50 protein-coding genes (2 of these 50 running past the window's edge) are annotated in these 57,671 nt (G+C 34.9%); 11 read left to right on the forward strand and 39 right to left on the reverse strand.

Annotated features, from left to right (window positions below; translation table 11 throughout):
• Nucleotides 1–1,171: the start of a sensor domain-containing protein gene (locus tag AC1Q8M_RS13825; protein WP_141533029.1), read on the reverse strand. The gene continues 1,559 nt to the left of window position 1, outside the view; only the first 1,171 of its 2,730 coding nucleotides appear in the window; its start codon is at nt 1,169–1,171; the stop codon falls past the left edge of the window.
• A gap of 947 nt (nt 1,172–2,118) precedes the next feature.
• Between AC1Q8M_RS13825 and AC1Q8M_RS13830 the strand changes: the two genes are divergently transcribed.
• Nucleotides 2,119–3,597, forward strand: a complete 1,479-nt coding sequence (locus tag AC1Q8M_RS13830) for an Lsa family ABC-F type ribosomal protection protein (RefSeq protein ID WP_492334155.1) — start codon at nt 2,119–2,121, stop codon at nt 3,595–3,597.
• A gap of 152 nt (nt 3,598–3,749) precedes the next feature.
• On the opposite strand, the gene hlyIIR is transcribed toward AC1Q8M_RS13830, so the two are convergent.
• The 4 genes from hlyIIR to AC1Q8M_RS13850 all read right to left on the reverse strand — a co-directional run bounded on the left by hlyIIR (nt 3,750) and on the right by AC1Q8M_RS13850 (nt 9,009).
• Nucleotides 3,750–4,355 (reverse strand): hemolysin II regulator HlyIIR, encoded by a 606-nt coding sequence (gene hlyIIR, locus AC1Q8M_RS13835; RefSeq protein ID WP_090977449.1) that lies wholly within the window; start codon nt 4,353–4,355, stop codon nt 3,750–3,752.
• 385 nt (nt 4,356–4,740) lie between these two features.
• Nucleotides 4,741–5,979, reverse strand: a complete 1,239-nt coding sequence (gene hlyII, locus AC1Q8M_RS13840) for a hemolysin II HlyII (protein WP_098855464.1) — start codon at nt 5,977–5,979, stop codon at nt 4,741–4,743.
• A gap of 303 nt (nt 5,980–6,282) precedes the next feature.
• Entirely contained in the window at nt 6,283–7,515 is a 1,233-nt protein-coding gene (locus AC1Q8M_RS13845; protein WP_098360637.1) for an N-acetylmuramoyl-L-alanine amidase, read from the reverse strand.
• A gap of 750 nt (nt 7,516–8,265) precedes the next feature.
• Nucleotides 8,266–9,009, reverse strand: coding sequence for a M15 family metallopeptidase (locus AC1Q8M_RS13850; protein ID WP_090977447.1), 744 nt, complete (start codon nt 9,007–9,009; stop codon nt 8,266–8,268).
• Between the two features lie 258 nt (nt 9,010–9,267).
• Between AC1Q8M_RS13850 and AC1Q8M_RS13855 the strand changes: the two genes are divergently transcribed.
• Nucleotides 9,268–9,522, forward strand: coding sequence for a SunI/YnzG family protein (locus tag AC1Q8M_RS13855; protein WP_000900689.1), 255 nt, complete (start codon nt 9,268–9,270; stop codon nt 9,520–9,522).
• Nucleotides 9,523–9,600: 78 nt separating this feature from the next.
• On the opposite strand, the gene AC1Q8M_RS13860 is transcribed toward AC1Q8M_RS13855, so the two are convergent.
• A complete protein-coding gene (locus AC1Q8M_RS13860) occupies nt 9,601–12,882 on the reverse strand; it encodes a VaFE repeat-containing surface-anchored protein (protein WP_000520158.1) in 3,282 nt (1,093 codons plus the stop codon).
• 583 nt (nt 12,883–13,465) lie between these two features.
• On the opposite strand from AC1Q8M_RS13860, the gene AC1Q8M_RS13865 reads away from it, so the two are divergent.
• Entirely contained in the window at nt 13,466–13,819 is a 354-nt protein-coding gene (locus tag AC1Q8M_RS13865; protein WP_000913814.1) for a hypothetical protein, read from the forward strand.
• A gap of 372 nt (nt 13,820–14,191) precedes the next feature.
• On the opposite strand, the gene AC1Q8M_RS13870 is transcribed toward AC1Q8M_RS13865, so the two are convergent.
• Nucleotides 14,192–14,632, reverse strand: a complete 441-nt coding sequence (locus AC1Q8M_RS13870) for a hypothetical protein (protein ID WP_000773517.1) — start codon at nt 14,630–14,632, stop codon at nt 14,192–14,194.
• A gap of 618 nt (nt 14,633–15,250) precedes the next feature.
• Here AC1Q8M_RS13870 and AC1Q8M_RS13875 point away from each other — a divergent pair.
• Complete coding sequence (locus AC1Q8M_RS13875; protein ID WP_063548274.1) at nt 15,251–16,504, forward strand: ATP-binding protein; 1,254 nt, start codon at nt 15,251–15,253, stop codon at nt 16,502–16,504.
• A 380-nt stretch (nt 16,505–16,884) separates the two neighbouring features.
• Here the strand turns inward: AC1Q8M_RS13875 and colA are convergent, their stop codons facing one another.
• The gene (gene colA / locus AC1Q8M_RS13880) at nt 16,885–19,800 is read right to left on the reverse strand and encodes a collagenase ColA (RefSeq protein WP_098855465.1); all 2,916 of its coding nucleotides are present in this window, start codon (nt 19,798–19,800) and stop codon (nt 16,885–16,887) included.
• A 203-nt stretch (nt 19,801–20,003) separates the two neighbouring features.
• Nucleotides 20,004–20,681: an MgtC/SapB family protein gene (locus AC1Q8M_RS13885; RefSeq protein WP_000109730.1), complete on the reverse strand. Its 678-nt coding sequence runs from the start codon at nt 20,679–20,681 to the stop codon at nt 20,004–20,006.
• 290 nt (nt 20,682–20,971) lie between these two features.
• Between AC1Q8M_RS13885 and AC1Q8M_RS13890 the strand changes: the two genes are divergently transcribed.
• The gene (locus tag AC1Q8M_RS13890) at nt 20,972–21,490 is read left to right on the forward strand and encodes a GNAT family N-acetyltransferase (RefSeq protein ID WP_001103133.1); all 519 of its coding nucleotides are present in this window, start codon (nt 20,972–20,974) and stop codon (nt 21,488–21,490) included.
• A gap of 47 nt (nt 21,491–21,537) precedes the next feature.
• Here AC1Q8M_RS13890 and AC1Q8M_RS13895 read toward each other — a convergent pair whose 3' ends face one another.
• Nucleotides 21,538–22,446, reverse strand: coding sequence for a VOC family protein (locus AC1Q8M_RS13895; protein ID WP_000249882.1), 909 nt, complete (start codon nt 22,444–22,446; stop codon nt 21,538–21,540).
• Nucleotides 22,447–22,619: 173 nt separating this feature from the next.
• Nucleotides 22,620–23,531 (reverse strand): VanW family protein, encoded by a 912-nt coding sequence (locus AC1Q8M_RS13900; RefSeq protein ID WP_000488980.1) that lies wholly within the window; start codon nt 23,529–23,531, stop codon nt 22,620–22,622.
• Nucleotides 23,532–23,960: 429 nt separating this feature from the next.
• Between AC1Q8M_RS13900 and AC1Q8M_RS13905 the strand changes: the two genes are divergently transcribed.
• Both AC1Q8M_RS13905 and AC1Q8M_RS13910 read left to right on the forward strand, forming a co-directional pair.
• Nucleotides 23,961–24,290 (forward strand): hypothetical protein, encoded by a 330-nt coding sequence (locus tag AC1Q8M_RS13905; protein ID WP_000283707.1) that lies wholly within the window; start codon nt 23,961–23,963, stop codon nt 24,288–24,290.
• A 115-nt stretch (nt 24,291–24,405) separates the two neighbouring features.
• Nucleotides 24,406–25,497 (forward strand): DUF3900 domain-containing protein, encoded by a 1,092-nt coding sequence (locus tag AC1Q8M_RS13910; RefSeq protein ID WP_000345035.1) that lies wholly within the window; start codon nt 24,406–24,408, stop codon nt 25,495–25,497.
• Between the two features lie 238 nt (nt 25,498–25,735).
• On the opposite strand, the gene AC1Q8M_RS13915 is transcribed toward AC1Q8M_RS13910, so the two are convergent.
• The 9 genes from AC1Q8M_RS13915 to AC1Q8M_RS13955 all read right to left on the reverse strand — a co-directional run bounded on the left by AC1Q8M_RS13915 (nt 25,736) and on the right by AC1Q8M_RS13955 (nt 30,949).
• Nucleotides 25,736–26,083, reverse strand: coding sequence for a hypothetical protein (locus tag AC1Q8M_RS13915; protein ID WP_000566112.1), 348 nt, complete (start codon nt 26,081–26,083; stop codon nt 25,736–25,738).
• Nucleotides 26,084–26,114: 31 nt separating this feature from the next.
• Complete coding sequence (locus tag AC1Q8M_RS13920; protein WP_000387293.1) at nt 26,115–26,276, reverse strand: hypothetical protein; 162 nt, start codon at nt 26,274–26,276, stop codon at nt 26,115–26,117.
• A gap of 192 nt (nt 26,277–26,468) precedes the next feature.
• Nucleotides 26,469–27,314: an exonuclease gene (locus tag AC1Q8M_RS13925; protein ID WP_098360635.1), complete on the reverse strand. Its 846-nt coding sequence runs from the start codon at nt 27,312–27,314 to the stop codon at nt 26,469–26,471.
• Between the two features lie 193 nt (nt 27,315–27,507).
• On the reverse strand, nt 27,508–27,708 hold the full coding sequence (gene cspB, locus AC1Q8M_RS13930; RefSeq protein WP_001179150.1) for a cold shock-like protein CspB: 201 nt from the start codon (nt 27,706–27,708) through the stop codon (nt 27,508–27,510).
• Nucleotides 27,709–27,922: 214 nt separating this feature from the next.
• On the reverse strand, nt 27,923–28,822 hold the full coding sequence (locus tag AC1Q8M_RS13935; RefSeq protein ID WP_000449497.1) for a WD40/YVTN/BNR-like repeat-containing protein: 900 nt from the start codon (nt 28,820–28,822) through the stop codon (nt 27,923–27,925).
• 16 nt (nt 28,823–28,838) lie between these two features.
• Complete coding sequence (locus AC1Q8M_RS13940; protein WP_001062759.1) at nt 28,839–29,282, reverse strand: flavodoxin; 444 nt, start codon at nt 29,280–29,282, stop codon at nt 28,839–28,841.
• A gap of 226 nt (nt 29,283–29,508) precedes the next feature.
• Entirely contained in the window at nt 29,509–30,129 is a 621-nt protein-coding gene (locus AC1Q8M_RS13945; protein WP_000070945.1) for an acetate uptake transporter, read from the reverse strand.
• A gap of 86 nt (nt 30,130–30,215) precedes the next feature.
• On the reverse strand, nt 30,216–30,611 hold the full coding sequence (locus tag AC1Q8M_RS13950; RefSeq protein ID WP_016512465.1) for an NUDIX hydrolase: 396 nt from the start codon (nt 30,609–30,611) through the stop codon (nt 30,216–30,218).
• Complete coding sequence (locus AC1Q8M_RS13955) at nt 30,608–30,949, reverse strand: ASCH domain-containing protein (protein WP_016512464.1); 342 nt, start codon at nt 30,947–30,949, stop codon at nt 30,608–30,610. Before AC1Q8M_RS13955 ends, AC1Q8M_RS13950 begins: the two co-directional genes overlap by 4 nt.
• A gap of 110 nt (nt 30,950–31,059) precedes the next feature.
• On the opposite strand from AC1Q8M_RS13955, the gene AC1Q8M_RS13960 reads away from it, so the two are divergent.
• The gene (locus tag AC1Q8M_RS13960) at nt 31,060–31,617 is read left to right on the forward strand and encodes a CatB-related O-acetyltransferase (RefSeq protein WP_000966309.1); all 558 of its coding nucleotides are present in this window, start codon (nt 31,060–31,062) and stop codon (nt 31,615–31,617) included.
• 49 nt (nt 31,618–31,666) lie between these two features.
• Here the strand turns inward: AC1Q8M_RS13960 and AC1Q8M_RS13965 are convergent, their stop codons facing one another.
• The gene (locus AC1Q8M_RS13965; RefSeq protein WP_098855466.1) at nt 31,667–39,139 is read right to left on the reverse strand and encodes a DUF7507 domain-containing protein; all 7,473 of its coding nucleotides are present in this window, start codon (nt 39,137–39,139) and stop codon (nt 31,667–31,669) included.
• Between the two features lie 116 nt (nt 39,140–39,255).
• Between AC1Q8M_RS13965 and AC1Q8M_RS13970 the strand changes: the two genes are divergently transcribed.
• A complete protein-coding gene (locus AC1Q8M_RS13970; RefSeq protein WP_001271054.1) occupies nt 39,256–40,005 on the forward strand; it encodes a (S)-benzoin forming benzil reductase in 750 nt (249 codons plus the stop codon).
• Between the two features lie 35 nt (nt 40,006–40,040).
• Here AC1Q8M_RS13970 and AC1Q8M_RS13975 read toward each other — a convergent pair whose 3' ends face one another.
• The 6 genes from AC1Q8M_RS13975 to AC1Q8M_RS14000 all read right to left on the reverse strand — a co-directional run bounded on the left by AC1Q8M_RS13975 (nt 40,041) and on the right by AC1Q8M_RS14000 (nt 46,548).
• The gene (locus AC1Q8M_RS13975) at nt 40,041–40,874 is read right to left on the reverse strand and encodes a GNAT family N-acetyltransferase (protein ID WP_000615371.1); all 834 of its coding nucleotides are present in this window, start codon (nt 40,872–40,874) and stop codon (nt 40,041–40,043) included.
• Between the two features lie 66 nt (nt 40,875–40,940).
• Entirely contained in the window at nt 40,941–42,449 is a 1,509-nt protein-coding gene (gene argH / locus AC1Q8M_RS13980) for an argininosuccinate lyase (protein ID WP_098360633.1), read from the reverse strand.
• A 101-nt stretch (nt 42,450–42,550) separates the two neighbouring features.
• Nucleotides 42,551–43,660, reverse strand: a complete 1,110-nt coding sequence (locus tag AC1Q8M_RS13985; protein WP_000751368.1) for a serine hydrolase — start codon at nt 43,658–43,660, stop codon at nt 42,551–42,553.
• 117 nt (nt 43,661–43,777) lie between these two features.
• Nucleotides 43,778–44,710: a nucleoside hydrolase gene (locus AC1Q8M_RS13990; RefSeq protein WP_000756464.1), complete on the reverse strand. Its 933-nt coding sequence runs from the start codon at nt 44,708–44,710 to the stop codon at nt 43,778–43,780.
• Nucleotides 44,711–44,832: 122 nt separating this feature from the next.
• Nucleotides 44,833–46,266: a sodium/pantothenate symporter gene (gene panF / locus AC1Q8M_RS13995; protein ID WP_001104824.1), complete on the reverse strand. Its 1,434-nt coding sequence runs from the start codon at nt 46,264–46,266 to the stop codon at nt 44,833–44,835.
• Nucleotides 46,267–46,269: 3 nt separating this feature from the next.
• The gene (locus AC1Q8M_RS14000; RefSeq protein ID WP_000656237.1) at nt 46,270–46,548 is read right to left on the reverse strand and encodes a YhdT family protein; all 279 of its coding nucleotides are present in this window, start codon (nt 46,546–46,548) and stop codon (nt 46,270–46,272) included.
• Between the two features lie 273 nt (nt 46,549–46,821).
• On the opposite strand from AC1Q8M_RS14000, the gene dhaS reads away from it, so the two are divergent.
• Nucleotides 46,822–48,306: an aldehyde dehydrogenase DhaS gene (gene dhaS / locus AC1Q8M_RS14005; RefSeq protein WP_000080279.1), complete on the forward strand. Its 1,485-nt coding sequence runs from the start codon at nt 46,822–46,824 to the stop codon at nt 48,304–48,306.
• 56 nt (nt 48,307–48,362) lie between these two features.
• On the opposite strand, the gene fabG is transcribed toward dhaS, so the two are convergent.
• Nucleotides 48,363–49,103 (reverse strand): 3-oxoacyl-ACP reductase FabG, encoded by a 741-nt coding sequence (gene fabG / locus AC1Q8M_RS14010; RefSeq protein WP_098855467.1) that lies wholly within the window; start codon nt 49,101–49,103, stop codon nt 48,363–48,365.
• 132 nt (nt 49,104–49,235) lie between these two features.
• Between fabG and AC1Q8M_RS14015 the strand changes: the two genes are divergently transcribed.
• Nucleotides 49,236–49,385 (forward strand): YfhD family protein, encoded by a 150-nt coding sequence (locus AC1Q8M_RS14015; protein WP_001035815.1) that lies wholly within the window; start codon nt 49,236–49,238, stop codon nt 49,383–49,385.
• Between the two features lie 73 nt (nt 49,386–49,458).
• Here AC1Q8M_RS14015 and AC1Q8M_RS14020 read toward each other — a convergent pair whose 3' ends face one another.
• From AC1Q8M_RS14020 to AC1Q8M_RS14070, 11 genes are all read right to left on the reverse strand, one after another.
• A complete protein-coding gene (locus tag AC1Q8M_RS14020; RefSeq protein WP_098360632.1) occupies nt 49,459–51,312 on the reverse strand; it encodes a terpene cyclase/mutase family protein in 1,854 nt (617 codons plus the stop codon).
• 99 nt (nt 51,313–51,411) lie between these two features.
• The gene (locus AC1Q8M_RS14025; RefSeq protein WP_000447822.1) at nt 51,412–51,837 is read right to left on the reverse strand and encodes a divergent PAP2 family protein; all 426 of its coding nucleotides are present in this window, start codon (nt 51,835–51,837) and stop codon (nt 51,412–51,414) included.
• Between the two features lie 79 nt (nt 51,838–51,916).
• On the reverse strand, nt 51,917–52,858 hold the full coding sequence (rarD, locus tag AC1Q8M_RS14030) for an EamA family transporter RarD (protein ID WP_023522694.1): 942 nt from the start codon (nt 52,856–52,858) through the stop codon (nt 51,917–51,919).
• Between the two features lie 92 nt (nt 52,859–52,950).
• Nucleotides 52,951–53,199, reverse strand: a complete 249-nt coding sequence (locus tag AC1Q8M_RS14035; RefSeq protein WP_000871349.1) for a DUF1294 domain-containing protein — start codon at nt 53,197–53,199, stop codon at nt 52,951–52,953.
• 182 nt (nt 53,200–53,381) lie between these two features.
• Nucleotides 53,382–53,780 carry a hypothetical protein gene (locus AC1Q8M_RS14040; RefSeq protein WP_098360630.1) on the reverse strand — a complete coding sequence of 133 codons (399 nt, stop codon included), beginning with the start codon at nt 53,778–53,780 and terminating at the stop codon, nt 53,382–53,384.
• Nucleotides 53,781–53,822: 42 nt separating this feature from the next.
• Nucleotides 53,823–54,047 carry a group-specific protein gene (locus AC1Q8M_RS14045; protein WP_098360629.1) on the reverse strand — a complete coding sequence of 75 codons (225 nt, stop codon included), beginning with the start codon at nt 54,045–54,047 and terminating at the stop codon, nt 53,823–53,825.
• 15 nt (nt 54,048–54,062) lie between these two features.
• Nucleotides 54,063–55,112: a P-loop NTPase gene (locus tag AC1Q8M_RS14050; RefSeq protein ID WP_086387193.1), complete on the reverse strand. Its 1,050-nt coding sequence runs from the start codon at nt 55,110–55,112 to the stop codon at nt 54,063–54,065.
• Nucleotides 55,113–55,184: 72 nt separating this feature from the next.
• Nucleotides 55,185–55,421 carry a molybdopterin converting factor subunit 1 gene (gene moaD / locus AC1Q8M_RS14055; protein ID WP_000628502.1) on the reverse strand — a complete coding sequence of 79 codons (237 nt, stop codon included), beginning with the start codon at nt 55,419–55,421 and terminating at the stop codon, nt 55,185–55,187.
• A gap of 4 nt (nt 55,422–55,425) precedes the next feature.
• The gene (gene moaE / locus AC1Q8M_RS14060; RefSeq protein WP_098015674.1) at nt 55,426–55,890 is read right to left on the reverse strand and encodes a molybdopterin synthase catalytic subunit MoaE; all 465 of its coding nucleotides are present in this window, start codon (nt 55,888–55,890) and stop codon (nt 55,426–55,428) included.
• Entirely contained in the window at nt 55,871–57,178 is a 1,308-nt protein-coding gene (locus AC1Q8M_RS14065) for a molybdopterin molybdotransferase MoeA (RefSeq protein ID WP_000442198.1), read from the reverse strand. The genes moaE and AC1Q8M_RS14065 overlap by 20 nt, the downstream gene beginning before the upstream one ends.
• 17 nt (nt 57,179–57,195) lie before the next feature.
• Nucleotides 57,196–57,671, reverse strand: the final stretch of a protein-coding gene (locus AC1Q8M_RS14070; protein ID WP_098015675.1) for a molybdopterin-synthase adenylyltransferase MoeB. 541 nt of this gene lie beyond the right edge of the window; only the last 476 of its 1,017 coding nucleotides appear in the window; the start codon falls outside the window, past its right edge; it ends in the stop codon at nt 57,196–57,198.

Here is a 57,671-nt window from a genome sequence, read left to right on the forward strand (position 1 = left end):
ATAACATACTTCCAGCCTGGTTTATATTTAATACGATACCATTTGAATCAATCGTTAAAATAGGATCTGGATGATACTCATATAAAGACTTAAATCTCTCTTGATTTTTTACCAAATCATTAGATTTGTTTATTAAATCCCTTGTTCTTTGAGATACTGTTTGTTCTAATTGATTATTAAACACTTTTAAGGTCTCGGTTAAATCTTTGTTTTGCATTCGTACAATTGTATGACGAATCAGTACAAATACAAAAGCAATACAATTTCCCGTAATCAATGTAGCTGAAGAAGTTTGTTCTTTCAAAGTAAAGCCAATTAAGACTGCAACTGCAAGATAAGGAAATATGACAAGAAGTTCCCTTCCAAATTTCGGATTGACAATAAAATAATTTCTTTTAGAAGAAGTATTCTTTGGGATTGTAGCAGCAATAGCGATAAATAATAGGAAAACTCTATACAAACACCTTAATAATATAACTGAACGATCTGACAAATCATCTTGTAAGTAAAAATATAAGTAGTCCGTAATAGCCAATCCAGTTAATACTAAGATAAAAATAAACAATTTACTTTTTGCATTGAAAATAGCAGGTCGAAAGATTAGTGTAACTCCAAGTAATAGAAGCAATAAATCTATAATCGGAAAAATAAATGAAAGAAAAACATCTCCAATTGAAAAGAATAAGATATTTGCGGAAGGTTTATTAAATAGGTACCACTCTAATGTAAAAATAGCAGTAACAACAATGCATAAATCACAAAGTAAATACGCTCTCTCCCATTTGTTACATTCCATCATAATTTTATAAAAAAACGCAAAGAGAAAGAAAAATAAGAAAAACAACAAAAATATATCAGAGATATTAAAATTTTGTATTGGTAATTCTACATTAAGTACTTGAAAAGCAGATATGAAATTTCCTATCAGGAAACACCCTATCGCAATAATTATGCAAATCCAGAATACTCCTAACTTAATTTTTCTGGATAATATAGAATACAGTAATGAGATAAATACAGTAGTTTCAACGACTAAAGATGATAGCCGGATATTAAAATCTGATACGAAATAATGATTCGGAAGAACAAATAAAAATATACAGCAAAAGCTTATATAAGCTATTAAAGCCAATATCAATACATAAAATTGCACATATGCATATTTACGCAATGGACTCACCTTCTTGAGTTTTTTCTATACTTTTATTAAGAAATGTCTTGATAGTAGCACAACTCCTACTAATTAAAATGTGTGCTACCTATTATCCATATTATGACCTTTTTAAAAGATTTCTTTCTACATACAACAGTCTTATTAACTTTTTGTAGATGTTTACAATTTTCAATACTGAGGATTCCAAAAAGGATCAGTTAAAAAATGTAGTTTTTCAAGTATTTGTGCATCGTAAATTTGGATTGTATAACTTATCTACTCTTTAAATATGAGATAAAATCTAATCCTCTATTGAATTATAGTTAGTTGCTAACTGTCACACTTAAAAAGGAATGAAAATATACTATCTTTAACATAGAAATTCGAATTAGTTTTCGAAACTAACTGTAACAATTATAGTTACAACTTAGATTGATGTCAATTTCATATTTCCTCCTTACTCAAAGAATTATAAATAATCTAGGATTAGGTGAAGCTGAAGCTGATATTGCATCTCTCTAAAAAGAATGTTACTCTAAAAATAGAATTATGAAAGGAATGATGGATGAATAATGATTAACTAATTTATATTTTAAGTTGAATTTTATAACTTCAAACTACAAAATATAGGGTTAGTCTATCCATTTTTAAAATTCAGTTCATACTTTATTTGTCATGATTCAAATGATTAATAAGTACTTATTAAGTATAGACGAAAGACTAATCCTTCCGATTACAATTGGGGGATTTTTTTATTCCCGTTTATGTTAGTTGGAACTTATTAATTGTTAAATGTACCTAACAAATAAAGGAGCGAGAAAAATGAGTACTTCAGACACTATTGTTACACATGTAATGCTCTATATAAGTCGTTAATATCCATCAAACTTATATAGAGCAATTAAAAAATGGATGGATGTTCCGACTTTATATGAAACGTTTCGATATATAAAGGAGGAATTATTATGTCAATGATAAAAGTCCAAGATTTAACTTTTTCATACCCAGGTAGCTTTGATAATATTTTTGAAAGTGTAAACTTCCAAATAGATACGGATTGGAAGCTAGGATTTATCGGTAGAAACGGACGAGGTAAAACGACATTCTTTAATTTATTGTTAGGGAATTATGAGTATGGCGGGAAAATCCTTGCTTCGGTAGAATTCAATTACTTCCCCTACTCTGTTGCAGATAAGAACAAATTCACTTATGAAATCCTTGAAGAAATTTGTCCCCAAGCAGAAGATTGGGAATTTCTGCGTGAGATATCCTATTTAAATGTTGATGCTGAGGTCATATACAGACCATTTAAAACATTATCAAATGGGGAACAAACAAAGGTGTTGCTTGCTGCACTGTTTTTAAATGAGAGCCAATTCCTATTAATTGATGAACCAACAAATCACTTAGATACTGATGCACGAAAGATAGTCTCTGATTATCTAAGGAAGAAAAAAGGATTTATTTTAATTTCACATGACAGAATCTTTTTAGATGGGTGCGTTGACCATATCCTATCTATAAATAGAGCAAATATTGAAGTTCAGAGTGGTAACTATTCTTCTTGGAAGTTAAATTTTGATAGACAGCAAGAGCACGAAGAGGCTACAAATGAGCGTCTACAAAAAGACATAGGGAGATTAAAACAGTCTTCCAAGCGTTCAGCAAGTTGGTCTCATGATGTGGAAGCTTCAAAAAATGGAACGAGGAATTCAGGCTCTAAGTTGGATAAGGGGTTTGTAGGTCATAAAGCAGCCAAGATGATGAAAAGAGCAAAAAACCTTGAATCAAGACAACAAAAAGCTATTGAAGAAAAGTCAAAATTACTAAAAAATGTGGAGAAAACTGAGTCCTTAAAATTGGAACAATTACAATTTAAATCAAATGAATTGATTACTTTGGTTGATGTGTCCGTTAAGTACGATGACCAAATTGTGAATGATTCGATTAGCTTCATAGTTGAACAAGGTGACCGAATTGTACTTGATGGAACGAATGGGAGCGGAAAAAGTAGTATCCTAAAACTAATTCTAGGACATCCGATACAGCATACAGGCTTAGTTATTTTAGGTACAGGACTCATCATTTCCTATGTCCAACAAGATACTTCTCATTTAAAGGGATCGCTATCAGACTTTATTGAACAGCACAAGATTGATGAGACCTTATTTAAATCCATCCTACGTAAGATGGACTTTGACCGAATTCAATTTGAGAAAGATATATCTCATTATTCTGGTGGACAAAAGAAAAAACTGCTTATCGCTAAAAGCTTATGTGAAAAAGCTCATATATATATATGGGATGAACCACTAAATTTTATAGATATCTATTCCCGTATGCAAATCGAAGAGCTTATTCAACAATTTAATCCCACAATGGTTATTGTTGAGCATGATAAAGCATTTCAACAAACAGTTGCAACAAAAACTATATCTATGTAGCTCAAAACGAATACTTGAAAATATAATCAGCAAATTGAGTCATTGAATTATAAATACTTTAATGACGTGTTGAAAAAAGCCTAATTTCTCTACAATACATTGAGAAATTAGGCTTTAAATAGTAATAATAGAATTCATATACACTGAATAATTTACACGTTAGGTTTATCTGTTAATGCAGTAACAATCCTGTTCACTAAGTCTTCTGGCATCCATTCATGATTTGTATCATCCGTTTCATTTGGGCCTAAAGAATCAATAAACTTTTTAAACTTTGGAAATAAAACAATAGAAGTGATCCAATGTATCGTATGATTTATAGAGAAGAAATGAAAAACTCCTTGCTTTTCACCCTCCTGTAATATTTCTTTTAACTGTTCAAAATTACCTATGAAATACGGTTTAATCTTTTCTAATCGTGCACTTTCCTTAATAATCTCCTCATATGCCAATGATCCAATTTCAGGGTTCTCTTTTATATGTGTAGTAAAAACCGTTAAATATTCTCTAAGGGCATTGATAGGATCAAATTGATTCTTCTCAAGAAAATTGGGTAGCTCATTAGCAAGACCATATTTCTTAAACACCTCATAATATAGGTTTTCTTTCCCATTAAAATAGTAAGAGGCCATAGCAACATTCACTTTCGCTTCTTTTGCAATTTCTTGTATGCTCGTACCTTCGTAGCCACGCTCTCCAAATTTTTTCTTAGCAGCCTTTAAGATATTTTCCATCGTCTGCTCTCGAGATTTCCCCATTTCACACACCTCAAATAGTATATATTTCACTTCAAAAACCCAATAAGGACTTTGAATAGAGTATCTTTTTAATGAAATTTAATTATATATTTAAAGTGGTAACTTAACAACCGATGAAGTTCTGATTACTTTAAACAATATCCCCTTGCGTAGCATCAATAGCTTTCAAATACTTTATGCTCTTTTCTAATCGAGTGAAAGTCTGGACAAAAAACATCTAATGTTATCTTAACTTCGTGTGCAAACAAAAAAGTAATAAGGACCAGATCTTATCTATAAAATAAATAAGATCTGGTCCTTTCGTTACATTATACAAATTTAAAATAAACTAGCGTACTCGTATCTTGATGAGATAATTGTCCATCAATCGTCCATCATTTTCTGACTAAACCTGTTTAATCTCGATATAAGGTCCTTTAATGTTTAATTTGTTAATATCATTAGATATATTGCCTACAGTTGATTTTTCATTAAAAGTATAGACCTTTTCACCATTTACAAAGATACCCCAATTTTTATCTTCGTAACTGATACCATAACCAGCATTGCTAGACGTAGCTTGGAGTTGATTTCCATTCATTGAAAGAGATAATTTCCCTTTTCCTTTGTTAAGTTTATCATTCACACTGTTGATACTATTCATTTGTTCTTCAAGGGCTTTTTGTTTATCAAGAGTAACTTGATGGTTTTTCCAGTCTAATTTATAGTGGTTCGTAAAGAATTCATTATATGTATCTTTATTATTTGTTCCCCACCATTTTGAACTTACCCATTCGATATTGTACTGATCTGAAATTCTACGATTTGTTATTTTTAAATCTGATGTAGTTTCTGTTTTATCAGCAGTAATAACCGCTACTACGTTTGGAGAAAAACCATATCCTGTTAAAGCTGGTACTGTATCTTTTGAAACAAAATTATTCGTTCCTTCATTATAACTACGTGATTTCATAAATAGTTGATTACCATAGAAAGTATTGAATGAATCACGATTATAAATTCCCCACTCTGGGAAATTAAATGATTGGAATCCTACTTTCCAATTTAATTTTTTATCTGTGTGAGTCTCCAATACCGTTTTATAATCTACTTGATCATAAGATACACTTTCTTTCCAAGCAAAGCTACCTGTGATACTTGCATCGGCATTTGGCCCTTTATCATTTACTCCTACTTTAACACTTCCACCAAGTGTATACCCTACCTCAGAAGTGACCTTTGCTGAAGTCATTGTATTAACTGGGGCAGCTTTATGGAATTGAGCACTATCACCACTTGTTATTTCTGCTTCAGTATGATAGGCTGATGGCCATTTTAAACCTGCGTTATAGTATCCGCTATTAATTGTATATTTAGCATCTATATTACTACCATCGGTGGTAACAATTGCAATCTTTTTATCTGCGTAAGGATCCTCAATAAAAGAAACCTTTATTGAATTTTTGATATTTTGCTTCATGTCATAAGTAGTTTTAAAACTATTATAGACCTTCCCACCATTTTGAAGATTTTCTACAGTTCCTTTAGACTCTGCAAATGCAGATGTTGCTTGTAAACCAAATGATCCAGACATAATAACGGACGCTACCGCAACGCATTTAGCTATTTCTTTTGCTTTTTTCATACAGACAGCCACTCCTTCTTAAACATTTAAAAGATATAAATATATTATTTCTAGTTCACAAAAATAGAGATAGATTCATAGCCATACAATATAGAAATTCATTAACTTTATGACACTAACTAAAAACACATGTTTCACTAATCTTCCTCTCACTATTATTGATAACTATTATCAATATTATTAAAACATAAAGTAACGATTTAAACAACAATTTTAAATACAAATTTAAAATTGTTGTTTAAAAAAATACAAAAAAATTATAGAATTCTTCATTTCGAGAATTACTATATTTTCAATTACTTATTACAGCCTATATTCAGATACATTATTTCCTTTCCATTCATAATAATCTAAAATTCCTTCATAAATGGCTTCTGCTGCAATTTGTCTGCCATTTTCCGTAGATAATTTACTGTAATCAATACCATTATCTATAAACGCCAGTTCCGTCAACACAGCTGGCATGTCATTTTCTCTTATAACATGAAGGTCTCCATGTTTAACTCCTCTGTCTCGTGTTTGAAGTGCCTCTACTAAACGTGTTTGAATTTTTTCTGCTAAAACGCGACTTTCTTCCACATGAGGATTTGTTTTTTCGGATTTAGAAGATTTATAGTAATATGTTTCTGTCCCTTTTGCATTACCATTAAAAGCATTTGCATGTACGCTTATAAAGATATTACCCTGATTTTTCTTAGCAAATTTAACACGTTCCTGTAAAGAACTTTTTTGATCATGTCCTGGTCTATTATCAGATTGACGAGTTAATAAAACTGTAAATGGTGTATGCTTTTCAAGTAATTGTTGTAGACGTAAAGAAGTGTCTAGTACAATCTTACTTTCAGGTAATCCCTTTGTGGATTTCCCAGGATCTTCGCCACCATGTCCAGGATCAATAATGATTGTTTTACTTTCTAATGGGTTTTTTGGACGATGTTGCATCATATCTGTTTTTGCAGTAAGTTGAGCAGCTTCAGCACGTGTTATAAATCTATTTGGTTGCCAACCGTTCTCAGTACCATTGGAAATTTTCAAACCGATTAAAATATTGGCATATTTTTCTCCCCAATGCCCTTTTAAATCTTCAAATTTAACCTGCTCGTTATGATTTGATGTGCTTTGTAGTTTATATGCATTTACTAGCATCGTAGCCATAGCAGCGCGAGTTACTTTTCCGGATGGATTGAAGATTCCATTACCCTCACCTTTAACAATACCAGCTTTTTCAGCAGCAGCAATATACGGAGTAGCCCAGTGGTTTTGTGAATCTGTAAATGATGGTTTTGCATTAGAGTCAATTTGTATACCTAAAACTTTTGTCATAATTTTTGTAGCCGAAGCTCTGTCTAATGAGTCATTTGAACCGAAAGTTCCGTCTGGATAGCCATTCAATACCTGTTTATCAACTAAATAATTAACGGATTTGTCCGCCCATGCAGGAACATCTGGGAACTTATGAGTATTTGCAAATGTATTAGGTGAGTAGGATAATAGACTTCCAGCAAGAATTCCTGTAGCAATTAATTTATATTTCAAAATGTAACACCTCTATCAATTTATTACAATTTGGTAAATATATCATTTATAATTAATCTTTAAATAATACGACTTTGAATAAAGAATAGATCACGTTATTTATATCGCTATATATCGTATAACGAATTTAAAATCGAACTATTACTCCAAAAATAATCCTCGGACATACACTTATAGATAGAGATTATTAAATATACTCACCAATATTGTGTAACCAGTATAGTTACTTATACATACGAGTGTCAATTAAAATAACCTTACAATTTTGTAAGATAACCACCTTAATAGTAAACAAAGTAATTATTAAATAATATAAATAGTTACTAGATATAATAAAATAACAACCTTAAATTTTGAAAAAAGACTAATTATTTTGATAGGAAAATAACTTATAACACCAACATTTTTAACAATGCTTTTGAATCCTACTTTACTCTATAATTCTCTGTTATATTCCAACGTGAATGCTCCTATAATATAGTCAATTGCTGCAATGAATACTACAAACTTATAACATTGTATTCCCTCAAAAAACATCTCTAGAAGCCACCTAAAGTAGCCTATATTAATAAATTCACACAATCCATCTTTTCATTCCCTTAAGACATCCTCAAATTTTACAAGGAATGAAAAAAGAAGAGGGAGACCTTCCCTCTTCACCAAAAAAATTAAAAAACACCTTAATTTATATCCCCTGCCTTTTACAATCTCACGTCTATTGATAGCCAGTTTAATTCTTCAATTCTATTTTCATAGATTCATGTATTCTTCTAAAGTCTGCTTTTGTTTATATATATTTTCAGCAATATCTCCTACATAGCGAATATGCCAAGGTTCATATGCATAACCTGTAATACTTTCCTTTCCCTTAGGGTAACGAATGATAAACCCTGCGCAATGCGCGTTTTCTTTCAGCCATTTTCCTTCCTTCGTATTAGCAAAGGATAACTCTAGTTCATTGTTCGCACTTTTAGAAGAAACGTCCATTGTTAACCCTGTTTGATGTTCGCTATGTCCTGGTTTTGCCGAGAAGCGATCCGTATGCTCTTGTCCTTTTCTTTTCACATTGTTTGTATACAATCGTTGTTGATAGTCATAGGAACGAAATCCCGAAACAGCATTTAACTGAATCCCCTCCTGCTTTGCTAAATCAAATAACTTTTCCAGTGCTTCTGCCGCCTCTTTACGGAGGTGGCTCTTTTCTACCGTTCCACTAAATGAGAATGGTACATTTGGTACAACTAAATCCTCTGGTTTATAGTCTTCGGGTAATCCATATTCCTTATTAACTACAGCCTGTATACTAGCAAAAGAACTTTCATTGTATTTGGATTGCCCTTTTCCTCTACTATCTTTCTCTTTATTTATGGAGTTTTCACGAGATTCATAGTTCGTCTTATCTGGTTCTTTACCAATAGATTGATTGGTGTAAATTATAAAGATACCTAACATCATAATTACACAAATGAAAATTCCTACTAATTTAAGTCTCATTATTCATTTCCTTCCTGCAACTCTTACTATTTCTCGTTCATAATATCTCAACCATATCAAATTCATATTAATTTGAAGTGAACTTTTGTTCTTACCATATTTCTTAATAGAAAGACTGTATATCCTTCTATTTGTTTGACATCATTAAGATGCTCACAAATATAAATAAATTCTATTCCTACATATAGATAAAAAATCTAAAAATTTATATAATAAGATTAGAAGTGTAGCGTATTATTATTGAAGGGTCTTGGTATAATGCTAGGCATTAATGTAAAAAAAACAAATGAAGAGTTAATTATTTCATGGCAATTGGCGGAGATTACAATTCCATTACGTGATGTGATTGAGATTACCGAAGATGCTACCTATGCTGGTGTTGAAGAAGTAGATGTCATACGTATTGGAACAGCTTATGGGACAACAGACCGTATTTTAATTAAAACAGTAAAACAAAATTATGTATTATTTACTACAAATAAATTTGCTATTTTAAATGCCATTCACGCTTGAATATAGGAGTCTTCTTGGCTAAAATGATAAAAATAAGCACATCTTGTTATAAAAACAGATGTGCTTATTTTTTAATTTCTATGCATTTTTACGTTTTAAGAAAATCACTCCACCAACAATTAACAGTAATGCGCCTGCAGCCATAGAGATCCAACTTGTAAGATTAGTACCTGTTTGCGGTAACCATCCAATTTTAGATTGAATTTCTTGCTTAGGTTGTGGTTGTTCTTTTACTTGCTCGTTAGGCTGCTCTGGTGTTGGAGTATTTTTATCTGAATTTGGCTGTTCTGGTTTAGGTTGTTCCGGCTTTACCTCTTTAAATTTCACTGTTTGTTCCTTATCTTCAATTTCAGCGTGAATAGCTACTAATATATTATCTTGATACAGTTCTTCGAATACTACTACTTCTTTACCTTGTAATGCAGAAGCATTAAATGTGAAATCTAGTGTGATAGAACCATTCTTCTCTTTAGCAATAAACTTAGATTCTACTGTTACTTCTTTTCCATCAACTAATAATGGCTTGTTTGTTGCTTTATCCATCAGTTTACCTTTTACAACATACTCTTTACCCACGATTAAGTCTTTGTATTCCACTTTATCTTGGATTGTTACAGATTTAGAAGCGTCTAACTCTTTAGAACCATCAGCTTTGTTTGTTGCTGTCGTTTTAATAGAAGGTTCTACAAATCGAACTGTTTGACCTACATCGTTAATGTCAGCATGTGTTGCAATTACTTGACCTTCATGTAATAAGTCTTCAAACACGACTACTTCTCTTCCTTGCTGTTCAGCACCAACAAAAGTAAAGTCTAATGTTACAAAACCGTTCTTTTCTTTTGCAGTAAACTTCGTTTCAGCTGTTACTTCTTTTCCATCAATTAATAATGGTTTGTTAATAGCTTTATTCATTAGTTTACCTTTTACAGTGTACTCTTTACCTACAACTAAGTTAGTATACTCCACTTTGTCTTGAATAGTGATAGAATCCTTTGAATGAATCTCTTTTCCACCATCAGCTTTGTTTGTTGCTGTCGTTTTTACTGATGGCTTAACGAACTTAACTGTTTGACCTTTATCATTGATATCAGCATGTGTTGTAACAATTTTTCCTTCTTTCAATAACTCTTCGAATACTACTACCTCTTTTTCTTCTAAACCAGTTGCATCAAATGTGAAGTCTAATGTAATAGAGCCATTTGCTTCTTTTGGTGTAAACTTCGTTTCAGCTGTTACTTCTTTACCATTTACAACTAATGGTTTATTAGTCTCTTTATTCATTAATTTACCTTTTAAAGTGTATTCTTTACCTACTTGTAGGTCTTTGTATTCCACTTTATCTTGGATTGTTACAGACTTAGACGTGTGTATTTCTTTTGTACCATCTGTTTTATCAGTAGCTGTTGTTTTTATTGAAGGAATCTTTTCATCTTTGACAATGTGTTTAATGATTTGACCATTCTCTTTAATTTCAAAAGAGAACGTTTCTTCATTTAATACATAACCTTTTGGCGCAACAGTTTCTTTATATGTGTATTTTCCAAATGGTAATTTTTCAAATTTAGCGATTCCTTTATCGTCTGTTTTTCCTTTTACTACTTCTTTTCCTGCTTCGTTATAAATCGTAAATTCTGCATTTGGAAGCTTGTTATTTCCATCAGCTACATCTACCTTTGTAATTTCTAGATCACCTTTGATAAGATGATTAACTGCCAATAACTCAATAATCTTCCCATGTTCCTTTATTTCGAACATAATTGGTTCTTTAACAAGAACGTAACCATGTGGAGAAGCCTTTTCTACAAATGAATATTTACCATACGCTAAATCTTTGACGTTAATCTCGCCATTTTTATCTGTCTTATATTCCCCAACTACTTTTCCACTTTCATCTTTCAATTCAAATACTGCACCTTCTAATTTTTTGCTAATATCTTCATTATCTACTTTTAGTAATTTTACACTACCTTTCACTTCGGTATTTTCCACTGTAAAAGTAAGTGTTTTATTGTGCTCTTTAATTTCAAAAGGATACTTTGTTTTATTTCCAATATATCCATTAGGTGTTTTTGTCTCTAAGAAATAATACTTACCATACGTAAGACCTTCAACGTTTGCAATTCCATTTTCTTTTGTTACTACTTTTTGCACTTCTTTTCCATCTTCGGTAAAGACTGTGAATTCAACATTTGGTAAAACCTTTCCTGAATCACTGAGCTTTTTAATTTCGATGTTACCTTTTACTTTGTTATTTACTATTTGGACAGCTCCTGTTTCTCCTGTCTTAACTTCAATAGTTTGTGGTTTATCATCTGAAACATAGCCTGTTGGTGCTTTAATTTCTTTTAATGTGTAAGTACCAATTGGTAAGTTGTTTAATTCTGCCATACCATCAGCACCAGTCGTGATTTTTCCAACTGATTCATTATTTGCATTAAAGACCTCAAATACTGCATCAGCTAAAACTTCTCCATTTTCTCCAACCTTTTTAATTTTTAAAGAACCAGCTGCTTCCCAATTTACTGCAAGATCACTACTAAGCTTTTCTTCATTTCTTTCTAATAGTACTGTAGCGTTCTGAACAGTATCCGTACCACGGTAAGCAATTGCTTGAACTTTAGTTAAATTAGCAGCTACACTTAAATTAAATTCACCCGTTTTTGTATTCTTAGGAATTTGGATACGAAATTTTTCTCCAACTGAAAGCTGATCTTTCACTTCTCCATTTTCACTAACAATTCTAACTCCATTAGGTGCATTTTTCGCTACTACCTTATAAGAACCACTCTTAGCATTTGTTTGTACTGAATATAGATTTGTTTCGAAGAATTCACCCTTTAATTCTGCTTTTTGCTTTTCAGCAGGAATCACATTCATAAAAACATCTTGAGTCTCTTCACTATTATTAGCATTACTAATAATAGCCTTAGCTGCTTTTTCAACATTTTTATTCTCATGTTTTAATTCATTTACATCGAGTTGACCTAATGCATTCCAAACCGCAAGTTGCGTTGCATAATGCGCTTCATTTTTATTAGCTACTCCCAGCTGTTCAGCACTTTTTTGTGGGAAACCATTTAATAAGACTCTATATACTACATTATCTGTTTTCCCCATTTCAGGAAGATCTTCACCATTTGGTGATTTTAATCCAAGAGTTAAGCAATAAGCAATTTGACCACTTGAATTTTTAATCATTTCAGTGCGAATGTACTTACCTAGACTATTACTATAACTCCAGTCCATTGAATATTTCTCATGCGTCATAACCTCTGCACTAGCCCTAGGTAAAAATACATTAAGGAATAATGCCAGTACTGATAATAATGTAAAAACTCTTATAATGACTCTCTTACCCAATTTTGTAACCTCCCTAGAATAAATTAATCCGAGTATATATCGCAATATCTAAAACATTCACGATCGACCCGATTATCATTATAAAACAATAAATTACAAATATTAAATAATTTTAATGAAATAGTCAAAAAATTTACACATTTTATTATTTATCAAGTTTTTTAACGAATTTACTATATACAAATTCTAAAACACGCCTACAAGTTAAAAGACAAATATGTATGTTAAATATATAAATACCAATTCCTTCACTTCAGTTATTAAGCTTTCTCCCTATTAAAAATAGCCTTTTCATTTTCTGGTTAATCCGAATAATTTATACACCTCTTTTAATCTATTAATTCTCTATTACGCTCCTTCATTGAGATATAAGGGTGACTCCTCATTTAAAGAATAAAGTAAAACTTTATTCAGCTCGATCCCCATCTAACTTCTTTACTTTCATTGAATTTTTGGGCGTGAGTCTTACTGCCCACAAATAGCGGGATACATTATGCAATATTGCATTTGATAATCATTTTCAATGTAACTACAATGATTACATGGTTACTGTTAATCCAATATTCTACATGGAGGTTTTATTATGTTAAAAAAAATTATTGTATCTTCTATGGCGCTTACTATGTTCGGTGGAGCTGCAACTATGCTAGAGGCACCTACTGCTCAAGCAGCTTCTTATAACTCAACGTCATCCTCTTACTTTGATGTCACTCCTGAAGAGGCCGTGGCTTTCTATCAATCTCAAGACTATAAAAAATTAAAAGTATTTTTGGATGACTTTGAAGCAAGAAACCCTTATACTCCAGGTGGAGGCTACGCTCAAGGGAGTGTACGTATGCAAAAATTCAACGATGCTCTTAGAGATGCCAAATTAACAAATGTCTACCAAGAATTTATTAGAATCTCATACTACAATCATTATCCAGAACCAAAATAATAACAACGGATTAAATGTTTATTATTTCTATAACTTAGCCTAATTTTAAATGTATAACCTAAAAATAATTACTAAAAACCACTCATATAAGAGTGGTTTTTCTATTTCCCCATATAATTTAGCGGAATGTTACATCATCTTTATTTTGATATCTTTTATAGTAGACATTCTCTCGTTGACACAATCTAGTAGGTTAGCAATGGAAATATCAAAATGTATTTATAATTGTTTTCTGTTTAATAGCAAAAAACGAACACCCTCTCACAATTAGATAAGGTGCTCGTTTTCATTTTTATCGGTAATTCTCAATTCAATTTAGCTTCTTTCCAATAAGTAAAGATTAAATTAACTTAAAAGCAAAGCGTTTTAAATTTAATTCATAGATCTTACTGAAACTTGGAATTGCCCCTTAGAACCATCATCATTTGAAACATAAATTTTATATGTTCCATTCGGTAATGGAGATAAAGCATTCCGTACATTTGTAACATTAATTTGTTGTTCTCCAGGTTTTATATAACCACCAACAATTAGCTCTGTATTTGGACCTTTTACACTATATCCCATTGTATTTTGACCATTATTTTTCATAGAGAAGCTTAAGTCAGTACTCCCATCATATACGAAAGAAGTTTCAGCCTCGCCACTATAATCCATTGTTTGGGTTAATAATAAGTCTGCAGAAACATGTTCAACTACATGAATTGGATCATTCGTTTTGTGTACTTCTTCAGCATAAGTATTATTCCCTAACACACCAAGTGTTAATGCTGAAACTACTCCACAACTAAGCACTAGTTTATTTAACTTCATTTTAAGTTCCCCCTTGATGTTTGTATTCTATTACCATCATACATCCTTTTCCAAGTGCGTTTTTATGTAATAATTCATATCTATAAACCTATATATCTTAACTCTGCACCTTAATAGTTATTGAGAAACCCACATAGATAAAGTTACAATATTACGCTTCATAAAAAACATGTAAATTTTAAATTCTTTTTCTAACAAAGTTTTATACGAGTAAGTACTAAAACACTCACATAAATAGCATTTCTATTTCAGATAAAATGTACTAATAAAATTTTTCTAAAATTTCACTTTGTAATTTGATATATTCCATGTTAATATAACGAAGGCTACAAACAGGAGTCACCACGCATATCATTTTCACAGAATATTCATACTTAAAAACCTTATTTTACCAGTAACTCAATCCAAATTTTACCTATACAAAAGTTAGTTTATAATTTCATATGTACATAAATTTAAATAGATTTTTTCTATTTTCCTTATCAATTTTAATACGAGTAATATAACAGCATGTTTTTCAAGTACCCTTCCTTTTTTAGATAAAAAGTCTACTAATACTAAACATCTATGTCCAACTCATACATAATTCTACTTACAAACTATCGGAGATGCAAAACTATGGGAATTTCTACTCTTTTATTAAATACCTTTATTATAATAATTTGTATCCTTAGCTATCACGTATTTTGGCTAGAGTTTAAAGAAAAAACAACATGTAATAATATATTATTTTCTATCCTTTCCTCCATTGCTATTATTTTTTGTATGACTTTTCCTTTTCATTTACATGTGGGATTTATTTATGATTTACGTTTTATTCCTATAATATTAGTTTTTCTATATGGAAATACAAAAAACATTGTTTTTATAGGAATTTTATATCTTTCTTATCGGTTTTACTTAGGCGGAAATGGCGTTCTTCCATCATTTATTATCTTCACTATTATTTTTGGTATAACAATGCTCTTTCGTTACTTATTACCTATGTATGTTAAAGAAAAAAAAGTATTATTAAGCTTACTCCTTATTTTAGTATGTACAACTTCACTTTCTATTTGCGGTATTGTAACTCAAATACATACAGGAGGGAAAATAGACTCTACTCTCATAGAATTTTTATTAAATTACATAATCATTAATATTTTCACAGTATTATTATCAGTTTATTTAATAGAGGGAATGATCGAGAAATATAAAATGAAAGAAAAGCTACAACGGGCTGAAAAATTTTATATAGCTAGCGAACTAGCAGCGTCAATTGCACACGAAATCCACAATCCACTAACCACGGTACATGGATTCACTCAATTATTAAATGAAAAACATGCCTCTAAGCTATCTCAGGATCAATACTTAGAAATCATGTTAATTGAAATGCAGCAAATACAATCTACTATTAATAACTATTTATCTTTAACCAAACCACAGAACACCCTAAAAGAGAAAATAGATATTAATCACATTTTAAATCAGGTGAAAGATACTATTTCACCACTCGCTCTATCATACAAAGTTGAAATCAAACAAAATAGTACAGATTCCTTTTATATAAATGGGGACCCCGAAAAATTCAAACTCTGTCTAAACAACATCATCCAAAACGGAATTGAGGCTATGAAAAATGGTGGATTATTACAAATAAATATACAAAAAGTAAAAGGAAATATCATAATTGATATTATTGATTCAGGAATTGGGATGTCATCTCAACAAATAAAACGAATTGCTTTGCCATTCTATTCAACAACAGAAAAAGGAACTGGGCTTGGTACTATGATTGCTTATAGTATTATTAAAGAATTAAACGGAGATATAGAGATAGAGAGTAACTTAGGTAAAGGGACACGCTTTTCTATTAGTATCCCTTACTAATGCGATAAAAATTTTCTGTTTAGTTAATTACATAAATGAATTTTAAGAATCCCGCTAGCGCTAGCTTACTTATTAATTATCTTAAATTCATGTATATTAATTAAAAATAATAAGGATCAGAGCTTATCTATTGTTACAGATATACTCTGATCCTTTAGTTTAATTCAATTAAAAACACTTAATATTTATAACTTTTCTTACATCGTGATGAAATACTAGTTCATCGACTTTATCTCATTTACTGATTAGATTGGTTTAATGTAAATATAACATCTCTCGACACTTAATTTGTTATTATCATTATAGACATTTCCTACAGTTGTTTTTCCATTAAAGTACAGACCTTGTGCCATTCATTGAAAAAGACAACTCCCTTTTTACTACTTCACTTCCACCGTATAATTCCCTGTCCCCCCGCCATACTGATACACATGTAAATAATACTTCCCTGGATACGTGTAGTAACTACCTACTAGTTTATTCCCTTGCTGCTGAGCATACGTAACATAATTATTTAAATCTGCTTCAGAATAAAGTACCCAGTTCATTCCGATATTATTTTCATTCGTTACGTTAATTTGAAGGTTTTTAGCAGTCTCCACATTAATTTCAAAGAAATCACTTGTATCGCCATTTCCTAAACTAGCACGTAAGACTTGATTTAACTGCAGTTTGTTTGCTGTTTGGAATGAGTTATTCGGTTCTTTTTCTACACTGTTATCTTCTTTCTTTTGAACAGTTACAGTCGCTGTAGCAGTATTAGTTGCTCCTTTATCGTCTGTTACCGTTAATTTCGTTGTATACGTTCCTTCTTTTGTATATACGTGAGTTGGATTTTGCTCATTACTTACTGCTCCATCACCAAACTCCCATTTATACGAAGTAATTTTCCCGTCTTCATCTTTTGATCCGTCGCTTTTAAATGAAATTGCTTCATTTACATTTCCACTATACGGACCGTTTATAACTGCAACTGGTGCTTTATTCTCTGCACCTTCTTCTGTATTAATACCGTGGAACACAACATCATATTCAAATTGTCCTGATGCATTCACGCGATAATTTACGAAGTATGCTGTTACTGTTTTATAGCCTGTCCATTCCTTTGCACTTAAACGTTTTAACGTATCATTAACGTTTTGTGTAATTGTTTTCCAATCTTCATATTCTCCTTTTGCTGCAGTTCCTGTATATGTTCCTTGTAGTGTGAATGTATTAAAGAACTGTGATTTATTTTTCTTCACTGATACATTTTTCAATTTTGCTTCCGCTGTTATTTCTGCTGCAATATCTGAAACTGGCTTCGATGCATGATTCGCTAAATAATCGTCTGATACTAATGGCACATTATATTTCTCACGATTATCAACTAGCATTTGCATATAGTCTTGATATTCTTTATTTAAATTCGCATCTTTACTTAATGTAGAGCGATATGCATCATATGCTGTTACATCATTTTTCCTAATAAGATCATGTATTTTATCGAACATATCATATCTCTTATTGTACATATACGATTGTAAAGCAAAGGAATAATTATAGAAATCCCACGTTCCATACTTTGCATTTAACGTTCGCTCTGCCGTATAACGCTCCTCTGGGTTTGAAGATAATCCTCCTATAATACTCTTTCTCGGTACAACATTATCCGTTCTCGTTGCCCCTGCAAAAAATTCAGCATTTCCTTCTTCAAACCAAGATAATCTTTCATTTTCATATATTTTCCCTTGTCCCCATAACCCTGGTACTTCATATCTACCTTGTAAATAATGCGTGAACTCGTGTCTGAATAATTCTTCTAAACTATAAATACTTTCTTCTGGCGTACGCTCATAAGTAAAGAACGTACCTGTTCCTTCTATATAAAGACCACCGTTATTCGTTTCATAACCGTACAATTGACGATTAAATTGATATTCTGCTGGGCTATTATAAATAACCATCGTTAATACATCATCAGGATTTCCTTTTTCTAAAGGTTGATCACTTTCAACCGTACGATGGAATTGTGCCTTTACTTCTTTTGCCGCCCAATATAAACGTTTTACTTTTTCTTCTGTCACTTTATCTCCAGCTTTTAAAACAATTGCCCCATCATCAAACGTATACGTTTTTGGCAAATATTTTTTCTTTCCATCTTCTCTTATTTGATCTAAATTCACCACTTTACCATTTGCATCTTTTCCGCCATAATTCGTTGCAATTTGCTCAGCAGCTACGAAATATTGCTCCCCTAAATACGGATACATTTTCATCGCATCTGTTACAACTTGTAACCCTTTCGTTCCTGTACTATGGAACATACCGAGTCTACCTGTATAATAAATGCCATTATTAATAAGCCAACCGTTTTTTGCTGTAATCGTTCCCATTAATGCAAAACGACTTAATTCATTAATATAACTATCTATTTTCTGATACCATACTGTATCTTTCGGTGCTTTACTCGTATCGTACAAATACGATTGAATGTCGTAATCAACACCTTGCATAATATCGTAAATAGCATTTCCAGCTGAAAGATTATCTACTAATGTAGAAAAATTATCATTATATTGTTTAAAAATCTTTGCAGCCGATGTTATCGTTTCCACATCGCTCGAAGCGTTTCCTATTAACTTTCCGTATGATGATACCACTCTATTTTGCTCTAATGTACCCAGCTTAAAATTTGAATTGTTAGCCATCGCTTTTAATGCAGGTAAGCATTTATCATGATAACTCCGTTCATTTAATTTACTAAGTTCCGAATTATAAAATCCTAAATAAAACCCTGAACGTACTACCTCTACTAATGTCTCAATCCCTTTTGAATCATCCTTCGTATAGGCTTGTCCTTGCTGCTTCAATTTATCAATAATCGCCTGCATCCTACTATCATTTTGATAGAATGCTAGACTGTCTATATTAAACTGAAATAGCCCCGTAATTTGCTCCCAATCAATTGTTACAAGTAAATCTACTAACTGCTGATTGCTTAATTGATTTAATTCGGCAATTGTATAAGTTTTCGCTACAGCTAATTGCTTACTTTCTTTTTTCACCTCAGGTGGTCTTTGTGATAAATCGGCAAATTGTAACCTTTTCTCAAAAGACTTGCTTTCGAGCACTTTCGATGAATGAGCTAATTCTTGTACTGGTAGTTGTACACCGACTGGCTCCATTTTGAGCACATTTCGATAAGAAACTTGCTCTCCCTTAGTATCTTCTGCCAAACTTACTCCTTGAAAACTCCCTAACATTAAACTAGCAAAACTTACCCCTACTAACATTTTCTTTGAATAGCCTTTCATGCTCTCCCCTACCTTACATTTTTAGTGTCCCGCTCCATTATTTTACTATTTTTACTTTTTGTCCTGTATTGAGAAAAAAATAAGGTAACGTTCACACATGTATCCATTCCATATAAAATTAACGCTTGACTTTCCGTGCATTTTATATCAAAAAAAGATAGATAATAGCAAAATTCCTGCTACATCTATCCTCGTTTTCAACACTATGATTTTAACTTTATAAATGTAACTTCCGGTAATGTTTGCATATGCTGAATAAACTCATTCTTTTCTTCTGACGATATATTTTTCAGTTGCATCCCTACCTTATAAACAGTTTCTGTACCTTGCTGTGAAGCTTCCACCTCATATGAGAGTATTGGGATGCCTTTCACTTGTAGTGTTTCTAATATTTGTTGTACCGCTTCATGTTTATTTACAAACATTTGCACTGTTATATTTTGTGGAAATAAAAATTGCACCTTAAAAATACGACTTACAATTTCTAAACCAATTAAAACGAGAATCGTCGCTCCAATGCCTACTACATACATTCCCGCTCCAATTGCTAATCCTATGCCGGCAGTAGCCCATAAACCAGCCGCAGTCGTTAATCCTTTCACCGCCTGCTTTTGAATAATAATTGTGCCTGCACCTAAAAAACCAACTCCACTAACGACTTGTGCTGCAATACGACTTGGATCTAGAGACGTATGCTCTTCATACACAATATCTGAAAAGGCATATTTCGAAACAACCATTATTAACGCACTTCCTACCGCTACGAGGAAATGAGTCTTTAATCCAGCTTCTTTCGATCGAATTTCTCTTTCAATACCAATCATTGCTCCTAACAAGCCAGCAACACCGATTCGTATAATAAAATCAAAATCTACACTCACGGGCACTTCCCCCTTTCATTCATTATAGATAGATAAAACAAAAATTATCACAAACATCCATTTATCAACATGAAAGAATACCACTAAAATACACTTAATACTCCGACTGTTTTATGTTAATATTTTAAATATTAACATAAAATAAATAACTCCTAATTTTAAACCTTCACTAATTTTCTAAAAAACCAAAGGTGGATTGCATGAAATTAGGTTGAGAAATTTTGGAAAACGCTTTCACTTTGTTTCATAATTTTTTATAAAAACTACATAAATAAAGGCGCTTACTAACAATGAACGTCTCATTACTTACACCTACTACTGATTTACAAGAAGAATACTTAGATTTCTATAACGAATGGAAAGATAGCGGTGAAACAATGATCCCGTGGGTTATCACAAAAAATCCTGCCAACTTCCCAGCTATGGTTCAAGAACTTCTCGATGCGCATAACGGAATAAATATCCCTGAAACTTGGGTACCAGATTCTACATATTGGCTTGTTACAGATGAAAATAAAATTGTGGGAGCTGTTAATATACGTCATAGTTTAACCGAACATTTATTTAACGCTGGCGGTCATATTGGTTATGGCATTCGCCCTTCTGAAAGAAGAAAAGGTTATGCTACAAAGTTATTAAAATTATCGCTAGAAAAAACGAAGGAATTAAACATCGAGAAAGTACTTGTCGTTTGCGACGCAGTGAATACCGCTTCTGAAAAAACGATTTTACATAACGGTGGGCTTCGTAATGATGATTTCACTGAGGAAGATGGGAATGTAGTAAGAAGATATTGGATTGAGATATGAATGATCACAAAGAAGCAAGAAAGTGATTATACACTTTCTCGCTTCTTTTACACTGTTTCTATTTCAAACTGCACTGTAATACCACTTGGATCTACTACCGCAAACCCATTTGTAGTTTCATTTATTTCATGTTGTTTTTCTATTAATCTTTCTTTCACTTCATCTAACGCTTCTTTATGCGGTAGTACAATCGCATATACCTTTAGTCCAGTTGCATGTACTGGTGGGTGTGGATTGTTTACTCCGTTCCACGTATTTGCACCAATATGGTGATGATATCCCCCTGCTGAAATAAATAAGCAATCCTCTTCACGCTGCTGTACTTCAAAACCTACTGTTTCCACATAAAATTCATGTGATTTCTCTACATCAGCTATTCGTAAATGTACATGCCCAACGACAGTATTAGCAGGCAAACCATCAAACTCATAATCAACGAGTGTTGCCAATTCTTTTAAATCAAGTGGTGTACTTCCTCCTGGCCCTTCTCCCCATTGATCGCGCGGTCGGTCTGCATAAATTTCAATACCATTCCCCTCTAAATCTTGCAAATAATAAGCTTCGCTATATGTATGATCACTTGCACTATTAAACCTTGAAATTGGTAAAATTTCATTTGAATATGTATAACGCCCTTCTTGCTCAGCCGGGCTGTCAATTACATTCTTATTACGAAGAACCCCAAATAGCGCAGAAGCAAAAGCTTCACGAGTCGGAACTAAAAAGGCTACATGATATATACCAGTCGTACGCGGTTCTTGCAGTACCCCGTCCTCTATCTTTTCAAGAACAAGTAACGCGTTTTTTCCACCTTTTCCAGATAAATATGCTTTATTCCCCTCTTGCTTAATTACCTCTAATCCTACAACATTCTCATAAAAAGAAATTTGACGCTCTAAATCTTTCACTTTAAATTCAACATGACCAATACGTGTTTTCGGATGAATTTGTACCATGAATAACCTCATCTCCTTATCCCTATATTTTCCCATTACATATAACCGTTACTATGAAGGATACAACTAAAATCATCCTATGTAAATAAGAAAAGTCAGAATTTACATACATTTTTATTTTCATAATAAAATGCCCCCTTTTCTAACTTTCAGAAAAGGGGGCTTTATAACTCTTATCTCATTTTATGTACTTCAGCAACTAGCTTTCCACCCTGAATGCCCATATAAAGCTTCACAGGTGCATCATTCGTATTTTCAAATACTAAATCTAAATATGGATATGCAATTGTAGCATCTCTTCCTTGTGGAACATAACCTACCGTTTTAGAATGTGTAGTTCTCTCCACCATTTTCAGGCCAGCTTGATCTGCTGCATTGTATAAAGTTGAAGATGTTTGACAAACACCACCGCCATATCCATCTACTAATTTACCATCAACTATTTCTTTCCCTAATTGATATCCTTTATCTGGTGTTGTATCACCGATTAAAGAATTAAAAGAGAAACGGTCTCCTTTTGCTAACACAACTCCATTTATGCTCGCTGCTGACAAACGAATATTCTCAATACGGCCACCTGTTGAACCACCTAAGTTCGTTTCATATCTACCAATTACCGTACCATTTCCTTGCGCATCACTTAATGTTGCGACTGGTTTTTTCTCCACAATCGGCAACTGATACGTAGCATCCCACATACCAACGTTTAACAATTTATCTACTAATTCTTTTTCCATTAATTCATAAGAAGGTTTTCCTTCTTGCCAACTTCCATCAGGTGCTATACGTGAAGGAACCATTTTTTTGTCGACGCTTTTTCCAACCTCACCAACAACCTTTGTTACAGACTTTTTAAATTTCGCTTCATCTTCAAAATAGCCTAAACCAGATAAATCTAATTTTTTCACTTCAGTACCAGTTCGACCATCAACTAAACTAATAGTATCCTGCACTTCTGCTTTAGCCTCTACAGTGTGCCCACCAATATCACTTACCAATGCAACATCACTTACTTTTGCACCACAGCCACTCACTACAGCTACACATAACACCCCAACTAATATACCCTTTACTTTACGGAACAATATACTCTCTCCCTTTCCCCAACATCACTATTATGTATTTATTTCATTTTTATGTATGTTTTGTTACAATCATTTTACAATATGTTTATAAAATGTTACAAGTTATTTTTCACTCTATATAAATTACTCTTTTCTTTTATAAATGTCTATACATATTTACATAAAAGTTTGAGTTTGATAGAATTGTAACTTTTATGTAAACTCTCTCTTTTATCCAGTATATACCATCAAGCAAAAGAAATACAAATCAAAAACCCTCAAGCTATTTTTTATAAAGTGAAACTTTAATCAGTGGGGTCTTACTGCCCGTTAATGCGGGATAAAGAGAAATCCCGTCAACATAAATAGGTATTTGCCGTGCCACCGCTCCGCTTTTGCACATACATTATGGTGAATTCAACCTATTTTAAAGAAATGGAGGATGTTATTATGTATCCCTACAATCCATATGATCCATATAATCAATATGCGTACCAACAACCACAGTATGACTTACAAGCACAATACCAATCTAATATAGATCAAGCAGAGCAAACGAATCCATATGACCAAAATAGACAATTCCAACTTCCAATCTCTTTTCCTGGCACTGGAAATCGTCAATTAGAAAGACGCGTAAATGAGCTTGAACAAAGAGTACGTCAACTAGAAAATACAGTTGAGCGCCATACACGTAGACTAAACCGCTTAAACCAACGTTTACGTACAGTAGAAAACAGACTAAACATTCCATTCGCAGCATTAGAAGACGGATTTTAATCGAGAAAATAAAAATTATATAAGGAAGGGGCTCCCCCTTCCTTATATAAATTGACGAAAGTTTTTTCCATCTCTATACTGATAAGAGTTAATGAAATGAAACAAGGTGATAAATATGGATTTTGAAATAAATTATCTTTCCTTTTATGTTGTACAAGTAGAAGGAAAAGGTGAAGCAGTTGATAAACGCTACAAACATTTTCAAACTTTAGACGCTGAAGAATATGAAGATAGCTCCTTAAAAGAATTTTTGAATGGTGAGTTATTAAAAATATCGAAGCGAAAAGTAGAACGTCATGCAAAAACAGAACAAGCCCCAACAAAAATTGGTCGCTTTATTGTAGAGGAGGGGCACGAACTTGATTCAAACCCTCATTACAACCTTTTTAATCGTATTCGCTTTGCAGAAACAAAGGACAACTTTAAAGATATGAGCGAACCTCTCGTTTATACATATCTTGACACAAGCGCTGTACGCGGTGGTGTATTTTTAATTGCTCAGGCAAAACTTCGAAAATACTTTGATGACCCATTCGTATTCGTAATGAAATGCGACTTCGAACCAAAGGTTGCTTCTATTTCTGATGAATCCACACTGATTCGTAACGTTGAAATGGCCATCACAACAAAGAATATGAAATCTATCCAATACCCATACATGCCTGAAGAAGGTATGGTTGAAGTAGGCGAACTAAAAATACACCAAGCATCACATGCCCGCTACTTTGAAGACTTCTTAAAATTCGTCGAATATGAACGCTCTATGCCTGAAATTATGAAAACACAAGTAATGGACATGGTATACGACCAAATTGAAGATGTATTTGAAGAAGGTACGGAAGAACGCGAACAATTCGACCAAGCGATGGAAGTATGGGCTGCTAGTCCGAAGCGGGAAATTATGGAACAATTTTCAACCGAAGAAGTAATGGAAGCTACCGCTCAAATCGTCGAGCACGCTCCTGAAGTGGAATTAAAACTAAAAGCAGATCATATCTCTGTGAAGGCTTTGCTTGCTGATTTCGGGGATCAAATACATATTGCGAAGGTAAATGACCGATACGTATTAATGATTGAGGCTGATACACTTACGTTTGAGAAAGGCTTCTCTCCTATTGAATTCCTGAAGCCGGATGAGTTGCAAGATGTGATTGAGCGGATTGAGAATAAGCAGCAATATTCTTATGATCCGAACGGGATTGAATAAATCCTTCCATATAACTATTTTTACCGAGCGCTTTTAATAAGCGCTCTTTTATTGTGGACATATTTTATAGTTATATAAAAAACCGATTCTACTAAGAATCAGTTTTTCTGCTTTATAACAAAAATATTTATTTTTAATCCAAGATAACACTTGTTGCAGAATCCAGTAAATTCCTTCCTTGTTGTACAAGCGTATTTCCATTAGAGTAGTCACTATGTATGTTGGTAAAATGAAAGCTTCACTTCACTACCTCAAATTTATTATACTCGTAAAAAGATAATTGAAAACGATATTCCGGATGCTCTCTCACCCAATCGTAGGCTTCTTCTAAAATTCCCATTTTGTTTTGTAGGTCATTAAGTTCACTACATTTGTCCTTTTTCTGTTTGCACAGAGGGCAGAATCCATTTACTATGTCGGCACTTGTCGCCCTAATAGTTTTACTTTTTAAGTCAACTACTAAACGAAGAAGAAGAGAATACTCAGCTTTTGTAGTCACCGTCATTTCAGCAACCCCATCCTCATTCCAAAAGACACCGTTTAATTCCATCTGTACGGTGACATCTTTAATATCCAAGTCTATCACTATCACACCTCCCTTGTATAAAACTCATATTTTATTCTTCGATTTTAACCTTTAATACACCACGCTTTAAAGATATATTAAGCTTTTTCCAATTCTTCTTCTTTGCTATGAAAGGAAGTATAATTACTGCTGATAGCGTGGCAAATATTATCCCCAAAACTAAAACTGTTACAATGTTAAAGATTGCTTCCATTTAACTCTACCCTCTTTCATTTCTATGGGCTCTAATTTTATGAATGTATTTAAAAATTCTTACCACCCCTTAATTTTCAAAGCAATTATAATGGCCTAATCACAACAAATCAATTCCTATTTAATATGAATACTTTATTCATCCATCAGTATAATGATGTTAAATTTATGTAGCTAGAAATAGAGGAGAATGTCATTTAACCTCTACATTCTCCTCCATCTCAGCCAAATACCTAATCTGTCGTTCCGCTTTTCTCACTGCCGTACGAAAATGTTTTTTCAGGAATTCTACTGTATTTTCACTTATATAATATCTTTCCGTTATACTTTCCCACGTGTCACTACTTTCAAATGTACTCCATTCAAAAGGGCGTTCTGTATTTTTCTTTAGTTCTTTAAACACCCATTTCCGCATCTTTTTTTTCGCTTTTTCTGTTAGTTTTCCGTTTTTTACAAGTTCAAGTTCACCATGTCTTTTGTATCGCTTATTAATATCTCTCTCGCTATACACTTTAAGAAGTATATTTGCTGTATTTTCGGCATCTGCTAAAGCACGGTGCTGTTTCCCTTCCCACGTTAAAGCGAGCTGTTCTACCGCAAATTGTAAACTTGGCGTATGTTCAAACAATTCCTCATATGCTTGGAAAACAAATTTTTGCAAATCAATTCTACTTTCTTTTTCTATAATGGGGCATTCAACACCATGTAATGTACAATCATGAGATAGAAAGCGATAATCTTCTTTTCCCCATGAAACAAATATAGAATCTTCTCCGATAAACTGAATAAATTTCTCTATAATTTGAGGGAATTTGTCTACAGCCATTAAATCTTTCTTCGTAATACCGGTTAATTTTGTTGTATGACGAGTTAATCGTGCACTTGGTTTTACTAACTCCGAAAATTCTTCAATTATCTTCATTGTACCTATTTCTATTTTTACAGCTCCGATATCAACTATTTCTGACGGATCTTCTGATTTATACGGTCTGAAATTCCTCTCAATATCAAACACAATGAAATGTGTAGCGTTTTTCAATTTATTTACCTCTTTCTAAATTCCTTTTTCACACAAACACTCTATTTTCAGTATTTATTTATTCATGTACTTTATACAAAAATCCTTCGAATAAATAAATGAAAATTCAGTCTTATTATGATATGTAAGTAGGAGGACATCTATAAAAATGCAAAAAAAAAAAAAGAAGGGCGAGCCCTTCTTTTTTCAAAAATTACTTCTTGTTTACGTTAGTAGCTTGAGGTCCACGGTTACCTTGTTCTACTTCGAAAGTAACTTCTTGACCTTCTTCTAAAGTTTTGAAGCCTTCGCCTTGGATAGCTGAGAAATGAACGAATACGTCTTCTCCGCCTTCAACTTCGATGAAACCGAAACCTTTTTCTGAGTTAAACCATTTTACTTTACCGTTTTGCATGAAAAAAATCCTCCTACAATGTACCTATATGTACATATTCATTTTCAACCACCTTACAATAATAAGCCAGATATTAAAAAACTGCAACCCCTGAGGAGATTTAACATTGCTATCCTCCTCGGAAGTTACAGCTCATTTAAATCTCTATATTATTAAAAGTAAAATGGTTTAAACATACTATATCATATCAATATAATAAAAGTAAAGTTTTTTCTTAAATTATTTTTTGTTCCCACTGCATTGCTTTTAATTCACCTGATCCAGCTACTACATAACCATCTTTTTGATTAACAATGCGCCATCCGTGCCCTTTAACTGAATCACATACTGTAACAATACCTTCGTCAAGAAGTACACGGCACACACTACTAATACCCGCCTTATTTTGTGTTGAAGTTGTATATAAGACATGTTGGTCTACACTTAAGTCTAAATAACTACTTGCTTTCTGCTCACTTTGACATGTATGCCAATATATTTTTTCACTCGCAATACTGTCATCTATTTTACAATAAGAAATATTCCCGCTAACTCCCTTGCACGATCCACTTGCCGCTACTAAATAAGAATTGTGTAAAGTCAACGCAGAGATCATTTGATTCATCGTAATTTTAATCCTCTTTAATTTACGTGTCTTCAAATCAAAGAGCCAAACACCACCATACTTAGCATGTATTTTCGTACCAATAAATAAGTAATGTTTATATAAAAATAATGATCGAATAGACGGTGCCGCACTGCCATACTCAAGAAACGGATGAATAGTCTCCCATGTCGAACCGAAATTATTAGAAAGATACAGCGTTTTTTCTCCATGAGCAACAACAGTTCCTTGTACATTGCTACATACATTCCAACTTGTTGCTTTTGTTGGAAAACGCTGAATTGTCCAGTTCTCTCCACCATTCATACTACGAATAAAAATCCCTTCGTCACCTACACCATAAACTACATTATCTTCGCTATGTAAATCCCTAATTCGTTTTTGAAAACCATTTAAAATTCGTTTCCATTCTCCGTCTTGTTCAACAAATAAGCCATTATATGTAGTAGCTAACAACAGTTTTCCATCTCTTAACTTTGTAATAGCAGTTGCACTTAACATCGTCTCCACGTTGACACTCCCATTCTTAGAACTTCTCAGCAAATGCAATTGCAAAATTACTGCATTTTTCAACATCCTCTTGATCTTCTGGAGCTAATTCAATTTTCAGCCCTTCTTGTACAAGCTCTGCACCTCGTTCTACAAGGCGTTCTTCAAATATCGTTACCGCTTCACAAAACAGTTCATACGCCGTATCACCTGATCCGAATACCGCTACCTTTTTCCCAGCTAAATCTATATTTTCTAAGTCCTCATGAAAATCTTCTGCTTCAAATGGTAATTCACCATCGCCCCACGTATAAGATCCTAAAATGATTCCATCATAAGCTAATAATTCTTCAGCATCCATGCCTTCCATCTCTTGCAATACTACTTCATGATCAAAAGCATCTAAACTAACTTTAATTAAATCAGCAATACTCTCTGTATTGCCTGACATACTTGCATAAGCTATTAAAATTTTTGCCACTTTGGCATCCCCCTCTAACAATAAATGATTCTCATTCTCATTATATTAATAATGAGAATCAATTTCAATTGATTTTTTTCTACTTTTATTTACATTTCACATTACTTATTTCAAATAAAGTGAAACTTTAATGAGTCCTCACCAATCAGGATTTTTCAGACAGCCCACAAATAGAGGAATAAATAAAAAAAGCACAGATGACTATACAATCATCTGTGCTTTTTTATTACTTTTTAAAAATACCAAAAGGCTTCCCTACTGGTAAAACAACTTTTCCGAAGTGTGTGTTTAACACTGCTGCTGCTGAACCATAGAAAGATAATAATGAAATAAGAAGTTCAGAATATGCTGCTAAATTATGCATTGCGTGCGGCATAACACCTAAAGTACTTAATGAAAGACCAATAAATAAGAAATCAATAAGGACGAAGATCATAAATAATACTTTATGTGTTTCCATTGCACCAATCGTCATAAAGATTGTGAAAATCAAATATCCGATAAAGGCTACACCAAGCTGTTTTGAATCTGCAACTTGTGCTAATTTTTCGCCAAATACTCCAAGTTGAATTAACCAAGTCATTCCAACACCTAACCAAAATAGGCCGTACGCACCAAATGCTGTCGTACCGAATGTATTGTTATGCTTTGCATCGTGAATGCAAGCAAAGATTTGTGCAAATCCTCCTAAAAAGATTGCCCATGGTAATACAAGTGAAACGCCATCTGTTAAGCCTAACTTTTGAGATGATGCTACAAGTGTTACCATCGCTAATCCAAATAGACCAATTCCAGATGGATCCGCTGTTGTCATTTTCACATGATGTGTAGTAGTTTGATTGCTCATATAAACCTCCTGATTATAAACATACTCGAATACAATACTTAAATCAGAAGCCTATGTCAATGGTTTTTTTTGTATGTTGTCAGACGTTATATTTTATAATAATTAAATATATTTCCGACCACTTCATAAGGTTTTATATTCACTTTTTCCAACTCGTTTATCGGTAGCCATAACGGAATATAACTTCCTCTACCTTCCCGCTGAAATTCCTCACCTGTTCCGCTTCCGAACACTCCCCCTGTAATATAGGCGCCATAATAATATTCATTTCCTTTATATTTTAACTTTGCAATAAGGTGCTTCACTTTTATATGTAGCCCTAATTCTTCGTATACCTCTCTTTTCGTTGCCTCTTCAGGCGTTTCACCTTCCTCAATCCCTCCGCCAGGAAAAACATAATATGTTTCCTCTTCTCGAATACGTTTTATAAGAGCGATTTTTCCTTCCTGTACAATGATGGCCGCCCCGCGATTTCTTATCATTTTATTACCTCAATACGAATCGCAACTGTTCCCCACTCTTTTTCTTGTTCTTTCGTATATATTTTGTATGTACTTTCTAACATTTCCTCTAAACTATCATTTTCACAATCCAATAATTTTTTATCAATTTGTTCATACATAGATTTAAAGCTCTCGTATCGCTTTATTTCCGTTACTTTTACCGTCATCATTTCTGTTGTCGTAAGATTCGTAAATACGATTTCATCACCTTTGTTTATTAGTTGACGTTTTTTATCGTATAGGCGTACTTCATATACTTTTTTTCCTGATTGAATTGACTGAAACGGTTTATTATATAAACCCATTTCGTATCGCATACATCCCACTCCCTTTTGTTCATTTCACCTATTAATACAGTTCACATTACTACATCTTGCATATAATATTCCATACGTATCACTTAATTGAGAAAGGAGGCTGAAGAAGCATGTTATATTTAAATCAAAAACCTGAATATAATAAATATGATATTGGTGATTATACTTATAGTAAAGTAGGGCCAACCATTTTTTCTTGGAACGATGAAACAAAATTAAAAATAGGTAAGTTTTGTTCATTAGCAGAAGAAGTCGTTTTCATACTTGGCGGTGAACATCGCGCAGACTGGATAACAACTTATCCATTTAATGCACTTTTTGATGAAGGAGCACATATTACTGGTCACCCTTCTTCAAAAGGTGATATCGTAGTCGGCAATGATGTATGGATTGGTTATCAATCCTGCATTTTATCTGGTGTTACAATTGGTAACGGGGCCATTATCGGCGCCAGAAGCGTTGTTACAAAAGACGTACCCCCGTATGCAATTGTAGCTGGTAATCCTGCAAAATTTGTTCGATATCGTTTCCCGCAAGAAACGATTGACAAACTAGAGAATCTCGCATGGTGGGACTGGGACATTTCTGTTATAAAAGGAGCCATTCCATTACTACTCTCCGACAAAATCGAAGAATTTTTCACCTCGCCCGAAAATGAATCTATATGATTAAAACAGAAAGAGCATCCTGAAAAATAATTGGATGCTCTTTCTGTTTTTATTTTTTATGTCCATGCAAATGATTACACGGAGAACATTGAAATGGAATCTTATCTAAGCAATTAAAGTTTGTTTCGCAAATGTGTTCAATCGTTGGAACAAATGGAATGACAACTATGTTACTTTCTACTATTTGTGTAACAGGTGGCAATACTGTGCCTACTTGATGTTCAAAACGAATACTCGCTTGATTTATATAATTTCCTGAACCATTTGGCGCGCTCTGTACTGCTACTTGGAACGAAACTGTCCTTGCTTCACCAGGATTTAAACTTCCGATAAGAAACCCTACTGCCGGGCTTACATTCGGCACTGGCGTATTATCAACCGTTACACTTCCAGGAACAAATCGAACACTACTATCTAACATATCTTGAAAACGAATATTTTGCATTACAGTATCGCCCGTATTTGTGATGACTGTCGTAAACGTAATGACATCTCCAATTGTTGCTACCTGTAAATCTGCCGTTTTTACGACTGTCGTTGAGACATTTTGAGGAATAAACGGGATAACAACTGTATTACTATCACCTTCAACTACTACTGGCGGCTCATTCGGATTTACAGTTGCAAGCCCATTCGCTGTAGCAGTATTTGTAACTAAATTATTTACTTGCCCTCCTATTATTACAACTTGGAAATTAATAATTGCTGCATCATTTGGCTGAAAATCACCTAACGGAATACCAGTATTCGGATTAGCAAATGGAAGAGGTACATCATTTACCGTTACCGTACCATTTATAAATAGCGTATTCGGATCAATGATATCTGTTAACACAATATTGGTCACAGGAACTGTACTATCATTTATAACAGCGATTCCGTAAGTGACAACATCCCCTATCATTGCTACTTCAAAGTTTGCTCCTTTTGCAACAAATAAGATTGCAGTATTTACCGTCACTATAACTGTATTGCTTGTATCCATCACTGTAACTGGCGGCTCCCCTGGTACTAAAATATATTCTGCTAACGCCCCAGCAACGTTCACTACTGTACCACCATCCGGAAAACTTGTAATCGTAGCTTCATATGTTACAAGTGACGTCTCACCAACTGGTATATCAGGTATCGTAAATCCAATCTGCGGATTTAACCCCGGTTGCGGAACCCCATTTATCGTTACACTATTTGGAACGAAATCAGCTTCCTGAGATAGCACATCGATAAATTGAACATTCATTGCATCAGCAGTACCAGTATTTAATATACGAACAGTATACGTTACCGTTTCTCCTACACCAACAACTGAATGGTCTACTTCTTTTAGCATATCTAAGCTGCCTCTATTTACCGGCGTAACCGTCGTATTACTTGAATTGGTAATTGTAGACGGAGGTTCTCCTGGAATCAATTCGAAATCACCCGTTACTCTTGCTGTATTCATAATGCTACTAGAAGGCGGAACTGCGATTACATTTACTTCAAATGTAATTAATACATTATCCCCTACTGCAAGATCAGGCAATGCAAAGCCTACAAATGGATCTAAACCTACTTGCGGAATCCCATTTATTTGTACACTTCCAGGAACGAATTCTAAACTAGGTGATGGAACATCGATAAACTGAACATTCGTTGCTGTTACCGTTCCCGTATTTGTCACTTGCACACTATACGTTAACGTATCTCCTAATCGTGTCGCTTCTTTATTTACAGATTTTATAACGCTGAATCGTCCTCTATTCACTCTAGTTATCGTCGTATTACTCGGCTCTGTTACTACAACTGGTGGTTCTCCTGGCACTAAAGTAAAGCTTCCTGTTATATTTGCAACGTTCGTAATTGTTCCTGATGACGGGATGTTTGTAACTGTCGCTTGAAACGTCACTATAACTGTTTCACCTACCGGTATATCACCAACTCCAAATCCAGTAATTGGATTTAAGTTTGGTTGCGAGGCTCCATTTATCGTTACACTATTTGGTACAAATGACGCTCCTGCTGAAATGGTATCAACAAACTGAACAGCATTAGCTGTTACTGTTCCTGTATTCGTTATTTGAACCGTATACGTTAATATATCTCCAACGAGAGTAGCAACCCTATTTACTTGTTTAATAACATTAAATTGCCCTCTATTTACAGTTGTAAGTGTTGTATTGCTCGGCTCTGTTACTATAACTGGTGGTTCTCCTGGTACTAATACAAAACTTCCAGTTACATTTGCCGTATTGGCAATTGTTCCGTTTGATGGCGCACTAACAACGGTTACTTGGAAGATGACTTCTACACTTTCACCTGGATTTATATCTGGAAGCGGGAATCCATTATTCGGATTGAATCCAGGTTGTAACACACCATCTATCGTTACACTGTTCGGCACGAATGCTATAGAGGAAGGTAATACATCACTATATTGAACATTCGTTGCTGGCACTGTTCCTGTATTTTGAACTACTGTTGTATATGTGATTGTATCGCCTACTGCAACAACCGGCTGACTCACTGATTTTAAAACATTCAAACCAGGCTCATTGATTTCTGTTAATGTCGTATTACTTGTCGTTGTTTCCGTAATAGGCGGTTCTGTTTCACTTACAGCAAATGTAGCTGTAACGTCTACAAAATTAACAATCGTTCCACCTTCTGGTATGCTTGTAACCACTTCCTGATATGTGACAAGTACAAAATCATCGACAGGTATATCTGGAACTGTAAAACCAATGAAAGGATCTAATCCTGGTGCTGGTACCCCGTTTATGCTCACACTTCCTGGTACAAATGCTACACCCGCGGAAGTAGTATCGATAAATTGAACATTCGTCGCTGGCACTGTTCCGAAATTAAAAATCAATACATCATACGTTAATATTTCTCCCACCGTCGCTACTTCTTTATCTACTAGTTTCAATGGAAAAATAAAAGCTATATTAATTGTCGTAACGACTAAATTTGTTAATATCGTTTCCGTAATCGGTGGTTCCTGCGGATTTGGTTGTGAAGTAAATGTAACATCTGCATCATTTAATATGACTTCATTATCTGGAATTTCTGTAATCGTCACTTGGAATGTGATCTCAATACTTCCACCAGCGATTAATAATGGAGTAACTGTAAATCCTATTTCTGGATTTAAACCAAGTTGCTGCACTCCACCTATCGTTACACTATTGTCAACAAACGTCGTTCCTTCTGGTATGACATCTTGGAAGAACACATCTGTAACAGGGATAATTCCTACGTTTGAAATGAGCACAGTATACGTTAATACATCCCCAACGGCCCCAGTTGCAACATCAACTGTTTTTGTTGCAGTTACTTCACCAGGAGGAGGTAACGGTATTGTAACTACCGTTGTATTACTTGAATTCGTTGTTGTTACAGGTGGCTGTAAAGGATTTAATAAGAAAGTGGCTGTAGCAGATGCTGTATTTAATACTGCTCCACGTGTAGACGGTGCAACTACCGTAACTTGGAACGTTACTGTCAATGATGTTCCAGCTGCAATATTAGGAAGCGGGAAACCAACATTTGGGTCAAATCCAGGTTGTGGCGTTCCATTTATCGTTACACTATTTGCTACAAAAGTTGTTTCTAAAGCAATTGGATCAAGGAAAGAGACATTCGTTGCTGTTACTGTACCGTTATTTCGAATGACAACAGAATACGTGTAAGTTTCTCCAAGTGCTGCTTGTTGTACAGATGAAGATTTTTGTATATTTAACTGTGCTGTGTTTACTTGCGTCACTACAAAATTACTATTTGTAACAGTCGTTATTGGAGGGTTTGCTGGGTTTATAAGAAAACTTGCAGTAACGTTCGATTGGTTTCTTATATTTCCACCGCTCGGAACACTCGTCACTGTAACTTGAAACGTAATCGTAGCCGTTTGCCCGACCGGAATATTTGGTACCGGGAAACCTAGCATAGGATCCGCGCCTTGCTGTACGACTCCATTTATCGTCACACTATTTGCTACAAAGGCAGTACCAGACGGAATTGGATCTTGAAAAACAATATTCGTTGCAGGAACAGTTCCTGTATTTTGAATAAGAATCGTATACGTTAACGTATCTCCTACACCGGCTTGTAGTGTATTTACACTCTTCATTACATTAAGTGATCCTACATTCACTCGCGTCACAACAATATTACTAATCGTTACAATTGTAATTGGTGGCTGGAGAGGACTTACTTGGAAATCAGCAGTGACATTCGCATTATTCGGAAGAACTCTATTTGGTGGTACACTCGTGATTGTCACTTGAAAAGTGACCGTCACCATTCCTCCTACTGGAATATTAGCAAGTGGAAATCCAGTTGTCGGGTTTAAACCTGGTTGAGGTGTCCCGTTTATTGTTACACTATTCGCTACAAAAGTGGTTCCAACTGGAATCGGATCAAGGAATGATACATTTGTCGCTGTCACCGTTCCACTATTTTGTATACGAACTGTATACGTTAACGTATCTCCTACACCGGCTTCAGTAGCACTTACACTTTTCATTACATTTAACCCTGAAGAATTCACGATCGTCATAACAGTATTACTTGGTACTGTTACAGTAATCGGCGGCTCTGTTGGATTTACAAGGAAATCTCCAGTTACATTCGCATTATTTACAACATTATTTCCTTGGGGAATTTCATCAATTAATACTTCAAATGTAACAATAACACTGGCGCCAGTAGGCAAATTATTTAATAGGAATCCAAGTTCTGGATCTGCCCCTTCTTGTAAAACACCATTCACAACTACACTATTTTCAATAAATAATGTCCCTTGGGGAATTGAATCTTGGAAAAATACATTCGTAGCTGGTACACTACCTGCATTTATGACTTCTATTGTATATACTAAAATATCCCCTACTGTTGCAACATCCGTATTGACTGCTTTCACAACTTCAAAGTTTCCTGATTGTACTGTCGTATTCACAACATTACTCGGTACATTGATTGTTACTGGTGGTTCATTCGGATTCACTTGAAAGCTTGCTGTTACATTTGCTTGATTTAAAATATCTTCATTTTCTGGATTCTGTACAATTACTACGTCAAATGTGACTACAACCGTTTGAGCCGCAGGAATATTCGGAAGAGAGAATCCTGTATTCGGATTTAGTCCACTTTGCTGTACTCCATTAATTGTTACAGAATTTGCAACAAATGAAACAGCAGAAGAAATAGGGTCTTGGAAAAATACATTTGTTAACGGAACATTCCCTGTATTTTGGACGGCAATTGTGTACGTTAAAGTATCCCCTACCGCCGCTTGCGTTGTATTTACTTCTTTTATTACATTTAAACCGCCTGTATTAACTTGTGTCACAACTGTATTCGTTTGTCTATTAATTGTTATCGGTGGCTGATTCGGAATAACGACGAAATTAGCAGATACATTTCCGCGATTCGCAATCGTACCTCCCGATGGTGTAGATGTTACTCGTACTTGAAATGTAACAGTCCTACTTCCGCCAGGAGATATATTAGCTACTGTAAACCCAGTCGCTGGATTTACCCCAGGTTGTGAAACCCCATCCACAGTCACACTATTTGCGATAAATGTCGTTCCAATTGGGATCGGATCTTGAAAAATAACGTTCGTTGCAAGTACATTTCCTGTATTTTGAATTGTTACCGTGTACGTAAGAACGTCGTTAACCGTTGCAAAAGCTTTATCCACTGTTTTTCTCGTTGTTATATCAGCTATATTAATTGTCGTAACTACAGTATTACTTGTCGCTTGCCCTGAAACTGGTTGTTGACCAGGCACTGGAGTAAAGTTAAATGTTACACTCGCACGGTTTGGAATTGGATTGACAAGAGGGTTCGATGTTACTCGAACTTGAAAGCGCACTACAGTCGTTTGCGATGCATTAATACTTCCAAGATTAATACTACTTGCTGGATTCGCTCCTGGACGCGCTACTCCATTTACCGTAACGCTATTTGCGACAAATGTTGTTCCAGCAGGGATACTATCAACAAAAATAACATTGTTCGCAGTGACGTTTCCATTATTTGTGACATTAACTGTGTACGTTAATACATCATTAAGTGTTGCCGTCTGTAAATCTACAGATTTTTGCATACTAATAGTTGCTTGGTTCACTGTCGTTTGTACTGTGTTTGAAGAAGACGTACTTGTAATAGGAGGACTACCAACGAAGGGACGGAATTGATATGACACCATTGCACGATTTAAAATAGGATTGGGATTCGGGAATGATGTTATTCGAACTTGAAATGTAACAATTCTTTGCGTGTTATTTGGGATTGTACCTAAATTAATTCCATTAGCAGGGTTTGCATTCGGCTGTGTTACTCCCCCTACCGTAACACTACCTGCAACAAACGTCGTTCCGTTCGGAATACTATCACGTAATACAACGTTTTCTGCACTTCCTGTTCCTGTATTTGGGACCGTAATTGTATAAGTGAGAGTATCCCCTACCCCCGCGACTGTTCTATTAACTGATTTAACAGGATTAATAATTGGACCTGTTGCATCAATTTGAACACCAAAACCAGCTGCTGCGTATCCATCTCCATTTGTAACAAATCGAACCGTTGCTGATGTTTGACTGTTTACTAAAGATGAGGAGGCATCTACATTCGTAATATCCCACCCTTGTCTTCGGACGGCCAAAGCTACCCCTAACGGCTGATTCAAATCTCCAAACGTGCCGCTCGTATCTAAATTTCCACTATCATTACAAATTTGTGACTGAAAGAAATTATTCGCAGGATTTCTCGGTCCGAATAATGCAACTGTAGCATTTGCATTCGGTCCAAAGCGAAGTTGATCTCCAACAATGTTAGAATCGCCTTCTTGAGCAGTTACGAGCACTCTTCCTGTAACAGCTCCTGTTGCCGGCGTAGCAAATCCTGAAATAGTAGCATCAACTGGTGGTGATGAAGCATCAATAATTTCTTGGCCTGCATATACTGACAAATTTCGAAGTGGTAAACTTGCATTTTGATACACAACCTCAAGCGTCCATCCAGCTGAACGACTGATTGTCGGGTCAGCTGAAGTTCTTGCAGCTGGCACGGCACCTGTTGTATATGTGCCTGCTCCACCTGCACTAACAAGATTCGTTACATTGGCAGAGCGAGCATAATAAAACTGGTTTCCTACTGAACCTTGCTGCGCGGTAGCAGGATCTGGCGTAACAGAAAACGTCCCTGCTGGCGTTGTAAATGTAATGTTATCATTTAAAAATGGTAAAACATCTTCCGTATCAGTCCGGAAAGTACCAGCCCAAACTAATTCTGCATATAACACACTGCTCCCCGCTGGAAGATTTAAAATTGCACTTGAAGAATTCAATTGCCACTCATCTGTTGTCCCTGCTGGGAATCCTGGTACTTGCAACGCTGTATTTACTGTCGTAAACACAGCAAGTGTACCAAAAATATTACCTGGTGCAGGTGATGTAGGGCTAAGTCCCAGCGTATTCCCAGTAAACGTGACGGCACCAGGTACTGTTGTCGTAAACCTATTTATAAAAGGCACACAATCATCTCATTTCAATTATAGTAAAAAGTGCTCTATACTATAAAATGTAGACAAACTATACAATGTACGTTGTCCAACAAAATTCCGCACATATGAGAGGGGTTTATAAAACTATGCGCTACGTTATCATAACAGGAACTTCACAAGGTTTAGGTGAGGCAATCGCTACGCAATTATTAGAAAAAAATACAACTGTCATCTCTATTTCTAGAAGAGAAAATAAAGAGCTTACAAAACTTGCAGAGCAATATAACAGCAATTGCATTTTTCATTCCCTAGATCTTCAAGATGTACATAACTTAGAAATTAACTTTAAAGAGATCATTTCATCTATTAAAAAAGACAATGTATCCTCTATTCATTTAATTAATAATGCGGGTACAGTTGCACCTATGAAGCCAATTGAAAAAGCTGAAAGCGAACAATTCATTACGAACGTTCACATTAATTTACTTGCACCTATGATTCTTACATCTATATTTATGAAACATACGAAAGACTGGAAAGTAGATAAACGCGTTATTAACATTTCATCTGGTGCAGGAAAAAACCCTTACTTTGGCTGGGGCGCTTATTGTACAACGAAAGCTGGTGTAAATATGTTTACACAGTGCGTAGCAACTGAAGAAGTAGAAAAAGAATATCCAGTAAAAATCGTCGCTTTTGCACCTGGTGTTGTTGATACAAATATGCAATCACAAATTCGTGAAACAAATAAAGAAGATTTCATAAATTTGGATCGCTTCATTGCATTAAAAGAAGAAGGAAAACTATTATCACCTGAATATGTTGCGAAAGCTATTCGTAACTTACTAGAAACTGAGGACTTCCCTCAAGGCGAGATTATTAGAATTGATGAATAACAAAAAGGTGTGCTAAAATTGCACACCTTTTTGTTTTACTTCTCTAAAAATATAAGCACAGACTCCGCAATTTGCTCATAACCGATTTCTTGATAAATTTTATTCGATATCGGATTCGCTAAATCAGTATATAACGTAGTCGTCTTGTACCCTTCATCTAACATACGTTGACTAAGTGCCGCTACACAATTAGATGCGTATCCCTTTTTCCTTGCTTCTTTCGGCGTGTATACGAAATTAACTGTTATATTATTTTTCGTTGGTCTCGTTTTTGCAGCTACAGAAACAAGTTTCCTATCTACTTCCAAACCAAACAGTCGATTTGTAGTTATTAATGTATGCGCAGTTTGTTTTGCTTCTTCTTTCGTAGTAGGAAGCTTTACGTCTTCACAAAATTGATATATCCACTGTTCTATTAATGGTAATTCATCATTATTTACCGCCCGGAAAAGTCCGTTCGCATTACACTTCTTCTTTACTCTGTTCAGCTCATACACACCTTGCTCCATTGCAACATTCATTTTCTTATTTTCTAATACCGCAATCTCTTCCGCTAATTTCTGTACAATTTTCTTATTACCGATCAATCCAGGAATATCCGGATATACTTTCGTTAACTCTTTTGCAAGTTCCTCAATAGCTACTCCCGAAATTTCAGAAGTTGCAACAATGATTTGTTTCTTCTCTTCTGTTTGCAGAAATACAACCGCAATGTCTTCTCCTTGTTTCGCTATCCCCATAAATATCGGTTCTTGAACCATTTGTAATACACCTAATATGAGATTGTTTTCCTGCTCATTCTTTTCTAGAAATGGTGTAACATCTTCTTTAAAATGAAAAATCTCTTCATATACATGTAATTGAATCATCGACAATCTCTTCTCTCTATTTATATTTTAATTAAGTATTGGCGATTAATTCATTAAATCCCTCTTTTACGATTCAATAATATTCAAAGCTAATGTATTCAAGGCATTTTCAGCTTGTAAAATTCTCTGTTTTTCCTTTTCAAATACATCTTCTTCTTTTCGAAAGGACTCTTTTCGATTTTTAATCATACGCTTCATTTCTTTTTTACTCGGTCCACCGTATACATTTCTTTTTTGAATAAAAGCTTCTGGCGATATAATTTCTTTCCACTCTTTTTCTAATAAATTTATTTTAAAATGTTCTTGCAAATACATATTTACATCTTTGAAGTGTAATTCATGTAGTTCTTTTTTCTGCTCCAATGACATATTTGCAATAGCACTTGCTGCATGATGAGCATGCCGAAATGGAATTTCATAATTTTTCGTTAAAACATCAGCGAAATCCGTTATCGTTATTGCATGTTTATAGGAACGATTTTTTAACGTTTCTTCTTCTACTTTCATCGTTAGGATCACTGCATTCATCATACAAAAAACACGAATCGCCTTTTCAATCCCTTTATATAAATATGGCTGCAAGTCATCTTCCGTATCGACAATATCACCAAATGGTGTATTATGAATCATTTGAAATACTGTAAATGCTTCTCCTAAAGCACTACTCGTAATTGCACGAGCGTGTTCAATTGAAACCGGATTTCGTTTTTGCGGCATAATACTACTAATTTGTACATATGGCTTTGCAACAGTAATACCGTCATATTCTTTCGTTGCTAACAACAAAAAGTCATGAATCCATCTACTCGTATTCGTCATCATTACCATAAGTAGCGAGCTAACTTCTAATAAATAATCCGCTCCGGCAACAGCATCATATGAGTTCTCAATTACAGTTGTAAATCCAAGTAGATGAGCAACTCGTTCTCGTTTAATCGGGAAACTTGTTGTAGAGAGTGCAGCCGCCCCCATTGGAGACTGATTTAAAAGCTGGTACGTTTTTTTCATTCGTTCTAAATCTCTTTGCATCGTATCATAAATTGCTAAAGTATAATGACCAAATGTTGTTGGCTGTGCCGGTTGTGTATGTGTATAAGCTGGCATGATCGTTTCCTTATGATCATCAGCAAGTTGCAGTACACTTTCCTGCAATAGCAAATAATGTTCCATTAATCGTAATATATACCGCCTTAAACTCATGCGATACATCGTTACACCCATATCATTTCTACTTCTACCAATATGCATATTACTTACAAAATCGCATTTCGCTTCTTGAGAAATTAAATGTTCGATTAAAAAAAAGAGGTCTTCATGCTGCTCTGTATATACCAATTTATCTTTTTGTATTCGCTCTACTTTTCTAAGTGCGTTTAATATAACTTTAGCTTCTTCTATTTTCATTAAACTTTCTTCAGTCAGCATCGTAATATGTGCTTTATGCACTTGAAACATATCTTTCAATAAGTAATTTCGTTGAAAATCAAATACATGTTGTAATACACAATCCACATATGTTTTTCCAGGGAAATCAGCGCCTTCACTCTTTATAAACTCTTCCTTACTCTGTTTCATCACCTTTTCCCCTCTCACCTAAGTATTACTACCCATCATACCCATTGATAGAAAAAAAGTGCCTGTACATAAAAATAAACTCGGTGCTCTCTGCACCGAGTTTATTTAATAAAAGTCGCATCATACTTATCACTTTGCAACACTTGGAAATGTAAGTTTGCTAAATGTTTCCGTATTTCTGCACTATCGTCTTCATTTAAATTGTTCGCCAAAAACACAATTTCTGTACAGTTTCCACGTTTATCCATAGCGTAAACCGCTTTTGTAACCGTCCATGGTGTGTAACCATTCTTTTGTCCAGCATGTCTAAATGTTTTACGGTATTTCTTAGCACTCATGTCTGTTTCAACGATATTTGCCCACACTTTTTCTTCAGCTTCTGTCAAGCCACCTTTATGGTTTGCCTTTTGAAGTAATACCATATAATCATTTGCAGAAGCTGCTGGTAATCTATCTGACCAAATTTTGTCGTAACGTTCCTCTAAATAAAGCGGAATTTCCTTCTGTAATAATGGTCCCTTCTTCTTTAAGCGTTCATGAATAATCATCGAATATTCACGATATTGCTCTTGAGACATTTCTTTTAACTTTTTCTCTATTTTATATTTTGGAACATGTAATTCTTTATGCAAATATCCCGGGATATACAAAGATGAAACGATTGGAAATAGTGGTTGATGTGCAGGAAGTGATAAACTTTGTAAATTTCGATTGATGTTATCTAATCCTAACAATTCCATTAAGTATTCAGCATTTGCATTCGAACTAAACTTAACCATTCCTTTTGCCACTTCTTCTAAAGAAACCGCTCCTTCAGTTATCTTGCCCGTCTTCTCTAAATACTTTTGCCATCTATCTTGTGCACCACCATCTGTATTCGGCACATAATAGCGATTCACATCGTTAATCGACACGAAACTAGACGAATCAATTTTCCCTTCAGTAACTTGTTTCGTATATTCAAGCGCCACAATTAATTTCATCGTACTAGCAACTGGCAATACAACATTTGGGTTTACAGAATAAACAACTTTATCATTTCTCTTTACTAGAAGCGCACTATTTTTTTCATCTTTATGTTCTTCAATAAAAGATGCAATATACTGTGCATCATCATTATTTGAACTCCACACTTTTTTCACTAAAAAGTTACCCGATATTAGCAAAACAAAAATACCCACAATTACTGCGCATACTATAGTTTTTTTCAAGTAAAATTCCTCTCCTATTGTGTAACTCTTCTCTATTTATCATTAAAAAACAAATTAATGGAGATGGTCATTTAAATAACCATCTCCATTATTTTAACTTGTATGCTCCTATTATGTCTACGTCATAAATTTCACAAAATCCTCAAGAAACTTTTTATAATGTAACGACCAACCAATTCGCACCCAATTTTTTAATGCTTTTGCATCAGGTTGAGGCCGAAAATCAGCAATACTCTCTCCTTTTGCAATTCCAACTGTATCTACATCGACACGACGATATACATAGTCTAAAAGGGATGGATTTGCCGCAACCATCATTGTAACGACGTCATGTACTGGGCTTCCTTTTATTTTCGGATTTAACTTTCTATAAGCTTTATAATAATACGTAAATATCGGCTCGATTAACTTATTAAAACTCGTTTTAGAGTGTTTCGTAATATATTTTACCATTTCCGGCGTAATAATTGCTTCAGATGTAACGTTAAGTGGTACTAATGTCACATTTTTAGCATTTTGCATAACTAATTGCGACGCAATCGGATCACCATGAAAATTCGCCTCTGCGACTGGTGTTACATTGCCAGGCATTAAGAAAGCACCGCCCATTATATAATATTCTTTCACATACTTCATCATCGGCTTTTCTAAAATAAATGCCGTCGCTAGTGTTGTTGATCTACCAGCATCGACTATTATTAATTCCCCTTTATATTTTTCAAGAAGATCAAAAAATGCACAAAAAGGCTTTATATTTGGCAAAAAAGTTTTTGGAGGTTTAATTGGCCCTAAACCGTCTGCCCCATGAATTTCTGGATAATACGTTGTAACATCTCCGGATAAAGGAATTTTCGCACCATTAATAACAGGTATATCTTCCCGTCCTGCCATTTGCAATAAATATGCGGCATTACTTGTCGCCTTTTCTTGTGTTACATTTCCATATCCCGTTACTACCCCAACAATATCAATATCAGGATGCAACAATCCATACATAATTGCTAAAGAGTCATCAATGCCTGGGTCTCCTAAAAATAACACTTTTTTCATCGACCTCAACTCCATCCCCTCAGTTGTTATTAATTTATGAATAAACGTGGATATACAGAATAAAAAAGAACAAATTCATACGAAAAAACGCAGTCTTATAAGGACTACGTTCTTCAGCTAACCTATACTGTTTTTTTTACAGCACTCATACTTCCAATAACATAAGCGATAAACGCAAAACAAATTGGGAAGACAACTGTATGTATACCGAACGGATTTGGATAGAAAAGATGAATACACATATATGAACCTACTCCAACGAAAATGGAAGCAAGCGCTCCTGTAGCATTTCCTTTTCTCCAATATAACCCTAATACGATTGGCCAAATGAATGCTGCTTCTAATCCACCGAAAGAAAATAAATTTAGCCATATTAAAAAATCTGGTGGTTTAATCGCCGCTGCATAAACGAGTAGCCCTACAATACCAGTAATCCACAAACTTCCTTTTTTTATCGTACTGTCTGCTGCATCTTTATTTATGTAATTTACGTATATATCTTTAATAATTGACGAGCTTACAAGTAATAATAAAGAGTTTACTGTAGACATAATCGCCGCCATTGGTGCAGCTAAGAAAACTCCAGCTAACCAAGGTGGCAACACTTCCATCGCGAGTAGCGGCATTACTTTATCTGGTACCGTTATACCTGGAAGTACTACTCTTGCAAATACACCTGTTAAATGCATACCAATCATAATTGTACCAACGACAACTGTTCCAATTATTAAAGCTTGGTGCATAGCTTTTGAATTTTTATAAGACATGGCACGCACGCTAATTTGCGGTAAACCTACAACGCCAATTCCAATTAAAATCCAAAATGATGTAACATATGATTTCGTTAAACTGCCATCTGCTCCGAATGGTGTAATTAAATTTGGATTAATTTGAACAAGTTCCTGCATAATCTTTTCAATTCCACCACCAGCAATGACAGTAGCAATTAAAATGATTGTCGTTCCAACTAACATAATGATTCCTAATAATGTATCTGATAGCGCGACTGCACGAAATCCACCAATTAATACGTACACAAGTACAGAAAAAGTAAATAAAAATAGTGCTGTTGTATACGATAGACCCGTTAGTGACTCAATTAATCGTCCACCGCCGACCCACTGGGCTACTGTCGCTGAAAATAAAAAGATAATAATACATAACGCAGAGAGTATAACAACTGCTTTATTATTGTATCTCCCTTTTAAATAATCGATAAGAGTAATTGCTTCCATCTTCCTAGCAATAATTGCAAACTTTTTACCGATAACCGTTAAAACGATATATCCTGTTACAACTTGAATCGCAGATAATAGTACCCATCCAAGCCCCATATTGTAAGCAATACCGGGACCACCAATAAAGCTACTTGCACTACCGTACGTAGCAATCATTGTCATCGCTAATAATAAACCGCCTAACTCACGCCCACCAAGAAAATATTCTTGTAAAAATTTATTATGTGCTGTTGCTTGCACGCGTCTTGAAGCATATACACCAATTAAAAATACAACGATAAACGAAATTATCATTGGAATGATTACATACCAATTCATCTATTATTCCTCACTTTTTTCTTCCTCATCGAGTGAAATATCTTGAAATACAAAACGAACAACTAAACTAAGTAAAATAACCATAACGATAAATCCAACGATACAGCTATAAAAAAACCATGCGGGAAAACCTAATACATATGTATATTCACTCGGATCTTTACTACCAAGCCCATAAGCAAATCCGTACCATATTATAAAATTAATAATAGCAAGTCCAAGACCAATTAACGCTTCTCTATGGGCTATTCGAAAGCGTGGATCATCATGATAATCTTTCATTTTTCCCCCTCCTCTCACGATGTATTATTGTACCATTGTTCTTCTAGTTTTTCCTACTAGAAAGCAAAAACAAGCAGGATTTTTTATAATCATATAGAAGCTTCTCTTACATTACATATTTTTTACAATTGTAACACAAATGAAATTTGAATTTTCAGTATTTATTAATTATGATTTTAATTAGAGGCTTTCCATCTAGTTTCCACATCCTTGATTTCGGAATAAGCGCCGTCTCGTACTGCGTTTACATTATATTTTCAAGGGGGTTATACAATGAGTCAACTAGCTGTAAATCTTCATGAAAAGGTAGAAAAGTTTCTTCAAGGTACAAAAAAGTTATATGTGAATGGATCTTTCATTGAAAGCGCTTCCGGAAAAACATTTAAAACACCTAACCCAGCAACTGGTGAAACACTTGCCGTCGTTTCTGAAGCTGGTCGCGAAGATATTCATAAAGCTGTAGTCGCAGCTCGTATGGCTTTTGACGAAGGTCCTTGGTCTCGTATGAGCACTGCTGAGCGAAGCCGTCTCATGTACAAGTTAGCTGATCTAATGGAAGAACATAAAGAAGAGCTTGCACAGCTCGAAACATTAGATAACGGAAAACCAATCCGTGAAACAATGGCAGCAGACATACCACTTGCAATTGAGCATATGCGCTATTACGCTGGATGGGCTACGAAAATCGTTGGTCAAACAATTCCTGTTTCCGGTGATTACTTTAACTATACACGCCATGAAGCTGTTGGTGTCGTTGGTCAAATTATCCCTTGGAACTTCCCGCTTCTTATGGCAATGTGGAAAATGGGAGCAGCGCTTGCTACAGGATGTACAATCGTTTTAAAACCTGCAGAACAAACTCCACTATCTGCTCTATACTTAGCCGAATTAATTGAAGAAGCTGGATTCCCGAAAGGTGTTATTAATATCGTACCTGGATTCGGTGAATCAGCTGGACAAGCTCTCGTTAATCATCCACTCGTTGATAAAATTGCATTTACCGGTTCTACTCCTGTCGGTAAACAAATTATGCGACAAGCATCCGAATCATTAAAACGCGTTACACTTGAATTAGGCGGTAAATCACCAAATATCATCTTGCCAGATGCTGATTTATCTCGCGCGATTCCTGGTGCACTTTCTGGTGTTATGTTTAACCAAGGACAAGTATGTTCTGCTGGGTCACGCTTATTTGTTCCGAAGAAAATGTATGATAATGTCATGGCTGATCTCGTCCTCTATTCTAAAAAACTAAATCAAGGTGTCGGTCTTAACCCTGAAACAACAATTGGTCCTCTCGTTTCTGAAGAACAACAAAAACGTGTAATGGGCTACATTGAAAAAGGGATTGAAGAAGGAGCTGAAGTACTATGCGGAGGAAGTAATCCATTCGATCAAGGCTACTTCGTTTCTCCTACAGTATTCGCTGACGTAAATGATGAAATGACGATCGCAAAAGAAGAAATTTTCGGTCCAGTTATTTCTGCAATACCGTTTAACGATATTGATGAAGTAATTGAACGTGCAAATAAATCACAATTCGGCTTAGCGGCTGGTGTGTGGACAGAAAATGTTAAAACAGCACACTATGTTGCAAGTAAAGTACGTGCAGGTACAGTATGGGTAAACTGTTATAACGTCTTTGATGCAGCATCTCCATTTGGAGGATTTAAACAATCTGGTCTTGGCCGTGAAATGGGATCTTACGCATTAAATAACTATACAGAAGTAAAGAGCGTTTGGCTTAACTTAAATTAAATTAATGAGAAAGAACCTGACCTACCTGGTCAGGTTCTTTCTCATTATGTATTCCTTTAAACTTGCAGTCCTCCGCTCACATTTAATACTTCACCTGTAATATAAGATGCGTATTCTGATGCTAAAAAAGCTGCTGCGTTCGCAATATCTTCTGGCGTTCCAATTCTACCAACTGGAATAGCACCAACCATCTTTTCTTTCACTTTATCTGGTATCGTTTTTGTCATATCTGTATCCATAAAACCCGGACAAATCGCATTACAAGTAATACCGAAGCTTCCAACTTCTTTCGCTGCTGTTTTCGTTAAACCGACAACTCCTGCCTTTGTAGCCGCATAATTTGCTTGACCTATGTTTCCTTCTCTACTAATTGAAGATATATTAATAATGCGTCCATACCCTTGTTGTCTCATGTAAAGAAGCGCTGGTTGCATACAATAAAAAACTCCAGTTAAGTTCACTTGTAATACTTGTTCCCAAGCAGACTTCTCCATTTTATGTAACATTGCGTCTCTTGTAATTCCAGCATTATTCACCAAAATATGTAATGTACCAAATTTTTGAACCGCATATTCAATTAACGACTTTGCTTCATTTTGATTACTCACATCACATCGATATGAGCACACTTCATATCCTTCATCTGATAACTCACGTGTCGTTTTTTGTAGATTCTCTTCATTTACATCGCTCATTAATACTTTCGCCCCTAGTTTTGCATAAACCCTTGCAATCTCTTTTCCAATTCCCTGTGCAGCTCCTGTTACAACAGCTGTTTTCCCATTTAAAAACTCCATTCCTATCCCCCATTTCTATTACTTATACTGTATATTTCGGCTTTTTGCTTTCCAATTCCTCTTTGTATAAAAAAGTCTATTTGTGTCAAACTAACTTTGCAACGTCGCATAAACGCAAGGAGATTGTGTCGAATGAACAAAAAGAATTTCAAACAAAGCAAAGCAACTGATGGCATTGATGTTGAGTTCTCTCGCGAACTCGCTGACCACAATGACTTAGAAGCAAACGCACGTGCAAATGCCGCTGATGCACGTCAAAAACGCCAATCAACCGAAAAATAAGGTACATCACAACCTTATTCTTTTCAAAAGGGACCTACTACCCAACAAAATAAACCGAGAGACATCTCTCGGTTTATTTTCTATATTTTTTTGCATAATGAGCCAAAGTAAGCAACGGATATATATGAGCATAACTATGATAACGAATATAAAACCCACCTGGTAAACCTGTTCCAGTAGGATATTTTTCATTTACATAAGGGTTGGAGAGCAAATATGAAATACCTTTGCGAATGACTGGCGTTTCTTTATCATAGTAAGAAATGAGGGCATCTAACGCCCATGCTGTTTGGGATGGTGTACTAAATGGCAAAGTAACAAATCTTTTTTCCACACTACTTTGGCAAGATTCTCCCCAGCCACCATCTTCATGCTGTATATGTTCAAGCCATAAAGCTGCTCGTTTCAATGACGGATCGCTAGATGGTATTCCTAGTGACCGTAAACCAGTCAACACTGCCCACGTACCATATATATAACAAATTCCCCATTTCCCATACCACGATCCATTTTCCTCTTGTACATTCATTAGCCAATTTATCGCACTTTGTTTTTGTTTCTCGGGCAATTCATTTTGCGTATACGTCCCGAAAAATTCTAGCACTCTTCCTGTAATATCTGGTGTAGAAGGATCTGTAATCATATCACTTGCATTTTCGATTGGTAAATTTGCTAATATACGGCTCGTTACCCCTTTTTCAAAAGCTCCCCAACCACCATCATTATTTTGCAATCCTTTAACCCAATTAACCGCTCGCTTCCAAACATTATCTACATGTTCGTTCCCTCTACTTCGCGCCAATGCTCTTAACGCAGCAGTTGTATCATCAATATCTGGAATCGTCGTATTCACATCTGAAAAGCCCCAACCACCTGGGAAGAGATCCGGTGCATGTACACTCCAATCTACTTTCTTTGTTTGCTGTTTTCTTAGTAAATACGCTGATGCATTTTGAATCACTTTACTTGCTTTCGGAACTTGAGCTTCTTGCAAAGCATAACTGAGTAAAGCTGTATCCCATACAGTTGACGGAGAGTTTTGCAAATGGCTCCCTCTCTCCATCTTCCATATATAAGATGTGATTCCCGTTATAGCCTTCTGAATAATTGGTGATTGAATAGAATGTCCTAATGCAAGTAAAGCATAAATCATATAAAACGAGGCAGTTGCGTAACTATATAATGTTCCATTTTCATCAATACGTTCTTTCATAAAACGTTCTACTTCCTCATATCCTTTATGATGCAAAGAAAGTGGATACGTTATAATTTTCTTCACGTCACTTACTAACGTTTGAAAAACTGGAGACCGATCCTCCCGAAACCATTCTCCGCCCCCGCCTGCAATGTGATTTAAATTTGGCAATAACTTTTTCCCTACTCGAAATCTTTTATTTAAACACAACATCATCGGAATTAAATGAATACGTGCTGAGCTACTCAGTTCAAAAATACTGAGAGGGGAATCATTCTGCAGAAACATAATTGGTGTTGGCAAATGAAAGAGAGAAGGATATTCATATTCTCCATGAATCGCTAATAAAAACTTCGTCATAAAATGAGCACGCGCTACCCCACCGCGCTCATTTATAAACATTTCCGCTCGCTTCATATTCGCATCTTCTTTTGTATATTTTTCCGATGCAAGTAAGGCAGCATAAGATTGAATTGTAGCAGATAAATTACCACCCATTTCATCTTCATACAATTTCCATGTTCCTTCATTTGTTTGAAGTGATGCTAATCTTTTTACAAACGGTTCTATCTCTTTATCTCTACCTAATAATTTAAATAAAAAAATCATATGACAATCTGTTAGTGGCGCTCCTTCAAAACAAAACCGCCACGTACCATCTTGCCGTTGCATTGTTTGAAGTGCAGTTGTTCTTCTCGCTATTTCTTCATGCACTTTTTCATATAATAACAAGTTACTCACCCACCCTTTCGAAATCCGTATAACGATATTCAAAAAGGTAGCTGAATATGTATAAAAACAAAGAAAAGCAGAACATATAAAATGTTCTGCTCATAAACAATATCCTACTCCGACAATAATCCCTAATAAAGCACCGACTACTACTTCATACGGTGTATGCCCAACAAGTTCATTTAACTTCTTATATTCTGTTTGTCTACCGTGAAAAAACTCATTCAATATTTTTGCTTGTTTACTTACTGCAAGCCTTACTCCTGAAGCATCATACATAACAATAATGGCAAAAATAGTAGCAACCGCAAACATCGAGCTTTCCACACCTTCTACTACCCCAACTCCTGTAGCAAGTGCTGTAACAGTTGAAGCATGAGAACTCGGCATCCCACCTGAAGCGAAAAACTTTGCAAAATCAAATTCACCCGTTTTGACTAATTTAAAGACTACTTTCGTTAATTGTGCTAAAAACCATGAAATTACAGCGGCCATAAGCGGATCATTATGTAAAATTGTTTCCACGTTCTCAGCTCCCTACTAGCTATGATGGAAATCCTATATAGTATCAGTATAAAGAAAAATGCGTAGAAAATACTACGCATTATGATACTTTTGCTGATTTATTTTTTATAAATTTCGGTTGTTTCTGCACTAAGAACTTTGTTTTCGCTATCGAGAATACAAATAATGCAACCCATATACAGAAAAATGCAATCATATGAGTAGATGTGAAATGTTCACCAAATACGAATACACCTAAAATCAAACTAATTGTTGGTGCAATATATTGTAAAAATCCCACCATATAAAGCGGAATAAGTTGTGCTCCTTTTGCAAAATAAAATAGTGGTAATGCTGTTACGATACCTGCTCCTATTAAAAGTAGCGTTGATAACATTGAAATAGATCCAAATGAGCCGAAACCATGTGCTCCTGTCATAACAAGATAAATGATTGCAAACGGCGTCACTAACATCGTTTCCATCGTAAGTCCAATTGTAGCATCATAATTTAATAGTTTTTTCGTTAATCCGTATAATCCAAATGAAAAGGCAAGTGAAAGAGAAACCCACGGAATAGATCCGAAACGTACTGTTAAAATGACAACCCCTACTCCTGCTAAACCAACTGCAACATATTGCCAAAAGTTTAACTTTTCCTTTAAAACGACTGTACCAAGTAAAATACTAATAAGCGGATTAATATAATAGCCAAGACTCGCTTCAATAACATGATTATGATTAACGGCCCATATATAAACAAACCAGTTTCCGCTAATCAAGACTGAAGCTATTGTTAATGACATTAATAATTTAGGTCGTTTAAAAAGATTCACAAATTCCCCAATAAACTGGCGAAACCTCTTCGTAACACCTAATACAAGTAACATAAAAACAAACGCCCAAACGATACGGTGTGCTAATATTTCATCTGCTGGAACTTCCTCAACCCATTTCCAATAAATCGGTAGAATTCCCCACATCGTATAAGCACCAGCCGCATATAGTATCCCTTTTTTTTGCTCTGCTGATTGACTCCCCATCTTCCTTTTTCTCCTCTTCTCATTTTTTCTCCATTATACGGTCTCACATGCTCACTTTACCAATAATCAATCTGCATTTCTTTCGACATTTCTCATACAACGAATAATAAACATACCGTTATTACAACAAGTAACGGTATGCCGAAAACAAATTTCTTTTTATGAGTTTTATGATGAAACATATACATACCGATCCAAGCTCCAACTGCTCCCCCAGCTGCCGCTGATAAAAACAACGTACTTTCTGGCGTTCTCCACTGTTTCTTCTTTGCTTTTCGTTTATCAAGCCCCATAAGGCTAAAAGCTATAACGTTAATAATAAGAAAATAAATCCATTTCATCGCTTTCTCTCCTTATGAAAAATTCGCTTAATGGTAACACGAAAAAACACCGGAAACAACTGAAGAACTCTTTTTATCAAACTAGTTTCATTCCTTTTTCTTAATTAGTTACCTTCATATTTACAAAACCAACTAAAATCGCAATTAAAGCATTTAAATAGAAAAATGTTATGAGCAGAATCTTATATTTCATTACATTCACCCACTACCATATCATCAAAAAAACTGCTCTCAATCACTTTCTCCTCAAAATGAAGAACTACAATTAGCCCTACATATAAAGAAACCAAATTTAGAAACCATTCCCCATCCTCATCTTTCTTAGCTAAGCATTTAAATATCTCTTGAAATTGCATACGCTCGTCTGCAGCAACAATCGGACGCACACCAAAATATTTCAATACGAGATTCAGCTTCAACTGCACGGATAATGATAAAATATATTTTAATAGCTTCGTATACTCTGTACTATCTTTTTGACTATACAACTTCACAAGCTTTGGATGTAAATTCGAAATCGATAATTCCTCGTCAGTCACTCTAGTTACTTCTATCGTTTCAATCATCTTTTTCATATCCATCACATTCACCCCTTCTGAAAAAATTCTAAAGCCAAAGAGTACTTAATTCAAAATGTGCAATAATTGTGCGTTTCTCGTCTCTCGTTCTTCCTCACTGACTAAATCATACTTTTTTAGAAGGTGAAAAATATCATTTAATAATTTCTGCGAATGATTACCTTGTAAAAAATTCTTTAACTCTTTAAAGATCCCTTCAGGTAAAGAATTCTTTTGACTTTCGAGCTTATTCATCACATCTTCAATAGAATGATCAATGTTACACGCCATACTAAACTTCCCCCTCTATCCTCTATAAATAATATCCTCAGCTAACGATGTAAACACTTCTCCAACAAGAGAATCTTCATCATATACAGATGAACCGCTATTTTCTTCACGTTTTGCAAAAGGTACTTGTGCGATTACTTCTGTTTGCAATTGTTCTGCTAACATTTCGCCACCGCCTTTTCCGAAGAGATAATTTTTCGATCCATCTTGCTCTTCATAATAAGCCATATTTTCCACAATACCTAAAATCTCATGCTTCGTATGTTTTGCCATTACACCGACTCTTGAAGCAACGAATGAAGCTACATTGTGCGGAGTTGTAACAATTATTTCTTTCGCTTGCGGAATCATCGCTGCAACATCAATCGCAACATCTCCTGTACCTGGTGGTAAATCAAGTAATAAATAATCTAATTCTCCCCAGTGCGTATTCGCAAGGAAATTTTGAATCCATTTATTTAGCATCGGACCGCGCCACATAACTGGGTTATTTCCTTCTGTAAAAAATCCCATCGACATGATTTTAACACCGTGACTAATGACTGGAATTGCCGTTTGATCAATCATCGTTGGTTTCTTATTCGTTTCCATCATAGCTGGAATACTAAAACCATATATATCCGCATCTAATATCCCCACTTTTTTCCCCATACGAGCTAGTGCAGTTGCAAGATTAATTGTCACCGTTGATTTTCCAACTCCGCCTTTTCCGCTCGTTACAGTAATAAAACGTACTCCTGAATCCGTGCGAAGCATGCTCGGCATACCAGTTTCTGTTCTAGTATTTTTCTTTAACTTCTCTGTTAAAGCTGCACGTTCTTCTTGTGTCATAGAACCAAATGTTATCTCCACTTTAGAAGCACCAATTGCGTGAAGTGATTCTTCAATATCTTGTTGAATTTTTGCTTTTAACGGACAACCTTGGATTGTTAGTACTACTTCAAGTTTAACCTCTGTTCCGTTCATTTGTATATTTCTAACCATATTTAATTCTACAACACTTTTGTGTAACTCTGGATCCTCTACATGTTTTAATGCATTCATTATTTGTTCTTGAGTAAGCATGGAACTCATCCCTTCTCTTATTCTAATTTATATACAACATCTTCTTGACGCTTCATCTGGTGAAAAAGCTTATTACCCGCCGCTAACGGGCGGGATTAATGCGACTATATCTCCAGCCTTTATCATCTCTTCATTCATTACAAACTCCTCATTAACAGCCACCATTACTTTATCCAGCGATTGTAAACAATAGCTGACTTTGAGCCATTCTTTTAATTGCTGCACTGTCATTTCTTGCTTTTCTGAAATTACTAATCGATCCGATCCAACTTCCTCACGCAGATTTGCAAATAATAAAATTGTAATCATTTTCTCATTCTTCCTTCTTTGGTTTTCCTTCTGGATATGGTGTGTTTTCAAGTTGATCTCCAATCCACATCGTTCCATCTTCCCAAAATTCTTTTTTCCAAATTGGAACAATTCGTTTTATACGTTCAATCGCGTACTCATTCGCTTCATAAGCTACTTTACGATGCGGTGATGAAACTGCTATGACTACCGCAATATCCATTATTTCTAGCCGCCCTACACGGTGCGTAATTGCTACTTTTGCATCCGGCCATCTTTCACTAATCTCTTCACCAATTCTCATAAGTTGTTTTACTGCCATCGGTTTATATGCTTCATACTCTAAATGTAGCGTTCGTTTTCCTTTTGTTAATTCTCTCACCGTACCAATAAATGTTGTAATCGCACCTGCTTCCCTTCTTGCGACTTTATTCGTTACTTCTTCAACTAAAATCGGATTATCTACAACTTCAAATAGCGCTTGTCCCATTAGAACCACCTCTCACTTTATGAAATGTCCAAGGCCATTCACTACCTTCGTTATCTTCTAATAAAAGAACATCAACAAACATATCTTTTTTATATCCTCTTGTCCCGCCCGGCAATACGATAAACGCATTTGATTCTGCCAATGAAGAAACTGAGCTAGATTTATCAAACCCTGATGGATAAGCGATTAATTTCCCCTCATCATATTGCAATTTTGCTCGTACAAATCTTGTAAATGGATTCGGTTTTAGAAAATCTTCTCCTAATAACGCTTTTTCTCTTTTTAAATGTACTTTTTCACTAAACATATACGTCCGAATACACGGTCTTACGAATAATTCAAACCCTACATAACAAGCTGATGGATTTCCTGATAAACCAAATAATAACTTGCCATTTAATTGTGCTACAGTTGTAACACTTCCTGGTCGCATTGCAACTTTATTAAAAAGAACAGATGCACCTAACTTTTCGTAAATAGCTGGTAAATAATCATAATCTCCTACTGATACACCGCCCGTTGTAATTAACATATCTACTTGGCCAAGCGCTTCTTTCACAGCTGTAAAACACGTATTAAAATCATCACTAAACTTCCCAAAATATTTTACTCTGCCGCCCGCTCTTCGAATTTGAGACAATATCATATACGTATTACTGTTTCGGATTTTCCCTGGCTGTAATGAATCATCGACATCGAGCAATTCACTCCCAGTCGCTAACAGTCCAATTACAGGCTTTCTCGCAACTGGTACTTCACTATAACCGAATGTAGCAAGAAGAGCTGAAATACCTGGATTAATGTACGATCCTTTCTTTGCAAGAACCGTTCCTTTACGAGCATCTTCACCTTGAAAAGAAATATTGTCGCCCGTTTTGAATGATCGCTTCACTTCCATATAATTGTTGCCATTCTTCTCATATTGACGAGTCAGCTCTAACATAACAACCGCATCACAGCCATTCGGAATTTGTGCTCCCGTCATAATTCGAACTGCTTGAAACGGACCTACTTTCTCATGGAATAGCGATCCTGCACCAATTTCACCCACTACTTCAAATACAATTGGCGTTTCATAACTTGCTAAATTAGTATCTTCTGCTCGAATAGCAAATCCGTCATACGGCGAACGATTAAATGACGGTACATCATGGTCAGCTACTAAATCCTCTGCTAATATACGTCCATAAGCTAATTCAATTGGTAATAGCTCCTTTAAGCCTTTATCAGCAAATCCCATCACTTTACGAACAGCTTCTTCAACCGTAATTGGCACTCTTCTTTCCATTGTTGACACCCTCTCTATTAACCGAATACGCGATAATATAGTTGTTTCGCTTTCGAAACATCATTTGTACCATGAATAAAAACACGACCATCTCGAAAAACAACCACGCGGTAATCATCGAATTGGCAAGATAGTAAATACGGATTCCGATCTACTTCCCCCAGTTTTTGTAATACTTTTTCTATATCATCAAAATTGTATTTCCTATTGTCTACTGTTCTAATTTGAACTGTATTTCTTCCGCATAAAACAGCTGCTTTCGTTTGATTTTCGTATGATAAATAAGGATAAGTTCGATTCAAACCGCATGAGAGACAAGTGTCTGTTTTTATTTTCCCTAATTTTATAAAATGATTTTGATTACTCCATATATCAAACATGAAAAATGTTTTTCTAATTGCTGAGAAATCTCCCACTAAAATTTTGAGTGCTTCTGCCACTTGATATGCTGCGACGATTTGAACAGTCGGACTAATAATTCCAGCGGTATCAC

It is taken from the genome of Bacillus sp. GW823-FHT06A10 (assembly GCF_058795375.1).

Coding starts and splice junctions, on each gene's coding strand:
- AC1Q8M_RS13830 (WP_492334155.1), top strand. CDS start 2,119: ATGTCAATGATAAAAGTCCAAGATTTAACTTTTTCATACCCAGGTAGC.
- hlyIIR (WP_090977449.1), bottom strand. CDS start 4,355: ATGGGGAAATCTCGAGAGCAGACGATGGAAAATATCTTAAAGGCTGCT.
- hlyII (WP_098855464.1), bottom strand. CDS start 5,979: ATGAAAAAAGCAAAAGAAATAGCTAAATGCGTTGCGGTAGCGTCCGTT.
- AC1Q8M_RS13850 (WP_090977447.1), bottom strand. CDS start 9,009: ATGAGACTTAAATTAGTAGGAATTTTCATTTGTGTAATTATGATGTTA.
- AC1Q8M_RS13855 (WP_000900689.1), top strand. CDS start 9,268: ATGCTAGGCATTAATGTAAAAAAAACAAATGAAGAGTTAATTATTTCA.
- AC1Q8M_RS13865 (WP_000913814.1), top strand. CDS start 13,466: ATGTTAAAAAAAATTATTGTATCTTCTATGGCGCTTACTATGTTCGGT.
- AC1Q8M_RS13870 (WP_000773517.1), bottom strand. CDS start 14,632: ATGAAGTTAAATAAACTAGTGCTTAGTTGTGGAGTAGTTTCAGCATTA.
- AC1Q8M_RS13875 (WP_063548274.1), top strand. CDS start 15,251: ATGGGAATTTCTACTCTTTTATTAAATACCTTTATTATAATAATTTGT.
- colA (WP_098855465.1), bottom strand. CDS start 19,800: ATGAAAGGCTATTCAAAGAAAATGTTAGTAGGGGTAAGTTTTGCTAGT.
- AC1Q8M_RS13890 (WP_001103133.1), top strand. CDS start 20,972: ATGAACGTCTCATTACTTACACCTACTACTGATTTACAAGAAGAATAC.
- AC1Q8M_RS13895 (WP_000249882.1), bottom strand. CDS start 22,446: ATGGTACAAATTCATCCGAAAACACGTATTGGTCATGTTGAATTTAAA.
- AC1Q8M_RS13905 (WP_000283707.1), top strand. CDS start 23,961: ATGTATCCCTACAATCCATATGATCCATATAATCAATATGCGTACCAA.
- AC1Q8M_RS13910 (WP_000345035.1), top strand. CDS start 24,406: ATGGATTTTGAAATAAATTATCTTTCCTTTTATGTTGTACAAGTAGAA.
- AC1Q8M_RS13920 (WP_000387293.1), bottom strand. CDS start 26,276: ATGGAAGCAATCTTTAACATTGTAACAGTTTTAGTTTTGGGGATAATA.
- cspB (WP_001179150.1), bottom strand. CDS start 27,708: ATGCAAAACGGTAAAGTAAAATGGTTTAACTCAGAAAAAGGTTTCGGT.
- AC1Q8M_RS13945 (WP_000070945.1), bottom strand. CDS start 30,129: ATGAGCAATCAAACTACTACACATCATGTGAAAATGACAACAGCGGAT.
- AC1Q8M_RS13950 (WP_016512465.1), bottom strand. CDS start 30,611: ATGATAAGAAATCGCGGGGCGGCCATCATTGTACAGGAAGGAAAAATC.
- AC1Q8M_RS13955 (WP_016512464.1), bottom strand. CDS start 30,949: ATGCGATACGAAATGGGTTTATATAATAAACCGTTTCAGTCAATTCAA.
- AC1Q8M_RS13960 (WP_000966309.1), top strand. CDS start 31,060: ATGTTATATTTAAATCAAAAACCTGAATATAATAAATATGATATTGGT.
- AC1Q8M_RS13970 (WP_001271054.1), top strand. CDS start 39,256: ATGCGCTACGTTATCATAACAGGAACTTCACAAGGTTTAGGTGAGGCA.
- AC1Q8M_RS13975 (WP_000615371.1), bottom strand. CDS start 40,874: ATGATTCAATTACATGTATATGAAGAGATTTTTCATTTTAAAGAAGAT.
- argH (WP_098360633.1), bottom strand. CDS start 42,449: ATGAAACAGAGTAAGGAAGAGTTTATAAAGAGTGAAGGCGCTGATTTC.
- AC1Q8M_RS13990 (WP_000756464.1), bottom strand. CDS start 44,710: ATGAAAAAAGTGTTATTTTTAGGAGACCCAGGCATTGATGACTCTTTA.
- panF (WP_001104824.1), bottom strand. CDS start 46,266: ATGAATTGGTATGTAATCATTCCAATGATAATTTCGTTTATCGTTGTA.
- AC1Q8M_RS14000 (WP_000656237.1), bottom strand. CDS start 46,548: ATGAAAGATTATCATGATGATCCACGCTTTCGAATAGCCCATAGAGAA.
- dhaS (WP_000080279.1), top strand. CDS start 46,822: ATGAGTCAACTAGCTGTAAATCTTCATGAAAAGGTAGAAAAGTTTCTT.
- fabG (WP_098855467.1), bottom strand. CDS start 49,103: ATGGAGTTTTTAAATGGGAAAACAGCTGTTGTAACAGGAGCTGCACAG.
- AC1Q8M_RS14015 (WP_001035815.1), top strand. CDS start 49,236: ATGAACAAAAAGAATTTCAAACAAAGCAAAGCAACTGATGGCATTGAT.
- rarD (WP_023522694.1), bottom strand. CDS start 52,858: ATGGGGAGTCAATCAGCAGAGCAAAAAAAAGGGATACTATATGCGGCT.
- AC1Q8M_RS14035 (WP_000871349.1), bottom strand. CDS start 53,199: ATGAAATGGATTTATTTTCTTATTATTAACGTTATAGCTTTTAGCCTT.
- AC1Q8M_RS14040 (WP_098360630.1), bottom strand. CDS start 53,780: ATGGATATGAAAAAGATGATTGAAACGATAGAAGTAACTAGAGTGACT.
- AC1Q8M_RS14045 (WP_098360629.1), bottom strand. CDS start 54,047: ATGGCGTGTAACATTGATCATTCTATTGAAGATGTGATGAATAAGCTC.
- AC1Q8M_RS14050 (WP_086387193.1), bottom strand. CDS start 55,112: ATGCTTACTCAAGAACAAATAATGAATGCATTAAAACATGTAGAGGAT.
- moaD (WP_000628502.1), bottom strand. CDS start 55,421: ATGATTACAATTTTATTATTTGCAAATCTGCGTGAGGAAGTTGGATCG.
- moaE (WP_098015674.1), bottom strand. CDS start 55,890: ATGGGACAAGCGCTATTTGAAGTTGTAGATAATCCGATTTTAGTTGAA.
- AC1Q8M_RS14065 (WP_000442198.1), bottom strand. CDS start 57,178: ATGGAAAGAAGAGTGCCAATTACGGTTGAAGAAGCTGTTCGTAAAGTG.